At 70.7% G+C, this 57,671-nt stretch carries 50 protein-coding genes and 2 pseudogenes (1 of these 52 running past the window's edge); 27 read left to right on the top strand and 25 right to left on the bottom strand.

Annotated features, from left to right (window positions below):
• The 9 genes from pstS to ACWDA7_RS08605 form a co-directional block, all read left to right on the top strand.
• On the top strand, positions 1-1,449 hold the 3' portion of the coding sequence (gene pstS / locus ACWDA7_RS08645) for a phosphate ABC transporter substrate-binding protein PstS (protein ID WP_450603417.1). It extends 234 nt beyond the left edge of the window; only the last 1,449 of its 1,683 coding nucleotides appear in the window; the start codon falls outside the window, past its left edge; the stop codon is at positions 1,447-1,449.
• Positions 1,446-4,001, top strand: a complete 2,556-nt coding sequence (locus ACWDA7_RS08640) for a hypothetical protein (RefSeq protein WP_450603416.1) — start codon at positions 1,446-1,448, stop codon at positions 3,999-4,001. Before pstS ends, ACWDA7_RS08640 begins: the two co-directional genes overlap by 4 nt.
• Before the next feature lie 98 nt (positions 4,002-4,099).
• Entirely contained in the window at positions 4,100-5,110 is a 1,011-nt protein-coding gene (locus tag ACWDA7_RS08635) for a substrate-binding domain-containing protein (RefSeq protein WP_450603415.1), read from the top strand.
• Positions 5,111-5,154: 44 nt separating this feature from the next.
• Entirely contained in the window at positions 5,155-6,729 is a 1,575-nt protein-coding gene (locus tag ACWDA7_RS08630; protein ID WP_450603414.1) for an Ig-like domain-containing protein, read from the top strand.
• A 140-nt stretch (positions 6,730-6,869) separates the two neighbouring features.
• Positions 6,870-8,732 (top strand): WxL protein peptidoglycan domain-containing protein, encoded by a 1,863-nt coding sequence (locus ACWDA7_RS08625; RefSeq protein ID WP_450603413.1) that lies wholly within the window; start codon positions 6,870-6,872, stop codon positions 8,730-8,732.
• Positions 8,733-8,777: 45 nt separating this feature from the next.
• Complete coding sequence (locus tag ACWDA7_RS08620) at positions 8,778-9,659, top strand: hypothetical protein (RefSeq protein WP_450603412.1); 882 nt, start codon at positions 8,778-8,780, stop codon at positions 9,657-9,659.
• Between the two features lie 39 nt (positions 9,660-9,698).
• Positions 9,699-10,997, top strand: a complete 1,299-nt coding sequence (locus ACWDA7_RS08615; RefSeq protein WP_450603411.1) for an Ig-like domain repeat protein — start codon at positions 9,699-9,701, stop codon at positions 10,995-10,997.
• Entirely contained in the window at positions 10,994-11,944 is a 951-nt protein-coding gene (locus tag ACWDA7_RS08610; protein ID WP_450603410.1) for a sortase, read from the top strand. Before ACWDA7_RS08615 ends, ACWDA7_RS08610 begins: the two co-directional genes overlap by 4 nt.
• 114 nt (positions 11,945-12,058) lie before the next feature.
• Positions 12,059-12,838 carry a phosphate ABC transporter ATP-binding protein gene (locus ACWDA7_RS08605; protein WP_450603464.1) on the top strand — a complete coding sequence of 260 codons (780 nt, stop codon included), beginning with the start codon at positions 12,059-12,061 and terminating at the stop codon, positions 12,836-12,838.
• A 374-nt stretch (positions 12,839-13,212) separates the two neighbouring features.
• Here ACWDA7_RS08605 and ACWDA7_RS08600 read toward each other — a convergent pair whose 3' ends face one another.
• Positions 13,213-13,890 carry a class I SAM-dependent DNA methyltransferase gene (locus tag ACWDA7_RS08600; protein WP_450603409.1) on the bottom strand — a complete coding sequence of 226 codons (678 nt, stop codon included), beginning with the start codon at positions 13,888-13,890 and terminating at the stop codon, positions 13,213-13,215.
• Between the two features lie 461 nt (positions 13,891-14,351).
• On the opposite strand from ACWDA7_RS08600, the gene ACWDA7_RS08595 reads away from it, so the two are divergent.
• The 9 genes from ACWDA7_RS08595 (at position 14,352) to ACWDA7_RS08555 (ending at position 25,216) form a co-directional block, all read left to right on the top strand.
• Positions 14,352-15,572 (top strand): M20 family metallopeptidase, encoded by a 1,221-nt coding sequence (locus ACWDA7_RS08595; protein WP_450603408.1) that lies wholly within the window; start codon positions 14,352-14,354, stop codon positions 15,570-15,572.
• 399 nt (positions 15,573-15,971) lie between these two features.
• On the top strand, positions 15,972-17,009 hold the full coding sequence (locus ACWDA7_RS08590; protein WP_450603407.1) for a BMP family lipoprotein: 1,038 nt from the start codon (positions 15,972-15,974) through the stop codon (positions 17,007-17,009).
• Between the two features lie 404 nt (positions 17,010-17,413).
• Positions 17,414-18,466 (top strand): BMP family lipoprotein, encoded by a 1,053-nt coding sequence (locus ACWDA7_RS08585; protein WP_450603406.1) that lies wholly within the window; start codon positions 17,414-17,416, stop codon positions 18,464-18,466.
• Positions 18,467-18,747: 281 nt separating this feature from the next.
• Positions 18,748-20,430: an ABC transporter ATP-binding protein gene (locus tag ACWDA7_RS08580; RefSeq protein WP_450603463.1), complete on the top strand. Its 1,683-nt coding sequence runs from the start codon at positions 18,748-18,750 to the stop codon at positions 20,428-20,430.
• On the top strand, positions 20,427-21,551 hold the full coding sequence (locus ACWDA7_RS08575) for an ABC transporter permease subunit (RefSeq protein WP_432931768.1): 1,125 nt from the start codon (positions 20,427-20,429) through the stop codon (positions 21,549-21,551). Before ACWDA7_RS08580 ends, ACWDA7_RS08575 begins: the two co-directional genes overlap by 4 nt.
• Positions 21,551-22,813 (top strand): ABC transporter permease, encoded by a 1,263-nt coding sequence (locus tag ACWDA7_RS08570; RefSeq protein WP_450603404.1) that lies wholly within the window; start codon positions 21,551-21,553, stop codon positions 22,811-22,813. Before ACWDA7_RS08575 ends, ACWDA7_RS08570 begins: the two co-directional genes overlap by 1 nt.
• Complete coding sequence (locus ACWDA7_RS08565) at positions 22,810-23,211, top strand: cytidine deaminase (protein WP_359393751.1); 402 nt, start codon at positions 22,810-22,812, stop codon at positions 23,209-23,211. The genes ACWDA7_RS08570 and ACWDA7_RS08565 overlap by 4 nt, the downstream gene beginning before the upstream one ends.
• 80 nt (positions 23,212-23,291) lie before the next feature.
• Positions 23,292-24,569 carry a thymidine phosphorylase gene (locus tag ACWDA7_RS08560; RefSeq protein ID WP_450603403.1) on the top strand — a complete coding sequence of 426 codons (1,278 nt, stop codon included), beginning with the start codon at positions 23,292-23,294 and terminating at the stop codon, positions 24,567-24,569.
• A 260-nt stretch (positions 24,570-24,829) separates the two neighbouring features.
• A complete protein-coding gene (locus ACWDA7_RS08555; protein ID WP_432931775.1) occupies positions 24,830-25,216 on the top strand; it encodes an STAS domain-containing protein in 387 nt (128 codons plus the stop codon).
• Here the strand turns inward: ACWDA7_RS08555 and ACWDA7_RS08550 are convergent.
• The 6 genes and pseudogenes from ACWDA7_RS08550 to ACWDA7_RS08525 form a co-directional block, all read right to left on the bottom strand.
• Positions 25,109-26,116: a sigma-70 family RNA polymerase sigma factor gene (locus ACWDA7_RS08550; protein ID WP_450603402.1), complete on the bottom strand. Its 1,008-nt coding sequence runs from the start codon at positions 26,114-26,116 to the stop codon at positions 25,109-25,111. The genes ACWDA7_RS08555 and ACWDA7_RS08550 overlap by 108 nt on opposite strands.
• 108 nt (positions 26,117-26,224) lie before the next feature.
• Positions 26,225-27,151, bottom strand: a pseudogene (locus tag ACWDA7_RS08545) (DNA polymerase III subunit beta); the annotation flags it as partial.
• A 9-nt stretch (positions 27,152-27,160) separates the two neighbouring features.
• Positions 27,161-29,134: a zinc ribbon domain-containing protein gene (locus tag ACWDA7_RS08540; protein WP_450603401.1), complete on the bottom strand. Its 1,974-nt coding sequence runs from the start codon at positions 29,132-29,134 to the stop codon at positions 27,161-27,163.
• Positions 29,131-29,748, bottom strand: coding sequence for an IS607 family transposase (locus tag ACWDA7_RS08535; protein ID WP_450603400.1), 618 nt, complete (start codon positions 29,746-29,748; stop codon positions 29,131-29,133). Before ACWDA7_RS08535 ends, ACWDA7_RS08540 begins: the two co-directional genes overlap by 4 nt.
• A gap of 21 nt (positions 29,749-29,769) precedes the next feature.
• A pseudogene (locus tag ACWDA7_RS08530) lies at positions 29,770-30,012 on the bottom strand (DNA polymerase III subunit beta); the annotation flags it as partial.
• A 102-nt stretch (positions 30,013-30,114) separates the two neighbouring features.
• The gene (locus ACWDA7_RS08525; RefSeq protein ID WP_450603399.1) at positions 30,115-31,383 is read right to left on the bottom strand and encodes an MFS transporter; all 1,269 of its coding nucleotides are present in this window, start codon (positions 31,381-31,383) and stop codon (positions 30,115-30,117) included.
• A 63-nt stretch (positions 31,384-31,446) separates the two neighbouring features.
• Here ACWDA7_RS08525 and ACWDA7_RS08520 point away from each other — a divergent pair, with 63 nt between their 5' ends.
• Positions 31,447-32,409 (top strand): LysR substrate-binding domain-containing protein, encoded by a 963-nt coding sequence (locus tag ACWDA7_RS08520; RefSeq protein ID WP_450603398.1) that lies wholly within the window; start codon positions 31,447-31,449, stop codon positions 32,407-32,409.
• 265 nt (positions 32,410-32,674) lie between these two features.
• Here the strand turns inward: ACWDA7_RS08520 and ACWDA7_RS08515 are convergent, their stop codons facing one another.
• Entirely contained in the window at positions 32,675-33,451 is a 777-nt protein-coding gene (locus ACWDA7_RS08515) for an alpha/beta hydrolase (RefSeq protein WP_450603397.1), read from the bottom strand.
• 113 nt (positions 33,452-33,564) lie between these two features.
• On the opposite strand from ACWDA7_RS08515, the gene ACWDA7_RS08510 reads away from it, so the two are divergent.
• Positions 33,565-34,719, top strand: a complete 1,155-nt coding sequence (locus ACWDA7_RS08510; RefSeq protein ID WP_359393735.1) for an adenosine deaminase — start codon at positions 33,565-33,567, stop codon at positions 34,717-34,719.
• A gap of 129 nt (positions 34,720-34,848) precedes the next feature.
• Positions 34,849-35,208, top strand: a complete 360-nt coding sequence (locus ACWDA7_RS08505) for an ATP-binding protein (protein ID WP_450603396.1) — start codon at positions 34,849-34,851, stop codon at positions 35,206-35,208.
• 78 nt (positions 35,209-35,286) lie between these two features.
• Here the strand turns inward: ACWDA7_RS08505 and ACWDA7_RS08500 are convergent, their stop codons facing one another.
• The 5 genes from ACWDA7_RS08500 to afsQ1 all read right to left on the bottom strand — a co-directional run bounded on the left by ACWDA7_RS08500 (position 35,287) and on the right by afsQ1 (position 39,318).
• Positions 35,287-35,493: a PspC domain-containing protein gene (locus ACWDA7_RS08500; RefSeq protein WP_359393920.1), complete on the bottom strand. Its 207-nt coding sequence runs from the start codon at positions 35,491-35,493 to the stop codon at positions 35,287-35,289.
• 163 nt (positions 35,494-35,656) lie between these two features.
• Positions 35,657-36,208 carry a VanZ family protein gene (locus tag ACWDA7_RS08495; protein ID WP_450603395.1) on the bottom strand — a complete coding sequence of 184 codons (552 nt, stop codon included), beginning with the start codon at positions 36,206-36,208 and terminating at the stop codon, positions 35,657-35,659.
• A 259-nt stretch (positions 36,209-36,467) separates the two neighbouring features.
• A complete protein-coding gene (locus ACWDA7_RS08490) occupies positions 36,468-37,082 on the bottom strand; it encodes a hypothetical protein (protein WP_450603394.1) in 615 nt (204 codons plus the stop codon).
• Complete coding sequence (locus ACWDA7_RS08485; RefSeq protein WP_450603393.1) at positions 37,079-38,644, bottom strand: ATP-binding protein; 1,566 nt, start codon at positions 38,642-38,644, stop codon at positions 37,079-37,081. Before ACWDA7_RS08485 ends, ACWDA7_RS08490 begins: the two co-directional genes overlap by 4 nt.
• Entirely contained in the window at positions 38,641-39,318 is a 678-nt protein-coding gene (gene afsQ1 / locus ACWDA7_RS08480) for a two-component system response regulator AfsQ1 (RefSeq protein WP_329505869.1), read from the bottom strand. The genes ACWDA7_RS08485 and afsQ1 overlap by 4 nt, the downstream gene beginning before the upstream one ends.
• 287 nt (positions 39,319-39,605) lie before the next feature.
• Here afsQ1 and ACWDA7_RS08475 point away from each other — a divergent pair, with 287 nt between their 5' ends.
• A complete protein-coding gene (locus tag ACWDA7_RS08475; RefSeq protein WP_450603392.1) occupies positions 39,606-40,406 on the top strand; it encodes a SigE family RNA polymerase sigma factor in 801 nt (266 codons plus the stop codon).
• 230 nt (positions 40,407-40,636) lie between these two features.
• Here ACWDA7_RS08475 and ACWDA7_RS08470 read toward each other — a convergent pair whose 3' ends face one another.
• A complete protein-coding gene (locus tag ACWDA7_RS08470) occupies positions 40,637-41,281 on the bottom strand; it encodes a uridine kinase family protein (protein WP_450603391.1) in 645 nt (214 codons plus the stop codon).
• Positions 41,282-41,409: 128 nt separating this feature from the next.
• On the opposite strand from ACWDA7_RS08470, the gene ACWDA7_RS08465 reads away from it, so the two are divergent.
• On the top strand, positions 41,410-41,811 hold the full coding sequence (locus ACWDA7_RS08465) for a hypothetical protein (RefSeq protein ID WP_450603462.1): 402 nt from the start codon (positions 41,410-41,412) through the stop codon (positions 41,809-41,811).
• A gap of 85 nt (positions 41,812-41,896) precedes the next feature.
• On the opposite strand, the gene ACWDA7_RS08460 is transcribed toward ACWDA7_RS08465, so the two are convergent.
• Genes ACWDA7_RS08460 through deoC form a run of 3 tightly spaced genes read right to left on the bottom strand, consistent with a single transcriptional unit; the run spans position 41,897 to position 45,221 of the window.
• The gene (locus ACWDA7_RS08460) at positions 41,897-42,802 is read right to left on the bottom strand and encodes an aldehyde dehydrogenase family protein (protein WP_432931800.1); all 906 of its coding nucleotides are present in this window, start codon (positions 42,800-42,802) and stop codon (positions 41,897-41,899) included.
• On the bottom strand, positions 42,795-44,225 hold the full coding sequence (locus ACWDA7_RS08455; protein WP_432931802.1) for an aldehyde dehydrogenase family protein: 1,431 nt from the start codon (positions 44,223-44,225) through the stop codon (positions 42,795-42,797). Before ACWDA7_RS08455 ends, ACWDA7_RS08460 begins: the two co-directional genes overlap by 8 nt.
• 6 nt (positions 44,226-44,231) lie before the next feature.
• Entirely contained in the window at positions 44,232-45,221 is a 990-nt protein-coding gene (deoC, locus tag ACWDA7_RS08450; protein ID WP_450603461.1) for a deoxyribose-phosphate aldolase, read from the bottom strand.
• Between the two features lie 147 nt (positions 45,222-45,368).
• Here deoC and ACWDA7_RS08445 point away from each other — a divergent pair, with 147 nt between their 5' ends.
• Positions 45,369-46,043 carry a PH domain-containing protein gene (locus ACWDA7_RS08445; protein WP_450603390.1) on the top strand — a complete coding sequence of 225 codons (675 nt, stop codon included), beginning with the start codon at positions 45,369-45,371 and terminating at the stop codon, positions 46,041-46,043.
• Between the two features lie 1,053 nt (positions 46,044-47,096).
• Here the strand turns inward: ACWDA7_RS08445 and ACWDA7_RS08440 are convergent.
• The 4 genes from ACWDA7_RS08440 to ACWDA7_RS08425 form a co-directional block, all read right to left on the bottom strand.
• Positions 47,097-48,728 carry a phospho-sugar mutase gene (locus tag ACWDA7_RS08440; protein WP_450603389.1) on the bottom strand — a complete coding sequence of 544 codons (1,632 nt, stop codon included), beginning with the start codon at positions 48,726-48,728 and terminating at the stop codon, positions 47,097-47,099.
• A gap of 297 nt (positions 48,729-49,025) precedes the next feature.
• Positions 49,026-49,850 carry a purine-nucleoside phosphorylase gene (locus ACWDA7_RS08435; protein ID WP_450603388.1) on the bottom strand — a complete coding sequence of 275 codons (825 nt, stop codon included), beginning with the start codon at positions 49,848-49,850 and terminating at the stop codon, positions 49,026-49,028.
• 169 nt (positions 49,851-50,019) lie between these two features.
• On the bottom strand, positions 50,020-50,298 hold the full coding sequence (locus ACWDA7_RS08430; protein ID WP_359393703.1) for a type II toxin-antitoxin system RelE family toxin: 279 nt from the start codon (positions 50,296-50,298) through the stop codon (positions 50,020-50,022).
• A gap of 53 nt (positions 50,299-50,351) precedes the next feature.
• Positions 50,352-50,789, bottom strand: a complete 438-nt coding sequence (locus ACWDA7_RS08425) for a gamma-glutamylcyclotransferase (protein WP_450603387.1) — start codon at positions 50,787-50,789, stop codon at positions 50,352-50,354.
• Positions 50,790-50,885: 96 nt separating this feature from the next.
• Here ACWDA7_RS08425 and ACWDA7_RS08420 point away from each other — a divergent pair, with 96 nt between their 5' ends.
• Entirely contained in the window at positions 50,886-52,334 is a 1,449-nt protein-coding gene (locus ACWDA7_RS08420) for an NAD(P)H-quinone dehydrogenase (RefSeq protein WP_450603386.1), read from the top strand.
• Between the two features lie 203 nt (positions 52,335-52,537).
• Positions 52,538-53,506: a DeoR/GlpR family DNA-binding transcription regulator gene (locus ACWDA7_RS08415; RefSeq protein ID WP_359393697.1), complete on the top strand. Its 969-nt coding sequence runs from the start codon at positions 52,538-52,540 to the stop codon at positions 53,504-53,506.
• Between the two features lie 89 nt (positions 53,507-53,595).
• On the opposite strand, the gene ACWDA7_RS08410 is transcribed toward ACWDA7_RS08415, so the two are convergent.
• Both ACWDA7_RS08410 and ACWDA7_RS08405 read right to left on the bottom strand, forming a co-directional pair.
• Positions 53,596-53,793 carry a hypothetical protein gene (locus ACWDA7_RS08410; RefSeq protein ID WP_450603385.1) on the bottom strand — a complete coding sequence of 66 codons (198 nt, stop codon included), beginning with the start codon at positions 53,791-53,793 and terminating at the stop codon, positions 53,596-53,598.
• 138 nt (positions 53,794-53,931) lie between these two features.
• On the bottom strand, positions 53,932-55,704 hold the full coding sequence (locus ACWDA7_RS08405) for an acetyl/propionyl/methylcrotonyl-CoA carboxylase subunit alpha (protein ID WP_450603384.1): 1,773 nt from the start codon (positions 55,702-55,704) through the stop codon (positions 53,932-53,934).
• 364 nt (positions 55,705-56,068) lie between these two features.
• On the opposite strand from ACWDA7_RS08405, the gene ACWDA7_RS08400 reads away from it, so the two are divergent.
• Entirely contained in the window at positions 56,069-56,587 is a 519-nt protein-coding gene (locus ACWDA7_RS08400) for a hypothetical protein (protein WP_450603383.1), read from the top strand.
• A 170-nt stretch (positions 56,588-56,757) separates the two neighbouring features.
• Here the strand turns inward: ACWDA7_RS08400 and ACWDA7_RS08395 are convergent, their stop codons facing one another.
• Together ACWDA7_RS08395 and mmpB are read right to left on the bottom strand one after the other, a co-directional pair.
• A complete protein-coding gene (locus ACWDA7_RS08395) occupies positions 56,758-57,378 on the bottom strand; it encodes a Maf family nucleotide pyrophosphatase (protein ID WP_432931819.1) in 621 nt (206 codons plus the stop codon).
• Between the two features lie 22 nt (positions 57,379-57,400).
• Entirely contained in the window at positions 57,401-57,529 is a 129-nt protein-coding gene (gene mmpB, locus ACWDA7_RS08390) for a morphogenic membrane protein MmpB (RefSeq protein WP_359393688.1), read from the bottom strand.
• Positions 57,530-57,671: the final 142 nt, after the last annotated feature.

The raw sequence follows: 57,671 nt of genomic DNA, 5'->3' as shown, positions 1-57,671 counted from the left end.
TTCCGCAACGGAACGGTGGACTACGCCGTCTCCGAGATCCCCTACGGCGTCAAGGACTCGGGCGTCGTCGACTCGGCGCCGTCCCGCAAGTACGCGTACATGCCGATCGTGGCCGGTGGTACGTCGTTCATGTACAACCTCACCATCGGCGGCAAGCGGGTGACCAACCTGCGGCTGTCCGGGCAGGTCATCGCCAAGATCTTCACCGGCCAGATCAAGCTCTGGAACGACCCCGCCATCAAGGCCGACAACCCCGCGCTCAAGAACGCCCTGCCCGCCCGCCAGGTCGTCCCGGTGGTGCGCTCCGACGGCTCCGGCACCACGGCGCAGCTCACCACCTGGATGAGCAAGCAGTACCCGTCGCTGTGGGACGACTACTGCCGTCGCGCGGGCCGCAGCACCCCCTGCGGTACGACCTCGAACTACCCGGTCATCCCGGGCAGCCGCATGGTGAGCCAGGCGGGTTCGAACGGTGTCTCCGGCTATGTGGCGCAGGCCGGCAACGTGGGCACCATCACGTACGTCGAGTACTCGTACGCGGTCTACACCACCGGTTTCCCGGTGGCCAAGGTGCTCAACAAGGCCGGGTACTACACCGAGCCGACCGCGAAGAACGTGGCGGTGGCGCTGCTGAAGGCGCGGATCAACGAGGACAGCTCCTCGCCCGCCTATCTGACGCAGATCCTCGACGACGTCTACAACGACAGCGACGCGCGCGCCTATCCGCTCTCCAGCTACAGCTACATGATCATCCCGACCAAGCTGGAGTCGAACTTCAACAACCAGAAGGGCAAGACCCTCGGCGCCTTCGCGTACTACTTCCTCTGCCAGGGGCAGCAGCACGTGGACAACCTGGGCTACTCGCCGCTGCCGAGGAACCTCGTGGAGGCCGGCCTCAAGCAGGTCCGCAGGATCCCCGGGGTCGACGTCCAGAGCATCGACATCAAGAGCTGCCACAACCCCACCTTCTCCACCGACGGCACCAACACCCTGGCCAACACGGCCCCGTACCCGCCCGCCTGTGACAAGCAGGGCCAGAGCCAGTGCGCGACCGGCACCGGCGGGGCCAAGACCCCGACCAACGTCGCCGGCGGATCGAACAACTCGGGCTCCTCCGGCGGTACGGGCGGCTCGGGCACCGGCACCACGGGTACGACGGGCGCCGGCTCGGGTGGTCCGTCCACAGGCACGGGCAAGGGCAGCGGCGGCGCCTCAGGAACGCCCACCGCCGGCGCCACCGTGGACCCGGACACCGGCCAGGTCGTCGGGACGGACGGCGCCGCGGCCGGTGGCACGGGAGTCGACGCGTTCGCCCAGCCCGTCAACACCTCCCGGAGCATCAGCAGCGGCTCCCGGACCGCGCTGATGGCCATGGCCGGCGTGCTGCTGCTCGCGGTCACGGTCGGGCCTCCGCTGCTCAACCGGCGACTGAAGCGGGGCAAGTCATGATCGCTGCGCTCCGCCGCTTCGTCGCCACGTCCGCCGCCGTCGCGGTCGCCCTGCTCTCGGTGATCGGCACCGCCGTGCTGGTCTCGGCTCCCTCGCCCGCCGTGGCAGCCGACTCCGCGTCGAAGGTGACCGTCTCCGGCCAGGGCCCGTACGCGAACCTGAAAGTGACGGTCAGTCAGACCCGCAACCTGGTCAACCAGGTCCTCAAGATCACGTGGAAGGACGCCGCCCCGACGGTCTCGGACACCAACTTCGCCGCGAACTACCTGCAGATCATGCAGTGCTGGGGCGACGGCAAGGACGGACCCGACCCCGAGCAGTGCCAGTTCGGCGGCTCCTCGGCAGGGGGCCCCGGCCCGGTCGCCGGACAGTCGGGCGCGGGCGCGTACACCAACACCCGGCAGCTGAACTACGGCGAGAAGCTGAAGGACGACAAGCAGACACTGCCGCCGCCCAGCAGCACCGGCATCTCGTACGTCCCCTTCCAGCCGGTCGCCGGCAAGGCGATCAAGACGGGGAACTGGAACGAGTTCTACGACGTCAACACCACCAACGAGATCCCCTACGCTCGTACCGGCCCCAACGGCGAAGGCGAGGTCTACTTCGAGGCCCAGACGGGACTCGAGGCACCCGGCCTCGGCTGCGGCGAGGTACCCGACGGGAAGTCCGGGGCGACGGCCGGGCGGAAGTGCTGGTTGGTCATCGTGCCCCGTGGCGAGACCGAGGTGAACGGTTCTTCGTACACCTCGCAGCCCAGTGGCATGCTCCAGTCGTCGCCGCTCAGCGCGAGCAACTGGGAGCAGCGTCTCGTCGTTCCGCTGAGCTTCGAACCGATGGGGAGCTTCTGCCCGATCGGCGCCGACGAGCGCAGCACGCTCGGCAACGAGATGGTCGCCGAGGCGATCACCCGCTGGCAGCCGGCCCTGTGCCAGTCCTCGAGCAAGACGATCTACGGCTACGCACAGGTCACCGACGACACCGCCCGCGCCAAGCTGGTCTCCGGCACGCCCGGGATGGTCTTCCTCGGCCGCCCGGCCACCGGCGACCAGGTTCCGTTCGGCCAGAAACCGGTCTACGCGCCCGTCTCGTTGTCGGGTCTGACCATCGGCTTCTTCATCGAGAGCCAGGCGGGAGACACTGCGCCCGACAAGGTGAGGGCACACGACGGAGCACGGCTGGGCTCGCTCAACCTCACCCCCCGCCTGGTCGCCAAGCTGCTCACCGAGTCGTACCCGGACGGGAACTCGCGCTTCGCGAAGAGCACCGAGGGCAATCCCTTCAACCTGGGCCGCGACCCTGAGTTCCTCAAGTACAACCCCGATTACAAGAACCTCGACTTCCCCGGACGCCTCGGTGACGTGCTCGTGCCCGAGGCCCTGTCCGACGCGGCATGGGACCTGTGGACCTGGGTGGGCCAGGACCCGGCGGCCCGGGAGTTCCTGAACGGCACTCCCGACAACGAGGGACGGTACGGCGACCCCGCCTTCTCGGGCATGAAGGTCAACCCGAACTACCGGAAGATGGCGCTGCCCCGGGAGGAGTTCCCGAAGAGCGACCCGTTCTGCCAGCAGTTCAAAGACCACCCCGACAACCCGCTGTGCATCCAGGACAAGCACCCGTACACGACCGACATGCACTCGGCCGCCCGGGCCGCGGCGCGCGGAGACACGCAGGCCCGCACCTCCTGGGACAACACGACCACGCCCCCCGCCTACAAGAAGGACCCGCCCCAGGCCGCGGGCAAGCGGGCCGTCCTCGCCCTCACCGACACCGCGACCGCGGCGCGCTACGGCCTGGTGACGGTGAAGCTTCAGAACGCCGCCGGCCGTTTCGTGGCTCCCGACAGCCGGGGACTGCTGGCCGGGCAGGCAGCGATGAAGCCGAGCGGGGTCAGCGGGGTGCTCAGCCCCGACCCGTCCACGAAGAGCCGTGACGCCTACCCGCTCACGCTGCTCACCTACGCCGCGACCGTGCCGGAGAAGCTCACCAAGACTGAGGGCCAGGACTACGCGGCCCTGCTGCGGTACGCGGTCGGCAACGGCCAGCGGCCCGGTGTGTCGTTCGGAACCCTGCCCGTGGGCTACGCCCCGCTGCCCGCGACGGTCCGCGCCCAGACCCGTGCGGCCGCCGACGCCATCGCCTCCCGGGCCGGCACCTCGCCGTCCACCCCGTCGACCGACGGCGGGACGGGCGGTACCGGCACGGGCACCTCGGGCGGAACGGGCAACGGCGGGGCCGCGGGCTCGGGCAGCGGTGCCGGAACGTCCGGCGGGCCGTCGGGCGCGCCCAGCAGCACCGCGGCTTCCCCGTCAACTTCCTCCATACCGTCCGGCTCGCCATCCACCGCACCTGCTGCCGCCTCCGGCAGCCCGCTGCTCCGGACCCCGGACTGGGCACTCGGCGCCGTGCGCTACGCCCTACTGATCGCCCTGGTCACCGGCATCGCCGCTGCGATCTGCGGCCCCGTCCTTCCGACGGTCGTGCCGCGCCTCGCGGCCGGCATCACGGCTTGGCGCACCAGGGACAAGACGTCCCCGAAGCAAGAGAGGTGATGCCCGAACCCGAAACACCGACAGGTCCGCGCCAACGAACTGTCCGAACACCGCGCCGGGCATCACCCGGCAAAAGCCTAACCCGAGAGGTATCACACGTGAACAAGAGAATGGCAGCCGTCACTGCCGTGGGCATCGCCGGTCTCCTGACCGGTGCCATCAGCGCCCAGCAGGCCTCGGCCGACCCGTCCGGCACGCCCACCTACCGTCAGCTCGCGGGTGTCGGTTCCGACACCACGCAGGACGTGATGAACGGCCTGTCGAACGCCATCACCATCAACGGCACCAAGGTCATCGGCTCGTACAACGCCGTCGGCTCCGCTCAGATCACCACCAAGGACCCCGTCGCCACCCCGGGCTGCACGCTCAACCGCCCGAACGGTTCCGGCGCCGGCCGCGCCGCTCTGCTGACCTCGCTGCAGGCGAACAACGGAGCCGGTGACGGCTGCGTGGACTTCGCGCGTTCCTCCAGCCTCAACCTGGCCGCCGCCAGCCCGGGCCTGACCTACGTGCCGTTCGCCGTCGACGGCGTGAGCTACGCGATCACCCCCAGCAGCAAGGTGCCGCGGAAGCTCGCCCTGGCCGACCTCAAGGCCATCTACCACTGCAACGCGACCTACGTGGGCACCGGCCCGAACTACAAGTTCACGGTGTACCTGCCGCAGGCCGGCTCCGGCACCCGCAGCTTCTGGGAGTCCCAGATGGGCATCACGGACGCCGACGTGGTCGCCGGTATCTACCCCTGCATCAAGGACACCAAGGGCGGCGCCCCCGTCCAGGAGCACGACGGTCGTGTCCTCGACGACACCGCGCTCGTCCCGTTCTCCATCGCGCAGTACAACGCGCAGTCCTCGCAGACCATCGCTGACCTTCGCGGCCGCGCCATCCTCGGCACGATCGACGGTCTCGCGCCGAACGTTCTCAACAACAACTTCGGTGTGAAGCGCGACGTCTACAACGTCATTCCGACCAGCAAGATCGGTTCGGCACCGTACAGCGACGTCTTCGTCGGCTCCAACTCCCTGGTCTGCCAGCAGACGTCGGTGATCAACACCTACGGCTTCGCGACCAACCCGAACTGCGGCGACACCAGCAAGCAGACCCCCTGACCTCGCCAACTCTTCGATAAATCCTCTTAAAGGAGAGCACGACAGTGCTGAAGAAGACTCTCTCGCGGGCAATGGCGGGCGGTCTCGCGGGTCTGGTCACCGCGTTCGCGGGCGGCCTCATCATGGCTCCCGCGGCGCACGCCGCCGAGATCGGTACGGCCGAGGTCACCCCGGCGACCGGCTTCGACGACACGGGTATGCAGCTGACCACCTCGGACGCCTGCCCGAGCAACGCGACCAACGTCATCGTCTCGGTGTTCGGTTCGGGCTTCCCGACCGACGGCCAGATCGTGGTCGGCAACTCGCCGATCGAGACGTACAACACGGCGCCGAGCGGCGGGATGATCATCCCGCTGACGTCGACGATGCGCGACTACGCCAACACGGCCGGCTTCACCACCCTGACCGGCAAGTACTCCTTCGTCGTCACCTGCCGCACGGCGTTCGACGAGACCAGCCTCGGTGACTTCTCGTCCGCGGTCTGGTTCACGTCCAACACGACGTACCAGAACACCGACCCGGCCGTGAAGACGGACACCACCACCTCCCTCGCGGTGTCCCCGAACGCCCCGGTCACCGCGGGTACCCCGGTGACGCTGACCGCGTCCGTCGGCCCCGCGGGTGCCGCCGGCCAGGTCCAGTTCAAGGACAACGGCGCGGCGCTGGGCAACCCGGTGAACGTCTCCGGCGGCCAGGCGCAGCTCACCACGAGCGCCCTTGGCGCCGGCAGCCACTCGCTGACCGCGGTGTTCACCCCGTCCAGCACGGCCTTCAACGGCTCCACGTCCAGCGCTGTCGACTACACCGTCGAGGCCGCCCCGGCGACCCCGACCACCACCGCGCTGGCCGTCTCCCCCGAGGGCACGGCGGACAAGTTCAGCCCCGTCAACATGACGGCCTCGGTGGCGCCCGCCGCGGCGGGCGGCTCCGTCAAGTTCCAGGACACCGTGGGCGGCACCACCACCACGCTGGGCACCGTTCCGGTCGTGGGTGGTCAGGCCTCCTTCTCCACCAGCAGCCTGGCGGAGGGTGACCACTCCTTCACCGCGGTCTTCGTCCCGACGAACCCCGACGCGTACGCCGGCTCCACCTCCGGTGCCGTCCCCTACGTGATCGGTGCCTTCAAGGGCGTCACCGCCTCCGAGGACATCACCACCACCGTGCAGTCCGGCGCCCTGGTCATCAGCGTCGACAACCCGCACGTCACGCTGCCCTCTCCGCAGCTGAACGCCGACGGCGACCTGCTCACCACCGCGGGCGCGATCAACCCGGTCACGCTCACCGACACCCGCGCCGGTAACCCGGGCTGGTCCGTCAGCGGTCAGGTGACCGACTTCTCCGACGGTGGCTCGCACCAGATCAACGGCCAGAACCTCGGCTGGTCCCCGAAGGTGATCGACAAGGGCACGTCCCAGACGGTCACCGCCGGTTCGTCGGTCGACGCGGCCCACGGTGTCGCTCCGTCCGACTCGGGTGCGGCCGGCCTCAAGGCCTCCCGCTCCCTGGCCAACGGCACCGGTCTGGGCACCGCCCACCTCGGCGCCGACCTGGCCTTCAACGTGCCGACCTCGACTGTGGCCGGCACCTACACCGCCACGCTGACCCTGACGGCCATCTGATCCGGGCGGCTGGGTGACGGGGCAGAACCTCAGCCCCTTTGAGGATCCGCCCCGGGCCGGGACGGGCAGTGATGCCCATCCCGGCCACCTCCGCCCCTCCGCACACCAGGTACCGCCCGCGCCCGAACGGACGACCCGACATGATCACCACCTCAGCCCGCCGCATCGCCGCCCTTCTGGCCGCCTGCCTTCTCGCCGTTCTTCCGGCCGCGGCCGCTTCGGCCACCGCACCGGCCACCCAACGGAGCGACGCGGGGCACGGGGGTACGGGACGTACGACGTTCGGCGTTCAGCCCTCGGCCGCGAAGAAGCCCGACGCGCGGCCGAACTTCTCGTACGGCGCCACCCCGGGCGCCATCGTCAAGGACCACCTCGCCGTCTTCAACTACGGCACGAAGCCCCTCATGTTGAAGGTGTACGCACAGGACGCCTTCACCACCGCCGACGGCGGCTTCGACCTCTACGCCGCCAAGCGCAAGCCCACTGACGCCGGTGCCTGGGTCAAGCTGGGCAAGAACCGGGTGAAGATACCCGCCCGCTCCCGAGTCATTGTGCCCTTCACCCTGACCGTCCCGATGAAGGCGACCCCCGGAGATCACACCGGCGGCATCGTCGCCTCGCTCGCGGCCTCGGCCACCGACAAGAAGGGCAACAAGGTCGCCGTCGACCAGCGGGTCGGCGCGCGTATCTACCTCCGCGTCGCCGGCGAGATCACGTCCCGGCTCGCCGTCGAGAACCTGCACACCGCATACCACGGCACCGCCAACCCCTTCGGCAGCGGCTCTGCGACCGTGACGTACACCGTCCGCAACACCGGCAACGTGCGGCTGGCGGCCCATCAGGCGGTCAGCGTCCGCGACGCGTTCGGCGGCACGGCGAAGGTGGCGAAGCTCCGTGACCTCCCCGAACTGCTTCCGGGTGACGCCGTGACGATGACGACGACGGCCACCGGCGTTTTCCCGGCGTTCCGCGACACGACGACGGTCACGGTCGACCCCCAGCCTGTGCGCGGCGACGTCAAGTTCCGCATCCTGCCCCGTGTCACCCGCACCGTGGCCTTCTCCGCCGTACCCTGGGCGCTGCTCGCCGTGCTCCTCGTCCTCGCCGGCGCCGCTACGGTATGGCTGGTACGCCGCCGACGTCGCCGGAACCCCCCGACCGGGGCCGCCACCAAGTCCACGCGCACGATCGGCAAGAAGTCCGGTGCGAAGCAGGCGGTCGGCCTGGCGGCGGTCGCGCTGCTGACCGTCGGTGCGTTCGTGGCGGGCACACCTGCGGACGCGCAGGCCGCGGACGGCGGGAAGCTCGCGATCACCCCGGCGAAGGGCAGCGACACCGAGCCCATCAGCCTCACCGCAGACGCGCCCTGCCCCGCGACGACGACCAACATCATCGCCAGTGTCACCGGGTCGGGCTTCCCCCGCAGCGGCCAGATCGTCGTGGGCAACTCGCCGCTCACCACGTACACGGCGGTGGCGGGCGGCGGCCTCGCGATCCCGCTGACGTTCACCATGCGGGACTACGCCACCACGGCCGGGTTCACCACCCTCCGCGGCACGTACACCTTCACGGTGAGCTGCCTCAAGAGCCCCTTCGATTTCCACAGCCTGCGGGACTTCACCGGATCGCTGCGCTTCACCGGGAAGACCTCGTACAAGGACGGCACCAAGGTCGTGTTCCCCAAGGCGGCGTCGCAGAACCCCGCCACCGGGACAACGGCTCCGGGAGGGACGGCAGCGGCGCCCCAGGCGGCACCGGGGAAGTCCGGACAGCAGTCGGGGCAGCCCGCGGCGTCCGCCCTGCCGGACAGCTCCGGGACGCCGGTCGCCGCACTCCCGAACGGAGCGGGAGCGAGCGCCGCCCAGGAGTCGAACAGCGTGTTCACCGCTTGGTCGGTGGCCGGATTCACCGTCTTCCTGCTGGCACTCCTGGCCGGCTTCGCCCTCTGGCTGCGCGGCCGTCGGTCCCGGACCGAGGGACCGACCACCGACACCGGCGAGTGATCACCACCACCACGTCCTGATCCACTTCCAAGGGAGAGAAACACCGTGTCCTTCACACTGCACAAGCCCCGGAGGTCCCGAGCGGCCGCCGTCCGCCTCGGTTCGCTGATGGCGGCCTGCGGTACGGCAGGGCTGCTCGTCACCGGGGTGACCGCCGCCCAGGCGTCGGCCGCCGACGCCGGCACGTTGAAGGTGGAACCCCACACCGGCTTCGACGACAGCGGGATCAACCTCACCACCTCGACGGCCTGCCCGGACTCCGCGACCTACCTGATCGTCACGGTGAAGGGCTCGGGCTTCCCGGCCGACGGCCAGATCGTGGTGGGCAACTCACCGATCGACACCTACAACAAGACGGTGGACAACGGCATCATCGTGCCCCTGACGTCAACGATGCGCGACTACGCCAACGTGGCCGGCTTCCAGACCTTGCAGGGCCGCTACGACTTCACGGTGACCTGTCGTACTGCCTTCGACGAGACCAGCCTCGAAGACTTCACGGCGCCGATCTGGTTCACCTCCAACACTAAGTACCAGGACACCGACCCGGCCAGTCCGACCACCTCGCCGACCACCACGACCTCCTCCTCCGCGACGCCCTCGAACACCAACTCGCCGACGGACACGGAGTCCCCCACGGACACGGAGTCCCCCACGGACGACCCGACTCCGACCGACACCACCCTGCCCACCGACACGGCGGCCCCGACGGACACCTCTACGGGCGACGGTTCCCAGGACATCTCGACCAACGTCAACGGCGGTGCGTCCGGCGGTTCGGGCAACGGCGGTTCCCTCGCGGCCACCGGCGTCAACGCGGGCGTGCTCGGCACTCTGTCGGCCGCGCTGGTCCTTGCGGGTGTCGTCGTCGTCCGGCGCGCCCGTGCGCGCGAGGACTTCCCCGCCACCGACACCTCGAACACCTGAGCCGGCTAAGTCCGGAAAGATTGGGAGAAACGACACATCATGTATGCCAAGGCTGTACGCCGCTCACTGGCGGCCACGCTCGTGTCCGTGGTCGGCGCCGGGGCGTTCGTACTGGGCACCGGCGGTGCCGAGGCCGATGTCATCGGGTCGATGCAGGTGGCCCCGGCCACCGGCACGGACACCAGCGGGATCGACTTCACCACCTCGGCGGCCTGCCCGGACACCGCGACCAACATCATCGTCACGGTGAAGGGCTCGGGCTTCCCGTCCGACGGCCAGATCGTGGTGAGCAACTCGCCGATCGACATCTACAACGCGGCGGCGAACGGCGGGATGATCGTCCCCCTGACGGAGACGATGCGGGACTACGCCAGCGAGGCCGGCTTCCAGACCCTCCAGGGCCGCTACGACTTCACGCTGACCTGCCGCACGGCCTTCGACGAGACCAGCCTCGGCGACTTCACGGCGCCGATCTGGTTCACCTCGAACACCGCGTACCAGAGCACCGCGCCCGTCACCGCCACGACCACCACGCTCGCGGCGAGCCCGGCGAGCTCGGCCGTGCAGGGGACGGCCGTGAAGCTGACGGCGACCGTCGCCCCGGCTGCCGCGGTCGGCACGGTGCGCTTCCTCGACGGGACGACCCAGCTCGGTACCCCGGTCGCCGTGTCCGGTGGAACGGCCACCCTGACCACCAGCGCCCTGGCCGTCGGCACCCACACGCTGACGGCCGCGTTCACCCCGTCCGACTCGGCGGTGTACGGCGCCTCGGCGTCCGCTCCGCTCTCGTACACGGTCAAGATCAAGCCCCCGGCGGTCGTCACGGCCGCGAAGGTGACCGGCACGGTGCGGGTCGCTTCCACGGTGACCTGCTCGGTGTCGTTCAGCGGCGCGACGTCCACCAAGTACGCCTGGCTCCGTGACGGCAAGACGGTCAGCGGCGCCACCGCTCGTACCCATGGGCTGACCTCGACCGATTACGCGCACAAGATCGCCTGCCGGGCGACCGCCACGAACACCACGGGCAGCACGACCTCGACCAGCCCGTCCGTGACCGTGGCCGTCGGCCCCGCCCTGAAGAACGTGGCCAAGCCCTCGATCGCCGGCACCCACCGGGTCGGCTACCGGCAGACGGCCCGTCCCGGGTCCTGGTCCCCGTCGGCCACGTCGTACAGCTACGTCTGGAAGCGTGACGGCCGGACGATCAGCGGTGCGACGCACTCGACGTACACCGCCACCCGCTCGGACCGCGGTCACAAGCTCACCGTGACGATCACGGCGAAGCGCACCGGGTACAGCAAGGGCACCGCAACCACGGCGTCGGTGAAGATCGGATGACGGCACCGACCGCCTCCCCGTCCGGGACCCTGGCAGCCGACAACACGTCGGCTGCCGGGCCCGGCCGGGTCCGGCCCCCCCGTCCGGCACGCCCGGCCGCCGGGCCCGGACTGCGTATTCTCAGCGCCGCGTTGAGCATCCTCGCCGCGCTGCTGCTCGGCTTTGTCGCCGACGCCGGCCTGGTCAGCGATCTGCGGCACGCCCGCGACCGCCAGGTCGACTACGCCGGCTTCCGCTCCGCCCTGGCCAACGGGGTCGCTCCGGTGGGCCAGTCCACCGGCGGCGGTCGCGCGCCGAACCCCGGTGAGCCCGTCGCGCTCCTGGAGATCCCCGCGCTCCACCTGCGTGAGGTGGTCCGCGAGGGCACCACCGCCGACGACCTGTCCCGTGGCCCCGGTCACCGCCGGGACACGCCACTGCCCGGTCAGTCCGGGGTCAGCGTGATCATGGGCCGTCAGGCGACGTACGGCGGACCCTTCCGCCGGCTGGGCGAGCTGAGCACCGGCGACACCCTCACCCTCACGACGGGGCAGGGCAAGCACACCTACCGGGTCATCGGGCCGCGCCGGTCCGGCGACCCCCAGCCGCCCGCACCGGCCGAGGGCCACGGGCGCCTCACGCTCATCACGGCCGACGGCACCCCCTTCGTGCCCCGGGGCATCCTGCGGGTGGACGCGGACCTGGTCTCCACCGCCCAGCCCACCCCCGCGCCCGCTGTCGCCTCCGGCGCCCTGCCGGACGACGAGAAGCCGATGGCATCCCAGCAGACGGCCTGGCTGCCGCTCGTGCTGTGGGGTCAAGCCCTCGTCCTGGCCGCCGCGGCCCTCGCCTGGGCGCACGCCCGCTGGGGCCGGCCGCACACCTGGGTGGTCGGTGTCCCGCTGCTGGGCGCGCTGGGCCTGATGGTCGCCGACCAGGCGATGCTGCTCCTGCCCAACCTGCTGTGACCCCTTGCCGTGACCGAGTACCCCACCGCTGAAGCTGATGAAGGACAAGCCGTGACCGACCAGACAACTCAGACCGAGACCACGCTGCCCCTGCCCCCGGTCGCGGCGACCGAAGTGACCGGAGCGTCTCTCGAAGCCCGCAAGATCTCGGCCTGGTTCGGCGACCACAAAGTCCTGGACCGCGTGTCGCTGACCATGCCGTCCGGCCTGGTCACGGCACTCATCGGCCCCTCCGGCTGCGGCAAGTCGACGTTCCTGCGCATCCTCAACCGGATGCACGAACTCGTCCCGTCCGCCTCGCTGGCCGGCGAGGTCCTGGTCGACGGCCAGGACGTCTACGCCCACGGGCAGCGGCTGACCGAGGCGCGGCGGAAGGTCGGCATGGTCTTCCAGAAGCCGAACCCGTTCCCCGCGATGTCGATCTACGACAACGTCACCTCCGGTCTGAAGCTGACCGGCACCCGGGTGAGCGGCGACGCCAAGGACGACCTGGTGGAGGAGTGCCTGACCAAGGCAGGCCTGTGGAAGGAGGTCAGGGACCGCCTCCGCCAGCCGGGTGGCGCGCTCTCCGGCGGCCAGCAGCAGCGTCTGTGCATCGCCCGGTCCCTCGCCGTACGCCCGCAGGTCCTGCTGATGGACGAACCCTGCTCGGCCCTGGACCCCACCTCCACGCGCCGTATCGAGGAGACCATCCGCGAGCTGGCCCATGAGGTGACCATCGTGATCGTCACCCACAACATGCAGCAGGCCGCTCGCGTCTCCGACCAGTGCGCCTTCTTCCTGGCCGAACAGAACACCCCCGGCGCCATCGTCGAGCACGGACCGACCCCGGTGATGTTCTCCAACCCGACGGACCCCCGGACCGCCGACTACGTGGAGGGCCGCTTCGGCTGACGGACCGCTCCGGCGGCGCAGGTCCGGACGGCATCCCGGCGGCTCGCGCTCCGTTGCCCGGTCGAGGAACATCGACCGCGGCAGTCGGCGCGTGCCCGCCGCGGGAGAGAGCGACGGTGCGCGAGCGGCGGGTCGGTCCTTGGGCCCGGCCTCGCCCGTCGCCGTCGCTGAGCCGGAGGCGCGGACCGGCCGCCGGTGTCTCCGGGCGCGTCGCCGTTGCCAAGCCGCAGGTGCGGACCGGCCGCCGGCACTGAGCCCGAGGTGCGGACCAGCCGCCGCCGTACGCATCCGCCCGGCCCCTCGGCGCTCCTCGCCGACCCGTCGGGCGGCCCCGTTCCGGGACCCGGTGGGCCCCGTCGGAGTCCTGGGGTCCCTCAGGCCCCGTCGTCCTGAGATTCCCGCTGCTTGCCGGCCAGCAGGAAGGCACGCTGCCGCTTCCCGCCCGCCTCCGGCTCCAGCAGCGTGTACGCCCGGACGGGCAGATCGGCCTTCGCGAGATGGGCCGCGATCGTGTCGGGGGCGTGCCAGTGGTGGTCCAGGTCGATCCGGTGCCCAAGGCCCTCCGTCGCCGCGACGTGTTCGTCGTCACCTGTCTCGAACGCCACAAGGGCGTGCCCGCCGGGAGTCAGGACCCGGTGGAACTCGGCGAAGACCGTGGGCAGGTACTCCTGCGGCACATGGATGATCGAGTGCAGCGCGGCGATGCCGCCGAGGGTCCGGGGCGGCAGGTCCAGGGCCGTCATCGTGCCCACATGGAAGCGGACATCGGGGTGCGTGCGCCGGGCCAGGGCCACCATGCGGGGGGACACGTCGACCCCGAACACGGGCACCCCGAGGGCGTGGAGTCTCGCCGTGACATGACCGGCGCCGCATCCCAGATCGGCCACCGGGGCGGGACCGTGCTCCCGCACCAGGTCCGCGAACCCGGTGACCAGGGCACGGTCCACCGGGCGGGTAGCGAGTCCGTCGGGGAAACGGGCGGCGTAGTGGGGGGCCATGGTGTCGTACGAGACCCGTGTGGCGCGTATGAAGTCCGGTTCCTGGGCGTTCACGCTGGCGCACGCTACTCGGCCGGACGGGGGACCGGGGGCGGGCTTTCGAGGGTTCACCGTCCCGCCATGTGGACGTCGGTCTCGGCCTTGGAAGCCGAACCGGCGTATGGAGCGGTGCTTAAGGGAGAGGAACGGGGGCGTGGCGTGGTATCCGTGGGGTACGCGGGAATGGAGCCGGGTCCTCCGGACGTTCCCCGCGACGGGACGCTCGGACTCGGGAGCGGTCCCGTGCAGGGATCACGGGGCGCCCTCCGCGGCGCCGGACGGCTCCGCGGCCACCCCGACGGACCTGGTCGATATCCGTCGATCCCACTGCCCGGAAAAGCCGGGTGAGTGTACCCATCCCAACCGCCGGATATGCGGCGGGCGGCCGACTTTTCTTCGCCTGAGGGGCTGAAGTTTCGCCATCGAGGGCCGGTCGACCGCTCGATCGCCCTACCCTTCAAAGGGTGAACCATTTGATGTCCAGAGAGTCCGAGGCCGATCACCCCGGGGACGCCCTGCTCCCCGGCGCGCTGCCCGAGGCACTGCGCGCTGAACTTGTCGCCTTCCGCCGCGACCTGCACATGCACCCGGAACTCGGCAATCAGGAGTTCCGCACGACTGCCGCGATCAAGGAACGCCTCGAGAAGGCCGGACTTGCGCCGCGTGTGCTCGACGCCGGTACCGGGCTCTTCTGCGACATCGGCGAGGGGGACGGCGTACGCCCCATGCTCGCCCTGCGCGCCGACATCGACGCGCTCCCCATCCCCGACACCAAGACGGACTGCGCCTACCGCTCCACCGTGCCCGACCGCGCCCACGCCTGCGGGCACGACGTGCACACCACGGTCGTCCTCGGCGCCGGACTCGTCCTCGCCGCACTGCACCGCGAGGGCAGGCTGCCGCAGCCCGTGCGGCTGGTCTTCCAGCCCGCCGAGGAGGTCCTCCCGGGCGGCGCCGCCGACGCCATCGTGTCCGGTGTCCTGGACGGTGTGGGGCGCATCATCGCCGTGCACTGCGACCCCAGGGTCGACGCGGGACGCATCGGGCTGCGGCACGGCCCCATCACTTCCGCCTGCGACCGGCTGGAGATCGCGCTGAACGGCCCCGGCGGCCACACCGCGCGCCCCCACCTCACCACCGACCTCGTCACGGCCGCCGCGCGGGTCGCCACCGAGGTGCCGGCGCTGGTCGCGCGCCGCGTCGACGCCCGGAGCGGACTCGGCGTCACCTGGGGCCGGATCGAGTCGGGCCACGCACCCAACGTCATCCCGCAGCACGCGGAGCTGTCCGGGACCGTGCGCTGTCTGGACCTCGACGCCTGGCGGCAGGCGCCCGACCTCGTGCACGCGGCGATCGACGAGATCGCCAACCTGTACCGGGCCAAGTCCGAGATCAACTACATCCGCGGGGTGCCGCCCGTCGTCAACGACCCCATCGTGACCGACCTGCTGCGCGAGGCCATGGTCGCGCGCCGCGGCGTCCACTCCGTCGAGGACACCGAGCAGAGCCTCGGCGGCGAGGACTTCTCCTGGTACCTGGAGCACGTGCCGGGCGCCATGGCCCGCCTCGGTGTCCGCCGGCCCGGGGACCACCTGATCCGCGATCTCCATCAGGGTGACTTCGACGTGGACGAGCACGCCATCACCGTGGGCGTCGAGCTGATGACGGCGGCGGCACTGCTGGACGCGGAGCGGTAGACCGTACGGGAGCGGGCGGTTCCGGGGGCGCCGACCGAGCGTCCCCGGGTTCCGGAGCGGTGGGCCCGAAGGACATCAGGGCGGTGCCGCGGAGCGCCATCGGGGTGTCCCTCAGGGCCCCCCACCGAGGTGGCCGGAACCGGCTCCCGATCCGCGCCTTTCGCCCCCTTGTGACACTCCTCGGTAACGGCCGTCGCGCAAACGTAACCCGGTGGCGGCACGAATCGATAACGGCCGCGAGAAACCCCGTTCCCCTCCCCTTCTACGCGCGTTACTGTGCGCCGGAATCGCTGCTGTGGCGGCGCATTGGGGAAGCGGGCCGGTCACGGTGCCGTGGGGACGAAGGGGTGGCTTGCTGTGCGTGTGATCTCTCGGAGGACGAGGTTCTCCCAAGCTGCGGTGACCGTGGCGGTCATCGCCCTCGCGGCCGCTGGGTGCGGCAAGTCCAGCACGGAGTCGAACAGCAACTCCGACTCTGGCAAGAGCTCGTCCGGTTACACGGGCAAGGGCATCGGTCTGGCCTACGACATCGGCGGCAAGGGCGACCAGTCCTTCAACGACGCCGCCTTCGCCGGCTTCCAGAAGGCCGAGCAGGAGTTCAAGATCGGCGGCCGGGACGTCGAGCCGAACGACAACGAGTCGGACGCCGACAAGGTGCAGCGGCTCGAACAGCTCGCCAAGGCGGGCTACAACCCGATCATCGGTGTCGGCTTCGTCTACGGGCCGGCCGTCAAGGAGGTCGCGGCCAAGTACCCGAAGATCACCTTCGGCATCATCGACGACAACACGGTCCAGGCGGCGAACGTGGCCGACCTGGTCTTCCATGAGGAGCAGTCCTCGTACCTGGCCGGTGTCGCCGCGGCGAAGACGACCAAGAAGAACCACATCGGCTTCATCGGCGGTGTGGACATCCCGCTCATCCACAAATTCGAGGCGGGCTTCGACCAGGGCGCCAAGTCCGTCAACCCGAAGATCAAGATCGAGTCGCAGTACCTGACCCAGACGCCACAGGAGGGCGGCTTCTCCAGCCCCGACAAGGGTAAGGAGGCGGCCAACGGCCAGATCGCGGCGGGCGCCGACGTGATCTACCACGCGGCCGGTCTGTCCGGTCAGGGCGTGATCCAGTCCGCCGCCGAGCACAAGGTGTGGGCCATCGGCGTGGACTCGGACCAGTACGAGCAGAGCGCGCTGGCCAAGTACAAGGACTACATCCTCGGCTCGGCCCTGAAGAACGTCGGCGGCGCGGTCTACGACCTGGCCAAGTCCGTCGTCGACGGCAAGCCGCTGACCGGTGAGCAGCGCGGCGACCTCAAGTCCGGTGGTGTCGGCTTCGCGGACAGCAACCCGAAGTACCAGGCGATGAAGGACGTCGTCGCGGCGGTCGAGAAGGCCAAGCAGGACATCATCGACGGCAAGATCACCGTCAACACCAACTAGTCGGCTCCACCAAGCGGACTGCGACCAGAGGCGCCCCCGGCCGGGGAACCGGCCGGGGGCGCCTGCGTGGCCGCGTCGCGCGCGGCAGGGCGGTCCCGGGGGGCGGGCGCAGCTTGGAAGCGGGCGGCGGAGGCGGCGTAGGGTGACTGTTTCCCGTCGCATCCGACTCCGCCCCCGGTCCCTCCCACGTTTCCGCGGTGACACCACCCCTCATACCCCTCCGCGCGATGCCCGCGCCCTTGCCTCCTGCAAGCGCCGCACCGCTCTCCGTGACGTGCCGTGTGGCTGTGGCCACATCTCGATAACAGACCGGACAGAAGGGGTTTTCCGTCTGGTCTACGCGCGTTACGCTGCCGCGGAACCAGCGCCTGGTATGGGCGCAACGCACAAAGGAGTCTCGTTCCATGCGCCGGGTGTCCCGAATCGCCGTTGCTGGCGTAGCAACCGCAGCCCTTGCTGTCACCGTTTCCGCCTGCGGCAGCTCGTCCACCTCGTCCGCCGGCGGCAAGGGCGGCAAGTCCCAGGGCATCGGCCTTGCGTACGACATCGGCGGCAAGGGCGACCAGTCCTTCAATGATGCCGCGTACGCCGGCTTCCAGAAGGCCGAGAAGGACTTCGGCGTCAGCGGCCGCGACGTCGAGCCGCAGGACGGCGAGACGGACGCCGACAAGGTGCAGCGTCTGGAGACGCTCGCCAAGGCGGGCTACAACCCGGTCATCGGCGTCGGCTTCGTGTACGCGCCGGCCGTCAAAGAGGTCGCCGCCAAGTTCCCGAAGGTGACCTTCGGCATCATCGACGACAACACCATCCAGGCGAAGAACGTCGCCGACCTGGTCTTCCACGAGGAGGAGTCCTCCTACCTCGCCGGTGTCACCGCGGCCAAGACCACCAAGAAGAACCACATCGGCTTCATCGGTGGCGTGGACATCCCGCTCATCCACAAGTTCGAGGCGGGCTTCGTCCAGGGTGCCGAGTCGGTCAACCCGAAGATCAAGATCGAGAAGCAGTACCTGACCCAGACGCCTCAGGAGGGCGGCTTCTCCAGCCCCGACAAGGGTGAGAGCGCCACGAACGGCCAGATCGACGCCGGTGCCGACGTCATCTACCACGCGGCCGGTCTGTCCGGTCAGGGCGTCATCAAGGCCGCCGCCGCGCACAAGGTGTGGGCCATCGGCGTCGACTCCGACCAGTACGAGCAGAGCGCGCTGGCGTCGTACAAGAACTACATCCTCACCTCGGCCCTGAAGAACGTCTCCGGTGCCGTGTACGACCTCGCCCAGTCGGTCATCAAGGACAAGAAGCCGCTGAGCGGCGAGATCCGCGGCAGCCTGGACAACGGCGGCGTCGGCCTGGCCGACTCCAACCCGGTGTTCAAGAACAACGCCGACCTGCAGGCCGCGCTGAAGAAGGCCGAGCAGGGCATCAAGGACGGCACGATCAAGGTCAAGACCTCCTGACGTCCGCCTGCGTGAAGTGCGTCCCCGGAGTCCCGGCGTCGACATAACGGCGCCGGGACGTCCGGGACAAGAGGCCATAACAGCCATGGCCAAGGCGTTGCCGTAATGGGAGCGTTACGGCCGAGTAGCGGGGTGCGGGAAGGATGGCCTGACCGCACCCCGTTCGCGCGGCACAATGCTCGGAACGATTGGAAACCGCTCGGTTCCGGTCTGGCCCGAGCCCTATTTAAGGCAGGGGCGCTACGCGCGTAGAGGGGCCCCTTTTCCAAGGAGAGTGCGCCATCGACGCGTCCAGCAGCCCTCCGCTCACCGCTCAGCCGACGATCGCGGTCGAGCTGGCGGGGATCACCAAGCGATTCCCTGGTGTCGTAGCCAACCACGACATCCACCTCACGGTCCGCAGGGGCACCGTGCACGCCCTCGTCGGCGAGAACGGCGCCGGCAAGTCGACGCTGATGAAGATCCTCTACGGCATGCAGAAGCCGGACGAGGGCGCCATCACCGTCGACGGCGAGCAGGTGTCCTTCAACAGCCCCGCCGACGCCATCACCCGCGGCATCGGCATGGTGCACCAGCACTTCATGCTCGCCGACAACCTCACGGTCCTGGAGAACGTGGTCCTCGGCAGCGAGAAGCTGTACGGCATCGGCGGCGCCGCCCGTAAAAAGATCAAGGAGATCTCCGACCGCTACGGACTGAACGTACGCCCCGACGTCCTGGTCGAGGACCTCGGGGTCGCCGACCGCCAGCGTGTGGAGATCCTCAAGGTCCTCTACCGCGGCGCGAGGACGCTGATCCTGGACGAGCCGACCGCCGTGCTCGTTCCGCAGGAGGTCGACGCGCTCTTCGACAACCTGCGCGAGCTGAAGTCAGAGGGCCTGGCCGTCATCTTCATCTCCCACAAGCTGGGCGAGGTCCTGTCGGTCGCCGACGACATCACCGTCATCCGGCGCGGTACGACGGTCGGCACCGCCGTCCCGTCCGAGACCACCCCGCGCCAGCTCGCCGAGATGATGGTCGGCAGCGAGCTGCCCACCCCGGAGACCGCCGAGTCCACCGTCACGGACCGGCCGGTCATCGAGGTCAAGGGCCTCACGGCGTTCGCGAGCGGCGGCGCCTCCCTCGGCGAGCTCGCCGAGCCGGCGTCCTCCGGTCTGCTGGCGGAGGGCACCGCCGAGGGCGTCGGCGAGGTACGGCGCGTCCTCGACGACGTCACCTTCACCATCCACGCGGGCGAGGTCATGGGCATCGCCGGTGTCGAGGGCAACGGCCAGACCGAGCTGATCGACGCACTGATCGGCCTCAAGAAGGCCGACTCCGGCTCCATCGCCTTCCTCGGTGAGGACATCACCGCCTGGTCCACCCGCAAGCGCCGCGAGCAGGGCGTCGGCTACATCCCCGAGGACCGGCACCGCCACGGTCTGCTGCTCGAGGCCCCGCTGTGGGAGAACCGCATCCTCGGCCATGTCACCGAGCGCCCCAACGCCAAGGGCTTCTGGCTCGACATCAAGGGCGCCCAGGACGACACGCGGCGGATCGTCGAGGACTACGACGTCCGCACCCCCGGCATCGACGTGACCGCCGCCTCCCTCTCCGGCGGCAACCAGCAGAAGCTCATCGTCGGCCGTGAGATGAGCCACAAGCCCAAGTTCCTCATCGCCGCCCACCCCACGCGCGGTGTGGACGTGGGCGCGCAGGCGCAGATCTGGGACCAGATCCGTGAGGCCCGCCGCGAGGGCCTGGCCGTGCTGCTGATCTCCGCCGACCTCGACGAGCTGATCGGTCTGTCCGACACCCTCCGGGTGATCTACAACGGCCGGCTGGTCGCGGACGCCGACCCGGCCACCATCACTCCTGAGGAGCTGGGCTCCGCCATGACGGGTGCCGCGTCCGGCCACCTGGAGCACGTGGAGGAATCCACCGAAGACGCAAGCGACGCCGCCCCGGAGGACGACGCCCGATGAAGAAGTTCGACAAGGAGCGGGTGCTCCTCGCGGTAGCCGGTCCGGTCATCGCGCTCGTCTCGGCCATCCTGCTCACCTCGGTCGTGCTGGTCGCCTCCGGCAAGAACCCGTTCGAGCCGTACCGGCTGATGATCGAGCAGGCTGGATTCTCCGACGTCCAGGTGCTCATCATCAACCAGGCGTCGCTGTACTACCTGGCGGCACTCGCGGTGGCCATCGGCTTCCGCATGAACCTGTTCAACATCGGCGTCGACGGCCAGTACCGCCTCGCGGCGATGATGACCGCCGTCGTCGGCGCCCACATCGCGCTGCCGGGCTTCCTGCAGATCCCGCTGCTGATGCTGGTCGCCATGTTCACCGGCGCCTTCTGGGCCGGTATCGCGGGCATCCTGAAGACCACCCGGGGTGTGAGCGAGGTCGTCGCGACCATCATGCTCAACGCGATCGCCACCAGCCTCATCGGCTACCTCACCCTCTCCAACGTGTGGGGCGTGCAGGTCGGCAACAACATGACGACCGGCATCATGAAGAAGTCCGGCTGGTTCCCGGGCATCAACCTGGGCGCCGACGTCGGCGAGATCTACGGCCTGGTCTTCCTCGCGGTCCTCGCGGGCATCCTGTACTGGCTCGTGCTCAACCGCACCCGCTTCGGCTTCGACCTGCGCGCCACCGGTGCCTCCGAGACCGCCGCCGCGGCCTCCGGCGTCGACGCCAAGAAGATGGTCCTCACCGCGATGGTGATCTCCGGCGCGGTCGCGGGTCTGTCCGGCCTGCCGCTGCTGCTCGGCGACGCCCACACCTACAGCCTCAGCTTCCCGACGGGGCTCGGCTTCACGGGCATCACCATCGCCCTGCTCGGCCGCAACAACCCGGTCGGCATCGCCTTCGCCGCGCTGCTGATCGCCTTCCTCGACAAGGCGTCTCCCGCCCTCGACTACGCGACCCCGGTGGCGTACGAGAAGGAGATCGCCACGATCATGCAGGGTCTGATCGTCTTCGCGGTCGTCATCTCGTACGAGGCCGTACGCCAGTGGGGCCTGCGCCGCCAGCAGAAGCGGGTGGGCGCCGAACTGGCCGCCGAGGCCAACAACAACTCGCACAAGAAGGAGGTGGCTGCCTGATGTCCACCGCGACCCTCGCGAAGCCGAAGGCGAAGCAGCCCGGCAAGGGCAGCCGCCGACTCTCGCTCCCCGTACTCCTGCTGATCGTCGCGGGTGTACTGCTCCTGACCTCGGTCGTCCGCCTCATCACCGGTGCCGACGGCATCGACTCGACGGGACAGATGTCCACGGCGCTGCGCCTGGCCGTCCCGATCGGCCTCGCGGGCCTCGGCGGCCTGTGGGCCGAGCGCTCGGGCGTCGTCAACATCGGTCTCGAGGGCATGATGATCCTCGGCACCTGGTTCGGCGCCTGGGCCGGCTACCAGTGGGGCCCCTGGACCGGTGTCGTCTTCGGCATCATCGGCGGCGCGCTCGGCGCCGTCCTGCACGCCATCGCCACCGTCACCTTCAACGTGAACCACATCGTCTCCGGTGTGGCGATCAACATCCTCGCCCTCGGCACCACCCGCTACCTGTCGAAGTTCACCTTCGAGAACGCCCCGCAGGGATCCTCGAAGCAGTCCCCGCCGATCGACTCGCTGGGCACCTTCGACATCCCGGGCCTGTCGAGCTGGCTGGACACGCTCAACCAGAAGCACTGGTTCCTGGTCTCGGACCTCGCGGGCCTGATCGGCGGTCTGGTCACCGACCTGTCGCCGCTCACCGTGATCGCGGTGGCCCTCGTCCCGTTCACCTGGTGGGTGCTGTGGCGCACCTCCTTCGGTCTGCGTCTGCGCTCCTGCGGCGAGAACCCGGTGGCGGCGGAGTCCCTGGGCGTCAACGTCTACAAGTACAAGTACATCGCCGTGATCATCTCGGGCGGCTTCGCGGGCCTGGGCGGCGCGTTCCTGTCGATCGTGGCGTCCAACGTGTACCTGGACGGCCAGACCGCCGGCCGCGGCTACATCGGTCTCGCCGCGATGATCTTCGGTAACTGGCGGCCGGGCGGTACCGCTCTCGGCGCGGCCCTGTTCGGCTACACCGACAGCCTCAACCTGCGCGGCGGCACCACCAACGTCCATGCGCTGATCCTGCTGCTCGCGATCCTGCTGGTGGCCGGAGCGCTGTACCTCGTGTGGAAGAAGAAGTACGTCTCCGCGCTGATCACGATCGTGGTCTCGGCGCTGATGTTCGTCTGGTACGTCAGCACCAACGAGGTCCCGAAGCAGCTCGTGACCGCGACCCCGTACCTCGTCACCCTGCTGGTGCTCTCGCTGTCCGCGCAGAGCCTGCGGATGCCGAAGGCCGACGGTCTGCCCTACCGGAAGGGACAGGGCAAGTGACGCCGCCCCCGCAGGTCGACTGGGAGGCACTCCGGGAGGTGGCGCGCGCCGCGATGTCGCGTGCCTACGCCCCCTACTCGGGCTACCCGGTCGGCGCCGCGGCGCTGGTCGACGACGGCCGCACCGTCACCGGCTGCAACGTCGAGAACGCCTCGTACGGCCTCGGTCTGTGCGCCGAGTGCGGTCTCGTCTCGCAGCTGCAGAACACCGGCGGCGGCCGGCTCACGCACTTCACGTGCGTGGACGGCGAGGGGGACGTCCTCGTCCCGTGCGGCCGGTGCCGCCAGTTGCTGTACGAGTTCGGCGGGCCCGACCTGCTGCTGGAGACCCCGGCTGGGATCCTGCCGCTGTCCGAGATGCTCCCGCAGGCCTTCGGGCCGGACCATCTCACCAAGTAACTCCCGTGCGGCCCCTCCGAGTCGCCCCCTGCGGCGCGGAGGGGCCGCACACCTTCGAATTTCGGAAGGAAACCATGGCCATGGACGCCATCTCCGTCATCCGCACCAAGCGGGACCGCGGTGAGCTGAGCGACGAGCAGATCGACTGGGTCATCGACGCCTACACCCGGGGCGAGGTCGCCGACGAGCAGATGTCCGCGCTCGCGATGGCCATCCTGCTCAACGGCATGGACCGCCGTGAGATCGCCCGCTGGACCGCCGCGATGATCGCGTCCGGCGAGCGCATGGACTTCTCCTCGCTGTCCCGCCCGACGGCCGACAAGCACTCGACGGGCGGCGTCGGCGACAAGATCACCCTCCCGCTGGCCCCGCTGGTCGCCGCCTGCGGCGCGGCGGTCCCGCAGCTGTCGGGCCGTGGCCTCGGCCACACCGGCGGCACGCTGGACAAGCTGGAGTCCATCCCCGGCTGGCGCGCGCTGCTCTCGAACGAGGAGATGCTGTCCGTGCTGGACGGTGTCGGCGCGGTCATCTGCGCGGCGGGTGACGGCCTGGCTCCCGCCGACAAGAAGCTCTACGCACTCAGGGACGTCACGGCCACCGTGGAGGCGATCCCCCTGATCGCCTCCTCCATCATGTCCAAGAAGATCGCTGAGGGGACCGGCTCGCTGGTCCTGGACGTGAAGGTCGGCTCGGGCGCCTTCATGAAGACGGTCGAGGACGCGCGCGAACTGGCGCGGACGATGGTGGGCCTGGGCACGGACCACGGTGTGAAGACGGTCGCGCTCCTCACGGACATGTCGACGCCGCTGGGCCTGACGGCGGGCAACGCGCTCGAGGTCCGCGAGTCGGTCGAGGTCCTGGCGGGCGGTGGCCCTTCGGACGTGGTGGACCTGACGATCGCCCTCGCACGCGAGATGCTCGACGCGGCAGGCCTGAAGGACGCGGACCCGGCGAAGGCCCTGGCCGACGGCTCCGCGATGGACGTCTGGCGCCGGATGATCGCGGCCCAGGGCGGCGACCCCGACGCCACGCTGCCCACGTCGAAGGAACAGCACGTGATCAAGGCCCCGTCCTCGGGCGTCCTGACCCGCCTCGACGCCTACGGCATCGGTGTCGCCGCCTGGCGCCTCGGCGCCGGCCGTGCCCGCAAGGAGGACCCGGTGCAGGCGGCCGCGGGCATCGAGATGCACGCCAAGCCGGGCGACACGGTGAAGGAGGGCGAGGCGCTGCTGACCCTGCACACCGACACCCCGCAGCGCTTCGCGTACGCGCTCGAGGCGATCGAGGGCTCGTACGACATCGCGACGCCGGGCACGGACTTCGCCGCCTCGCCGGTCGTGCTGGAACGTATCGCCTGACCAGGCGTTTTCCCTTTCGGATGAACGGGACCGGTGGACCGCCACCGGTCCCGTTCGTCATGCTGAACTCGCTGACGCACCGACAGGAGATCGCCATGAGCGCACTCACCGTCAGCGAGGACCAGCGACGTCTACCGCCTCCTGAGCACCGCCAAGTTCGGCGAGGCCATCAAGCTTCCCGCACCCTTCGACGTCGTCGTCGACACCAGCGAGTTCCCCGTCGACCAGAGGCAAAGCCGTGCCTCGCGGATCCGTCGGCGATGAGTACCGGGCGCCCGCCCGGTCTACCGACCGTGGACGCCGAGACACCCGCCGTACTCGTGGTGGCCGGGCCCGTCACGCGGGACGACGTGGCGCGGCTCGGCCAGGACGTGAGGGCACTGCTGAAGGACACCGGGGCCGCAGTCGTCGTGTGTGACGTCGCGGCGCTCAGGCCCGTCACCCTGGCCTCGGTGGACGTACTGGCCCGGCTTCAGCTCACCGCCCGGCGGGCCGGTGGCCGCATCCGGCTCCGCGACCCGGCACCCGCCCTGCGCGCCCTACTCGATCTCGTCGGCCTCCCCTTCGAGCTGGAGGGGAAGGCCGAACAGCGGGAACCAGCGCTTCGTGTCGAGGAAGCAGTGGAACCCGGAGATCCTGCCGTCTGACATCTCCAGGACCTGGACTGCCCACGCCGTGAAGCCGCCCGTGTCCGGGTCCGGCTTGTACTGGGCGAAGCCCGGAAGGCCGTTGACCGCGACCGGCACCAGCCGGGAGCCGGCGCAGGCGGAGCCGAGCGTCGTCATGAAACCGGTGATGTCCTGCGTGCCGCGCAGCCACAGGTCGAACGGCGGCATCGTCATCACCGCGTCCTCGTGCAGCAGGGCCGTAAGCGCCGCCATGTCGTACCCCTCGAAGGCCGACACATAGCGCTCCAGGAGCTTTTGCTGCTCCTCGTCGAGGGGGTCGGAGACGGCGGCGCCGGCGCCCTCGCCGCTCTTGTCGGCCAGCGTGGCGCGGGCCCGTTGCAGTGCGCTGTTGACGGAGGCGACCGACGTGTCGAGTAGCTCCGCGACCTCGCTCGCCCTCCAGGCCAGCACCTCGCGCAGGATGAGCACCGCGCGCTGCTTGGGCGGAAGTTGCTGCAGGGCGGCCATGAAGGCCAGCCGCACGGACTCCTTGGCCACCGCGGCCTCCGCCGGGTCGGTCACCGCCGGCAGTACGCGGGCGTCCGGCACCGGCTCCAGCCAGGTGTTGTCGGGGCGCGGGGACAGGGCGGCCTGGGCCAGCGGCGTGGAGTCGGTCAGGTCCATCGGGCGGGCCCGTCTGTTGCCCGCGTTCAGCATGTCCAGGCAGACGTTCGTCGCGATCCTGTAGAGCCACGAGCGCAGGGACGAGCGGCCCTCGAACTTCTCGTAGCTCCGCCAGGCGCGGACCATCGTGTCCTGCACGGCGTCCTCGGCCTCGAAGGACGAGCCGAGCATCCGGTAGCAGTACCCCGTCAGTTCGACCCGGTGCTTCTCCAGCTGGACGTCGAGGTCGTCCATCGTCGCCGTGCCGTCACTCATGGTCCACCCACCCATGTGGCCGTTCCTGTCGCGCGCCATCGCGCCCCAGCACTCCGGAAGCTACCGCAGGCCACTGACAACGGCCCCCAAAGTGCACGAAAGCCCAGCTCAGACCAGTTGCTTCACGGACATCAGCAGATGCCGGTGGGCGGCTTCCGGCGCGCCGGCGGCCTCGGCTTCCCCAGTCCCGGCCCCCGAGAGCAGCACCCGCTGCCCCGGCCCGAGCAGCTCCATCCGGACGCACGAAGACTCGAAGGAGGTCAGCGCCTCCAGGAGGTATCCCGGGTTGAAGGCCACGGACACCTCCGCCGCACCGTCCAGCGTCGCCGGCAGCCGCTGCACGGCGTCGTCGTCCCCGTAACCCGCCCGCAGCACCACGGATCCGTCGGCCGCGAAGTCCAACCGCACCGGGCTGTTGGCCTCCACCACCACCGCGACCCGGCGCACCGCTTCCGCCAGCACCCCGCACTCCACTTCGGCGGTCGCGGCCCCCGCCAGGTCGAACAGTGCCCCGTACTTCGGCAGCCGTCCCTCCAGCATCCGCACCGCCGCCCGAATGCCGCCGCCTTCGAAGCCGATCAGCCCGCCGTCCGCCGGTGCCAGACCGATGCCGACCGGGCCGGAACGGGCCAGCGACCGCGAGACGTCGTGCAGGCGGCGCGCGGGCAGCAGGGCCTCCACCGCGCCGTCGGCGGCCACGGCCTCCGGCATCCAGTCCAGCCGCCGTACCGCGTACCGATAGCGGTCCGACGCGGCCAGCGTCATCGTCCCGCCGTCCAGGCGCAGTTGTACTCCGGTGAGCGCGGGAAGGGTGTCGTCGCGGCCGGCGGCCACGGCGACCTGGCCGACGGCGGTCGCGAAGGCGGCGGCGTCCACGCTCCCGTACGGCTCCGGAGGCACCGGCAGCGCCGGGTACTCCTCCCGCGGCAGCGTCGACAGCCCGAACCGCGTGCCGCCGACCTCCACGGTGAACCGCGTCCCCTCCAGTGCACAGCTCACCGGACCGTCCGGCAGCACCCGGCAGATGTCCAGCAGCGTCTCTGATCAGCTATGCGATCCTGAGTTGGATTGAGTTTCCGGGATCGTTTCCCACCGTGGTGGGGAGGCGTGGGCGTGGAGATGGAATCCCGCGCCGAGTGCTGCCCCTCGTGGCCGGTGGCCGGTGGTGGGTGTGCTGATCGTGTTCACGCCCTGGTGTCGGTGGGCTGCGCGGGGCAGCCGGGTCCGGTCCGTGTGAGCGTGTCCCTCCGGACGCTGGCCAGCAGGACCATGAGGCCGTGCTGGGGAGGGTGCCCTGCGTCGCCTGGGCGCGGGGCGTGTGGAACGACGCCGGGTGGGGCCGGTCTTGGTCCGGTCCTTCCGACTGGTCTTGGCAGTCGGTGTGACGACCGCCTTCGCTTCCAGGTTGTCGACGACCGAGCGGATCACCATGAGGCCGCTGGTGCGGTCGGAAACGGTCTTGGCCTGGTGGGCCAGGCCGCGGGCTGCGATACGGCGCCAGGCACCGTGGTCGCGGTCGCCCTGCCAACGGCAGTCCTGGTTGGGGCAGATGGCCCATTTCCATCCCGCGGTGGTGGGCCGGTCGGGGGCTTTGCGGTGCCGCAGCGGGGTCAGGCAGTGCGGGCACAGTTTGGAGGTGTTCCGGGCCGGAACCGTGACCACGGCGATGCCCTGCTCGGTGGCGAGGTGCCGCATGCGGCCGGCGATTTGTCCGCGGACCTGCTGGGACAGGCGGGTGTTCAGGGTGCGGCCCATGCCCCCGGCTTCCATCGACCGCAGATTTTCGACATAGATCACCGTGGCCCCGGCCGCGATGGCCTGGTCGACGGCCCACCTGGCGGCAGCCCACGCAAGCGCGTCGTTGAGGGTCGACCTGCGGTGGGACACGTGCCGGATCTCATCTCGCAGCACGTCCAGTCGCGGAGCGAGTGCATGGTGTTCGCTGCGGCGGATGAGCCGAAGGTACTGGTCGGCCTTGGTGTGCAGTCGCTCCGAGAGGCGGCGCAGGCGGTGCTGCTTGGCGAGCACACCGGCGGCCCGGAACTGGGCGCCGGCACCGAGCGCAGTGACGCGCCCGTCGCCGTTCAGCTGCACGGCGCCCGTGCTGAGGAGCGTGTTCAGGCCCCAGTCCACGCCGAGCGCCACCGTATGACCGGTTCGGCTGGCCTTGGGGACGGCGTGGGTGTATGCCAGGTCAGCGCGCACGGTGTCACCCGCGAGGCGGAGGGTGGGAAGGTGGAGCACCGCCGATGCCGGGACCGTCGGCGGCAGAACGATGGGGCAGGCCACCCACGTCCAGTCACGGTATGTCTGCGGGTCGGGGCGGGTGGGCAGCTGAAGCCGTAGCAGCGCCTGCCCGGTGTCGGTTTCGGAGCGTTCGATCGTGGCCTGCTGCCCATCGCACGCGGCGAGCAGCAGCAGGCGTGCCGCTTTCGGGGTGCCTTCGAGTTCGAACACGTCCACGGGCAGACGGCCGTTGGTCTTGAGATACGTGGCGGTCTGCCGGGTGCGGGCCTTGATGATGCTGGACGGCAGATACTTTCCACCAGGGACCGCTGCGCGTACGGTGTCCCACTCGCGGGCAGTGCGCTTGCTCGGATCGATGGGCCATGCCGCCAGCACCCCGGCAGTCAGGTCAGCGCGCCACTTCGCTGAGCGAAGCGCCCGCCCGGCCTGCTCCTGGGCCATGCGCACGATCCGGTCGTTGACCTTCACGCCCTCGGGCGGGGCGGCACTCCAGCCCAGACGCCGCAGCGCCATCCACGCGTTCGACGGCAGTTTCCGGCCGCCCGCGTCGACGCCGGAGGCCAGCACATCAACATCGTCGGTATTCCAGTGTCCGGCCAGCAGGGCGGCGGCCATGTGGGACACGAGGTCCGCGCACCAGCCGACGCGTAACGTCACAGCGGACAGCGACAGGCGTTCGCCTGTCTTCTCGTCCACTGCCCTGCGGAGCAGGGCGCGGGCGCACGCGGTACGGGAGGTCGCGCCCTTACCGATCGGCAGCTTTCGACTCACGCGGCGCGCCCTGCGTCGCACTGGCCCGACTCGGCCAGCAGGCGACGCCGGTTCTCAGCCGACCGCATCCCGTACAGGCGGCCGGCGAACGTGGTGACCAGCGAAACGAAGTCCTCAAGCAGTTCATCCCGGCCACCGAGCTTCTTCGGGTGCAGCACCTCAAGACTCGCGCCCTGCACGGACAGCAAGTGCTTGAGCCAGCCGACACCGAACCGAGCGAGCCGGTCCTCGTGCGTGACCCGCACGACGGTCACCGAGCCGTCAGCAACGGCCCGCAGCAGCCGGCTCAGACCGGGCCGGTCCTCCCGCAGGCCAGAGGCTCGGTCACGGAAGACCTTGACGATCTCCCCGGTGGAGGCGGCCCGCAGCTCCTTCTCCTGCGCCTGAAGCGAGGATTCCAGCCCGGAGGAGCCGGACACGCGCACGTACAGGCCCTCCAGGCGGACACGCTCGCCACCGGTGGAGACCTTCATCGCCTCCACATCGATCGAGGAGAACCGGCGCTCACGCCCGACCCAAGTCACCGGAATCTTCCCCGAGTCAGCCCAAAGCCGAAGCGTCACGGGGTGAACACCCAAACGTTTGGCGGCCTTTGAGAGTCGAAGAAGTTCCACACGATCACCGTACGATCACTGAAGAACTCTAAGCAAATTGATGAGCCTGCGCCCCAGCACGAGCACCTGGCCGTCGGCCGCCGTCTCCGCCGCTGTCTCGATCCGCGCGGCTGTCTCGAAGTCGAACCCCGACACGGTCAGCCGCCCGCTTCCTGCCTCCAGCAGCAGTCCGCCCAGTACCGGCACCGGCGTCCTCGCGGGCAGCACACGGGCCGCCCATCCCACGGCCTCGGCGAGGACTCGGCGGTCGACCCGGAACTCCATGAACACACTCCCTGCTCGGCCCAGTTGTCGCGCGGACGCTATACGCGACCACCGACAACCGGCGCCGGCCAGGGGAGACGCGCCGCAGGTCCGAGCCCGGGATCAGGCCGTTGCGAGCCGGCGCTCGGCGCGGGCCGCACGGGATCCGAACAGCGTGATCGTCACCACGCCCAGCACCGCCAGCCCGCCCATGCCCACCGTCCCGGCCCAGCCGACCGCGTGGAAGGCCACCGCACCGAGCGTGCTGCCCGTGCTGGAGCCGATGTAGTACGCCGACTGGTAGAGCGCCGAGGCTTGGGCGCGCCCGTGCTTGGCCGTGTGGCTCACTGCCGACGACGCCACCGCGTGGCCCGCGAAGAAGCCCGCGGTGATCAGCACCAGGCCCAGCAGGACCAGCGGCAGGGAGGGCGCCAGCGACAGCAGCAGACCCGACGTGGTGGTGCCTGCCGCGAGGTAGAGCGCGCCACGGCGGCCGAGCCGGGCCGCCAGCCGGCCCGCCGTCGACGCCGACGCCGTACCCACCAGGTAGACCAGGAAGATCGAGCCGATGATGCCCTGCGGCAGGCCGAACTGCTCCGTCAGGCGGTAGCCGATCACCGTGTAGACGCCGCCGAAGACCGTCATGAACAGTGCGCCGATCGCGTACAGCCGGCGCAGCAGCGGGTTGGCGAGGTGGTCGCGGACCGCGCCGGCCAGCACGCGGGGGCGCAGCGAGCCCGGCCTGAAGTTCTTGGGCGCCGGGAGCAGAATCCGGAAGGCCACCGCACAGCCGACCGCGATCACGCCGATGGTGCCGACGGACACCCGCCAGCCCCATTCCTGCGCGACCCAGCCGGTGATCACCCGCCCGCTCATCCCGCCGACGCTGTTGCCGGCCACGAACAGGCCGATCGCCGTGATCAGCGCCTTGGGGCCGACTTCCTCGGCCAGGTATGCCGTCGCCGACGCCGGCAGCCCCGCGAGCGCCGCGCCCTGGACCGCCCGCAGGGCGATCAGTGCGCCGAGCGAGGGAGCGAAGGGGACCAGCAGACCGACCGTCACCGCGACCGCCAGGGACGCCGTCATCACCGTACGGCGTCCGAACCGTTCGGAGAGCGCGCTCATGGGGATCACGAAGAGCGCCAGTCCGCCCGTCGCGCCCGACACCGTCCAGCTCGCCGCGCTCGCCGTCACCCCGAAGTCGCGGGAGACGAGCGGCAGCAGGGCCTGCGTGGAGTAGAGGAGGGCGAAGGTCGCCACCCCGGCGAGGAAGAGGGCGAGGCTCATCCGGCGGTAGCCGGGGCCGCCGGGGGTCATCCGTGAGTCGGCGGACGTCTGGGTGGTGGCATCGGCGCCCACGATGGTGGACGCCCCGGTATCGGCAGCAGGCATGCGTCGAACGTACGGACCGCGTCGCTCATCCGTCCAATGCACAGAAACCCCATAATCGTTCCCATGGTGCATCAGCAGAGGTCAGACGAGGGCCTGTCACCGTACGGTGACACAAGTGATGGAGTAGACATCGTCGCGCTGCTCGCGCCGCGCCTTGTGTACTTCGCGGGCGTGGCCCGTACCGAGCACGTCACGCGTGCCGCGCAGGAGATGCAGGTTCCGCAGTCCACCCTGTCCCGGGCGCTGGTCCGGCTGGAACAGGACCTGGGCGTCCAGCTGTTCGCCCGACGCGGCCGCACCGTCTCGCTGACCCCGGCGGGCCGCACGTTCGTCGGCTCCGTCGAGCGTGCCCTGGCGGAGATCGAGCGGGCCGCCGAGGAGGTCCGCGCGGACGCCGACCCGGCCGCCGGCAAGGTCGCCTTCGGCTTTCTGCACACGATGGGCGCCGAGACCGTGCCCGGACTGCTCCACGCCTTCCGCGCCGATCATCCGCGCGTCCGCTTCAGCCTCGTCCAGAACTACGGCGAGGCGATGCTCGAGAAGCTGCGGGCGGGGGAGTTGGACCTGTGCCTGACCTCGCCGGTGCCCGACGAGCCGGGTCTGGTCGCCCGCCGTATCGACGAGCAGAAGCTGCGGCTCGTGGTGCCCGCCGACCACCGGCTCGCCGGCCGCAGGCGCATCCGCCTCGCCGAGGCCGCCGACGAGACCTTCGTGACCCTCGAACCCGGATACGGGCTGCGCCGGATGACCGACGACCTGTGCCGGCAGGCGGGGTTCTCGCCGCGGGTGGCCTTCGAGGGCGAGGAGGCGGAGACCCTGCGCGGCCTGGTCGCGGCGGGGTTGGGCGTGGCACTGCTGCCGCCGCCCGCGGTGCCGCGCCCCGGGGTGGCCGAGCTGACGGTCACCGCGCCCAGGGCGGTCCGCGAGATCGGTGTCGCATGGCTGGAGGGGCATGTCGACACGCCCCCGGTCGCGGCGTTCAAGAAGTTCCTGCTGTCCAGGAGGGGGCGGCTGCTGCCGGACTGACGGTACGGAGCCGTCGTGGCGGCTCGCACGCCGCCCTCGCGTGTCGTCCCGCGCGGTGGAGCGACTGCCTCCGGTGCAGCCGCCCTAGCGTGTCGTTCCGTGTGGTGGAGCCGCGCGCCTCGGGGCCCGCGCTGGTGCGGACGGTCGCTCCTGGCGGACTCCGGGGGTCTGCGCGGCGACCGCCTCCGGTGCCGCCGCCCTTGCGCGTAGCCCGGCGCGGTGGAGCCGCGCGCCTCGGGACCCGCGCCGGTGCGGACGGTAGCCCTTAGCGGGGCTCCGAGGGCCGGCGCAGCGACCGTCCGAACCCCGCCGCGAGCGGCATCCGCAACCCCAGCGGCGGCGGAGCGGCCAGCGCGTCCTGCACCGGCCGGGAGAAGGCCCGTCCGAACAGCGTGCCCATCACGAAGTCCTCGGCCAGGGCGTGCACTTCGGACCGGTACTGGTGCAACGCGTGGCCGTCGGAGTGCACTTCGAAACGGCAGATGTCGCGGTTCGCCTTCTTCGCCCGCTCCGCCAGCCGGAAGGACAGCTCCGGGTCCGTGCGTTCGTCGTTCGTGCCGTGCACGATCAGCACCTGCCGGCCGGCCAACTGCTTCACCGGTTCGGGTGAGGCCGCCATGTCGTCCTCGGGCAGCCAAGGGGCCAGTGCCAGCACGGAGTTGACGGCAGGGTGCCCGGCCGCGTGCAGCGCCGCCCGGCCGCCCATGCCGATGCCGACCAGGCAGACCGGCACGTCGCCGTAGCGGCGTACGACCTCGTCGGCGGCCCAGACGGCGTCCCGTGCCAGATGTGCCTCGCTGCCGTTCCAGCCCCGGTAGCGGTAGTGCACCGCATGGCTGACCAGGCCTTCACCGTGGCCGGCCCGTGCCAGTCGGCGGCCGAGCGCGCGCACGGGGGCGGCGGCCATCAGGAGGGACGGTCTGCGGGCGGAGACCTCGTCGCCGCCCGGGAGCAGCAGTACCGCGCCGCTCACCGCTGTCGGCTCCGGGCCGAGCGCCCTCCCCAGCCGGGCCCTGCGAACCGGCGTCGCTTGATGTGCCATGACAGAACAGTGTCAGAAGCGACGGTGTACGAAACCCGTATCGCCGGTCACCTTTGGGTATCGACGCCCTGCCGTCCGTCCGGTTCTACGCGCGTAGGGGCTATGGTGCGGAAATGACGAGCCAGCACCAGAACACCCCGACCGGGGACCAGATCCGCCGGGCTCCCAAGGTCCTGCTGCACGACCATCTCGACGGGGGCCTGCGCCCCGGCACGATCGTCGATCTGGCCCTCGACACCGGCTACGCCCACCTCCCCGAGACGGACCCGGCCAAACTCGGCATCTGGTTCCGCGAGGCCGCCGACTCCGGGTCCCTGGAGCGGTACCTGGAGACCTTCTCGCACACCGTCGCGGTGATGCAGACCCGCGAGGCGCTCGTGCGCGTGGCCGCCGAGTGCGCCGAGGACCTCGCCGCGGACGGGGTCGTCTACGCCGAGGTGCGGTACGCCCCCGAGCAGCACCTGGAGGGCGGGCTCAGTCTCGAAGAGGTCGTCGAGGCCGTCAACGAGGGCTTCCGGGAGGGCGAGCGACGGGCCAGGGCGAACGGCCACCGCATCCGGGTCGGCGCGCTCCTCACCGCCATGCGGCACGCGGCCCGCGCGCTGGAGATCGCCGAACTGGCCAACCGCTACCGCGACCTCGGGGTGGTCGGCTTCGACATCGCCGGTGCCGAGGCGGGTTACCCACCCACCCGGCACCTCGACGCCTTCGAATACCTCAAGCGCGAGAACAACCACTTCACCATCCACGCCGGCGAGGCTTTCGGGCTGCCGTCCATCTGGCAGGCGCTGCAGTGGTGCGGTGCCGACCGGCTCGGGCACGGGGTGCGCATCATCGACGACATCCAGGTGCTCGAGGACGGCTCGGTGAAGCTCGGCCGCCTCGCCTCCTACGTACGCGACAAGCGCATCCCGCTGGAGCTCTGCCCCAGCTCGAACCTGCAGACCGGCGCCGCCGACTCCTACGCCGACCACCCCATCGGGCTGCTGCGGCGGCTGCACTTCCGGGCCACGGTGAACACGGACAACCGGCTGATGTCGGGGACGAGCATGAGCCGGGAATTCGACCACCTGGTCGAGGCATTCGGCTATACGCTCGATGATCTTCAATGGTTCTCGGTCAATGCTATGAAGTCAGCATTCATTCCTTTCGATGAACGACTGGCGATGATCAATGACGTCATCAAGCCGGGCTACGCCGAATTGAAGTCCGAATGGCTGTTCCAGCAGACCGCCTCCACCAGTGGTTCTGCGCCGTCGGAGAGCTGACGTATTCGTTTGCGGAGCGGCCGGGAGCCGAGGTCCCGGCCGCTTTTGCATGTTTGCGGACCCGTGATGCGCGTGTTTACGGTTTTGGACCGCTCAGATCCCCGTCATCGGACGAAGGACGCATTCATCATGAAGCAGTCTGCTGCCAAGACCCTCGGTGTCGCCGCGCTCGGTGCCGCCTTCGCCGCCTCGGGCGCGGGTGTCGCGAGCGCAGCCCCCGCCGCCCCCGCCGTGCCGAACGTCGCCGGACTGGACACCGTCACCCAGGCGCTGCCGGTAGGCGACCTCAGCGGAATCGTGCCGGGCACGGGTGAGGCCCTCGGCCAGGGTCAGAATGCGCTCGGCGGCGCGGTGGCCGCCGCCCAGCCGGTCGCCCACAAGGTCGTCGCCGACGGTCCGGCCGCGCCGGTCGCCGGGCTGCTCGGCGGTCTTCCGGTCAGGGGACTGCCGACGCACGGCCTGCCGGTGAACGGGATCCCGCTCGGCTGAGGCCGTCCGCCCGCAGTACGCCGATGGGGCGCCCCGGTTCCGGGGCGCCCCATCGGCGCGTCGCTGCCTGGACCGGTGTCACCAGGCCGGGTGCGTGCCCGACTTCTCCTCCGAGGGGAACAGGATCCACAGCGCTATGTAGAGCAGGAACTGGGGGCCGGGGAGCAGGCACGAGAGCAGGAAGACCACGCGCATCGTGGTCGCGGAGGTGCCGAAGCGCCGCGCCAGAGCTGCGCACACTCCGCCGATCATCCGTCCGTCCGTGGGGCGTGCAAGGGTGGTCATGGTGGCTCCTTCGCGAACCGTGGCCGTGAGTCCGGTCCCGGCGGTTGCCGGGACGCCCGGTCGGCGTCGGGCTCCGGCCGTGTCGCTGTTCTCGGCGGTCGCGAAGTCCTCGGCGCTTTCGACGTGTTCCACGCTACGGGGATGAAAGGGGCGAAGCGTCGCTCTACGGGGCTATTCCGACCCTGGGAATCGTCGGGGTCCGCCCCTGAGCCGGCTCCTCCCGGGGGAGGGCCGCCCGGCGCCGGTGCTCGACCCGGCGGCGGAGCCGGTACCGGGCCGCGGGCACGACCAGCAGATGGGCCAGGGCCACGCCGACCGTGCTGAGCAGGATCGCGTCGATGTCGGGGACCTGCCCCGGCACCCCGGTCTGCAGCAGTTCGATGCCGAGTGAGATCAGGGTGCCCGCGGCGACCGTACGGGCCAGCGAAGCGAGCGGCGACACATGGAGCCTGCCGCCCGCCATGGGCAGCAGCACCCCGAGCGGAGCGAGCAGCGCGAGCCCCTTGCCGATGCTGCGGGCTGCCTCCGGCCCGCCCAGTGCGAGATCGGCCCTGATGCTGGCGAACGGATGCAGGTTGGCGGGCCTCACCCAGGGCACGTCCAGGGGGCGCAGCGTGATCCAGGCGACGAACGCGAGGTGTGCGACGAGGAGGAGACCCCCTGCCACACGGATGCTGATCGCGGCGCTGCCGCCGGTTGAGCCTTGACGCTGCACGCCCCCCTAGACGCGGGGTGCGGCACTTCCGGTTCCGGCATTCACCGCGACGTGTGAACGGTTCCCTCCTGTGCCGGGCAGGGAGCGCCCGGATGCGGTCGCCGGTCCGGTGCCGGGCCAGGACGGGGTGAGGCGGCTCTGGATGGTCCGGTGCCGGGCCAGGACGGGGTGAGGCGGCTCTGGATGGTCCGGTACCGGGCCAGCACGGGGTGAGGCGGCTCTGGCCGGTCCGACGCCGGGCCGGTGCGGCATGAGGCGGTCAGGACGGGGTGACGTCGCTGGACGGCGGTTCCTCGCTCCCCGGACGGGAACGTACCTCGGGCGTGCACGAGTAGCGGCGCAGCGGCAGGACGTCCGGGCCGCCGAGCACGACCGTCCCGTCGTCGGCGGCGGTCGCCTCCGAGTCGGCGAACGTGCAGACGATCTGCGCGAGGGCGTACGGGGTGAGGTCCTGCACCCGAACGCTCAGCCGGAACGTGTTCTCCGGGTCCCTGTCGCGCGCCCCGGTGACCTTGATGCCCGCGGCCACGTCCGTGGAGTAGCCCGCCTGCTTCTCCGCGGCGGACGGCCTGGCGGCGAGCTGGCCGAGCAGCCCCTGGGCGACCAGCACCCGGCGTTCGGCCTCCGCCGTGCCGTCGGGTATCCGCACGGAACGGTCCACCGTCACCAGTTGCGAGGCACACAGCAGGAAGACCTGCACGGGAATGCCGCGGCCCGCCTGCGCGGACAGGTCCGCACCGGAGAGGGCACAGGGCACGCGGGACGGAGCCGGGCCGAAGTCCGTCGGCACCTGCGTGGAGCGGATGCCGCAGCCGGCCAGCAGCGCGGCCAGCAGCGGAACGGCGAGCCAGGGGCGTGCGCCATGTCTTCTCATCGGGCGTTCCCCTTCCTGCCCTTTCCGTTCCCGTTCTCCTCCTCGATCAGCGGCGATGTGTCCCGCGGCAGGCGCAGCGTGAACACCGCCCCGCCGTCGGGGGAGTTGGCAGCAGTGATCTCGCCGTCGTGGATGTGCGCGTTCTCCAGCGCGATGGACAGACCCAGGCCGCTGCCCTCGGAGCGCGGACGTGAGGCGCTCGCCTTGTAGAAGCGGTCGAAGACATGCGGCAGGACGTCCTCGGGGATGCCGGGACCGTGGTCCCGCACATCGATGACGAGCTCCTCGTCCTCCTCGCGAACCGAGACCCGCACCGGCGATCCGCCGTGCTTGAGCGCGTTGCCGATCAGGTTCGCCAGGATCACATCCAGGCGACGCGGATCGAGGCGGGCCATGATGCCCCGCTCCGCGTCCAGCTCGACGGCGTCCAGCCAGGCGCGCGCGTCGATGCACGCGGTGATCTGATCGGCGATGTCCACGTTGTCCACCACCAGCCGGGCCGTGCCCGCGTCGAAGCGGGTGACCTCCATCAAGTTCTCGACGAGGTCGTTCAGCCGCCGGGTCTCGCTGACCACGAGCCGTACCGCGGGCTCGATCATCGGGTCGATGCCGCCCGTCTCGGCGTCCAGCTCCTCCTCCAGGACCTCGGTGACGGCCGTGATCGCGGTGAGGGGAGTGCGCAGTTCGTGGGACATGTCGGCGACGAAGCGGCGGGAGGCCTCGTCGCGGGAGCTCATGTCCGCGACCGTCTTCTCCAGGGACTCGGCGGCGCGGTTGAACGTCCGGGACAGTTCGGCCAGTTCGTCGGTGCCGGAGACGCGCAGCCGGGTGTCCAGCTTGCCTTCGCCGAGGCGCCGGGCGGCGATGCCGAGGCGGTGCACCGGCTTCAGCACGGTCGTCGCGGCGGCCTGCGCGAGCAGCGCCGAGCCGATCAGCGCGAGGCCGGTGGCGATGCCGAGGGACCAGGCCAGCGAGTTGAGGTCCTTGGCCTCCGGCTCCAGGGACTTGAGCATGTAGCCGGTCGGGCCGCCGCCGATCACCTTCGCGCCGCCCACCAGGTAGGGCTTGCCGCCGTCGACGATCCGCTGCCAGTACAGGTGGTAGGCGTACTTGTTGGTGGACGACACCGCCTGCTGCTTGTTCACCGCCTTCTGCAGCGACGCGGGCACGTCCTCCAGGGTGAAGGTGTCCAGGTCGGAGTTGCCGACGACGGTCCTGCCCCGTTCGTCTGTGGCGACCAGGAGCACGCTGAAGCGCTGGCTGCTGTTCGCCATCTGCCCGGCGGTGTACTGGAGTTCGTCCTGTGTCGGGTGCACCGGGAGCGATCCGGCGCGGTTCTGCATCTCCTGCTGGAAGTCGCGCAGCACCGCGTCCTGGGTGCGGGTGAGGACGGCCTCGCGGTTGAGCCAGTACGCGATGCCGGACGCCGACACGGCGGCGGTGAGCGCGACCAGCCCGAAGACGACGACGAGGCGCAGTCTGAGGCTGGTGAAGCGAAGTCGTGACACTGCGGTCCTGCGTTCCGCGGCCCAGCCGCGGAGTCCCCCGTGTGGATCGGTCACTGAGGAGCGTCCAGCCGGTACCCGACGCCGCGGACCGTACGGATCAGCGTGGGGGAGGACGGAACGTCCTCGACCTTGGCGCGCAGCCGCTGCACGCACGCGTCGACGAGGCGTGAGTCGCCCAGGTAGTCGTGCTCCCACACCAGCCGCAGCAACTGCTGCCGGGACAGCGCCTGCCCGGGCCGCCGGCTCAGCTCCAGGAGCAGCCGCAGCTCGGTCGGGGTGAGCTGGAGGTCCTCGCCGTTCTTGGTCACCGTCATCGCCGACCGGTCGATGACGAGGTTGCCGAACGTCGCCGAGTCGCTGGCCTCCCGCTCGCCGCGCCGCAGCACGGCCCGGATCCGAGCGTCCAGGACCCGCCCCTGCACGGGCTTGACCACGTAGTCGTCGGCGCCGGACTCCAGGCCGACCACGACGTCGATGTCGTCGCTGCGTGCGGTGAGCAGGATGATCGGCAGCTGGTCGGTGCGCCGGATGCGCCGGCACACCTCGAACCCGTCGATGCCGGGCAGCATCACGTCCAGGACGATCAGATCCGGCCGCTGCTCGCGCAGCAGCTTCAGACCGTCCTCGCCGGTGGCAGCGGTGGCCACACGGTGTCCCTGGCGCGTCAAAGAGAGCTCCAGGGCCGTCCGGATGGCGTCGTCGTCCTCGATCAGCAACAGGGAAGGCACGGGTGTCATTCTGGCCCATGCCCCGGCCGTCTTTCGACCTCCTGCCAACTTCGGCGGCGGCAGGCCCCGCCACCTGCGTTCCAGCGCCGTTCGAGGCGTCGCCCGGCGGTGCGGCCGTGTGGTCATACCACTCTCGTCCGTGCCGGCGCCGTGACGCGGCCGCGGGCAGCCTCTGTGACAGGTCTGTGACAGTCGACGGACACGGCCATGAAGTGGCCCGGGCAAGCTTTTCGGCACAGGCAAGGAAGCAAGACAGAACACCGGAAGTCCACGACGGGGGGCACGAGATGAACACGCTGCACGGCACTGTTCCCAGCGCAGTGGTCACGCGCCTGCACGATGTGACCCGGGGTTCCGAGAAGTCCGGGGCGGGAGGGGGCGCCTCCCTGCTCGAGCGGAGTCGAGAGCTCGGGGGAGGGCGGGGGTGCGCTCGCGGCACCGGGCGTGCGTACACCGTGCCCGCACAGCCGGGGCACCAGCCCTACATGGCGGTGGTCGACGCACACACGGGGGAGGCTCACGGGGGAGCCGCGTACGGGGAGGCCGCGGGGGAGCGTCGTTCGGCGGCGGAGGCGGAGTTCACCGCCTACGTCGAGGAGCGCCGCGCCTCCCTGTACGCAACCGCGTACCACCTGACCGGCGACCGCTTCGAGGCCGAGGACCTGCTGCAGAGCGCGCTGTTCTCGACCTACAAGGCCTGGGACCGGATCAGCGACAAGGCCGCCGTGGGCGGCTACCTGCGGCGGACGATGACGAACCTGCACATCAGCGCGTGGCGCCGGCGCAAGCTGAACGAGTACCCGACCGAGGAGCTGCCGGAGACCGCCGGCGACACGGACGCGATGCGCGGCACCGAACTGCGCGCCGTCCTGTGGCAGGCGCTGGCCCGGCTGCCCGAGCTCCAGCGCACCATGCTGGTGCTGCGCTACTACGAGGGCCGCACGGACCCGGAGATCGCGGAGATCCTCGACATCAGCGTCGGCACGGTGAAGTCCAGCATCTGGCGGTCGCTCCGCCGGCTGCGCGAGGACGAGGTCCTCAGCTTCGGCCGTGACGAGGAGGAGTCCTTCGGCGAGCTCGTCGCCTGAGGGATCGGGGGAAACACGGGGGAGCGGTTCCGGCATCTCGGGGGAGCCGACGGGACCGCTGGGGGATCACGGGGAAGCACCACCACGGGGGAACACGGGGGAGCAGGAGAAGCGGGACTGGGGGGTCGGGGGTCCTTCCAGTCCCGCTTCTCCCTTTTTGTGCCTGAACCGTTTTTCGGCACCTGAACCGTCGCCGTCCTCGCGGACGCGGTTGGCCGCCGCGTGATTCCTCAGCCGATGGCCGCGGTGTTCAGCGCCGCCGCACGCCGGCCCGCCGCCGCTGCCGCCAGCCGGCTCAACGCCTCGTCCCGGTCGCAGGCGTGTGCGCCGAGCGCGGTCTGGCGGGCCACGATCGACCGTTCGGCGCGCATCAGCCGCCAGCCGCGGCGCAGCAGGAACGGGACCGACTTGCGGCCCTCCTTGAGGTCGCGCACGAAGCGGCGGCGGAACGTGGCGAAGGGACCGCGGGTCAGGCACAGCGCGTCGGCCAGGAGGCCGAGTTCGTGGCAGCGCTGTACGACCTCGGCGGCGAAGATGCCCTCCGCGACGAAGACCGGCGTACGGCCGATGCTCAGCGTCTCCTCGCCGGTACGTGCGCTGAGCGAGATGTCGTACACCGGCACCGTCGTACGGCCGGTGGCGCACAGTTCGGCGATGGCCGCGACCGCGACGTCCGCGTCCCATGAGTCCGGGTGGTCCCAGTCGATGTCCGAACTCCCCTCCACCAGCGGGAGGCTGGGGTCGTCGCCCTCCTTGTAGAAGTCGTCGAGCCGCAGCATGGGCAGACCGGAGAGCGCGGCGACAAGGGACTTGCCGGAGCCGGAGGGGCCGCAGAGCAGCACGACGCGGGCGGGGACCGGTGGGTGGACACTCATGGGACACCAGTCTGACGCATCGCGGACACCGCGCCGACCCCGCGGGTCGGCGTTGGAGCGCACATCACACCTCAACTACCCTGTGTGCCGACATGATTACCTTGAGCACGGAGAAGGTGGCAGCAGCCATGGCACGACACGCCTCGCCCAAGAACCCCACCGCTCGGCGGGTCCTGGTCGCCCTCGCGACCACGGGTGCCGCACTTGGGGCGGGCGCGGCCACGGCATCGGCGGACACCGGACCGGTCCTGGATGTGATGCGCACCCGGCCCGCGTCGCTCGGTCACGCCGACCCACAGGCGGCGCTGCCGGCCCTGACGGGGGCGGCGGGATACGCCACCGGTCCCCTCGCGGGCCTCAAGCCCAACCCCCTGGCCGGTACGGGCGTCGACCCGCTCGACAACGGAGTCGGCACCCAGGTCGCCGACTTCAAGCCGCTGTCCTCGCAGGCCCTGACCCGGCCGGTGGCCCAGGCGCAGTCGCTCGGCAGCATCCCGGTGGTCGGACAGGTGCTCGGGGCGGTGCACTGACACCTGTCCGACCGGCGCCGGAGCGTCACAGAGCCGCGCTTCCCCTGGACGGCGGGGAAGCGCGGCTCTGCCGCTTCCGGGTGTGTCAGTAGGACGAGCCGGACGCGCCCAGCGCACCGGTCGGGTGCCAGACGGTCTTGGTCTCCAGGAAGGCCGTCATGCGGTCGGTCCCCGGAGTCGCCGCGTAATCCACAGGCTGTGGACGAAGAACCCGCTTGAGGTTGTCCGCCGCCGCGATCTCCAGTTCCTTCGCCAGGACGTCGTCGGCGCCGGCCAGGTCGATCGCGTTGACGTCCTGGTGCGCGGCCAGCGGGGCCGCGATCTCCGCCGTGCGGCCGGAGAGGACGTTGACGACCCCGCCCGGCAGATCGGACGTGGCCAGGACCTCGCCGAGGGAGAGCGCCGGGAGCGGGGACTTCTCGCTCGCTACGACGACCGCCGTGTTGCCGGTCGCGATCACCGGGGCGACCACCGAGACGAGGCCCAGGAAGGACGACTCCTGGGGGGCGAGGACCGCGACCACACCGGTCGGCTCCGGGGATGAGAGGTTGAAGAACGGGCCCGCCACCGGGTTCCCGCCGCCGACCACCTGCGCGATCTTGTCGGTCCAGCCCGCGTACCAGACCCAGCGGTCGATCGCCGCGTCGACGACGGCGGCCGCCTTGGACTTCGACAGGCCCTCCGCGTCGGCCACCTCGCGCACGAACTGCTCGCGGCGGCCCTCCAGCATCTCGGCGATCCGGTAGAGGATCTGGCCGCGGTTGTACGCGGTCGCACCCGACCAGGCGCCGAACGCCTTGCGCGCGGCCACGACCGCGTCACGGGCGTCCTTGCGGGAGGAAAGCGGGGCGTTGGCCAGCCAGCTGCTCTTGGAGTCGGTCACCTCGTACACCCGGCCGCTCTCGGAACGCGGGAACTTCCCGCCGATGTACAGCTTGTAGGTCTTGAAGACGCCGAGCCGCTGCTCGGTCTTCTCGGACTTCTCAGACATCGAGGTACGCCTCCAGGCCGTGGCGGCCGCCCTCGCGGCCGAAGCCCGACTCCTTGTAGCCGCCGAACGGCGAGGTCGGGTCGAACTTGTTGAACGTGTTGGACCAGACGACACCGGCGCGCAGCTTGTTCGCGACGGCCAGGATCCGGGAACCCTTCTCCGTCCAGATGCCGGCGGACAGCCCGTACGGGGTGTTGTTCGCCTTGGCGACCGCCTCGTCGGGCGTACGGAAGGTCAGGACGGACAGCACAGGGCCGAAGATCTCGTCGCGGGCGACGGTGTGCGCCTGGGTGACGTTGGTGAACAGCGTCGGGGCGAACCAGTAGCCGGACGCGGGGAGTTCGCAGGCGGGGGACCAGCGCTCGGCGCCCTCCGCCTCGCCCTGCTCGGCGAGCGCGGTGATCCGGGCCAGCTGCTCGGCGGAGTTGATCGCGCCGATGTCGGTGTTCTTGTCGAGCGGGTCGCCGAGACGGAGGGTCGAGAGCCTTCGCTTCAGGGACTCCAGCAGCTCGTCCTGGATCGACTCCTGCACCAGGAGGCGGGAGCCCGCGCAGCAGACCTGGCCCTGGTTGAAGAAGATGCCGTTCACGATGCCCTCGACGGCCTGGTCCAGGGGCGCGTCGTCGAAGACGATGTTGGCGCCCTTGCCGCCGAGTTCGAGGGTGAGCTTCTTCTTCGTGCCCGCGACCGTGCGCGCGATCTCCTTGCCGACCGCCGTGGAGCCGGTGAAGGCGACCTTGTTCACGTCCGGGTGCGCGACCAGCGCGGCGCCCGCGTCGCCGTATCCCGGCAGGATGTTGACGACGCCCTTGGGCAGCCCCGCCTGGCGGCAGACGTCCGCGAAGAACAGCGCCGACAGAGGAGTGGTCTCCGCGGGCTTCAGGACGACCGTGTTGCCGGTCGCGAGCGCCGGGGCGATCTTCCACGCCAGCATCAGCAGCGGGAAGTTCCACGGGATGACCTGACCCGCGACGCCCAGCGGCTTCGGGTCGGAGCCGAAGCCCGCGTGGCCGAGCTTGTCGGCCCAGCCGGCGTAGTAGAAGAAGTGCGCGGCGACCAGGGGGAGGTCGGCGTCGCGCGTCTCCTTGATCGGCTTGCCGTTGTCCAGCGTCTCCAGGACCGCCAGCTCACGGCTGCGCTCCTGGATGATGCGGGCGATGCGGAACAGGTACTTGGCGCGCTCGGCGCCGGGCAGCGCCGACCACTTCTCGAACGCCCTGCGGGCGGCCTTCACGGCGCGGTCCACGTCCGCCTCGCCGGCCTGGGCGACCTCGGAGAGGACCTCCTCGGTGGACGGGCTGACCGTCTTGAAGACCTTGCCGTCGGCCGCTTCCGCGAACTCGCCGTCGATGAACAGGCCGTACGAGGGCGCGATGTCGACGATCGCGCGGGACTCGGGTGCGGGTGCGTATTCGAAAGCCATGGGGGATCAGTCCACCGTCACGTAGTCGGGACCGGAGTAGCGGCCGGTGGCCAGCTTCTGGCGCTGCATCAGCAGATCATTCAGGAGCGAGGAGGCGCCGAAGCGGAACCAGTGGTTGTCCAGCCAGTCCTCGCCGGCGGTCTCGTTGACCAGGACCAGGAACTTGACGGCGTCCTTCGAGGTGCGGATGCCGCCGGCCGGCTTCACACCGACCTGGACGCCGGTCTGCGCACGGAAGTCGCGCACGGCCTCCAGCATGAGGAGGGTGTTCGCGGGGGTGGCGTTCACCGCCACCTTGCCCGTCGACGTCTTGATGAAGTCGGCCCCGGCCAGCATGCCGAGCCAGCTCGCCCGCCGGATGTTGTCGTACGTCGACAGCTCGCCGGTCTCGAAGATGACCTTCAGCCGGGCGGACGTCCCGCAGGCCTCCTTCACGGCGACGATCTCGTCGTACACCTTCATGTACCGGCCGGCGAGGAACGCGCCGCGGTCGATGACCATGTCGATCTCGTCCGCGCCCGCGGCCACGGCCTCGCGCACGTCGGCGAGCTTCACCTCGAGCGCGACGCGGCCCGCGGGGAAGGCGGTGGCGACGGAGGCGACCTTCACGCCGGAGCCGGCGACGGCCTCCTTGGCGACGGCCACCATGTCGGGGTAGACGCAGACTGCCGCCGTCGTGGGGGTCGTCCGGTCCGTCGGGTCGGGGTGGACCGCCTTGGCGCCGAGCGCCCGGACCTTACCCGGGGTGTCCGCGCCTTCCAGCGTCGTCAGGTCGACCATCGAGATGGCGAGGTCGATGGCGTACGCCTTCGCGGTGGTCTTGATGGAGCGGGTGCCGAGCGAGGCGGCGCGCGCCTCCAGGCCGACCGCGTCGACGCCGGGCAGTCCGTGGAGGAAGCGGCGCAGCGTACTGTCGGACGCGGTGACGTCCGCGAGAGCGGTGGGGGTACCAGCCTGCTCGCGCGGAGTCGAGAGCTTGGGTGCAGAGGTGGGCATGGTCACCAGCCGAGCATATCTACGCGCGTAGCGGCTGTACAGCCCCCGAACACTCCCGATGTGGTCCGAGGGCCGTGGCGTACCACACGGACCACGGCGGAGGACCGGCTACGGAGCCGGAGGCGCCCGTCGTGCAGAATCGGTCTCATGACGACCCCGGATCACCAGCCCCCCACGCCGGACCCCTCGGCACCCGAGTCCCCGGACCGGGTCCACCGGTCGCCCGCCGGTATCGCGGCCGGCGTGCTGCTGCTCGCCATCGTGCTGTGGCTCGGCATCGACGCGCTGGTCTCCGGGCACGGCCGTACGCCCTGGCTGGCGCTCGCCGCACTGCTCCTCGTCATCCCGATGGTCACCGCCTTCACTCTGCGCCCGGCCGTGTTCGCGAACAACGAGCGGCTGCGCATCCGCAACCCGTTCCGGGTGATCGTGCTGCCCTGGGGCTCGGTCGGCTCGCTGCGCTCCGGCTACTCGAACGAGGTCGTCGCCACGTCTGGCGACAAGTACCAGCTGTGGGCGCTTCCCGTCTCGCTGCGTGCGCGCAAGAAGGCGGCGCGGCAGACGGCGCGGCAGTCCGCCGGGGACCGCCAGGGCACTGCGCCGGCCGGTCCGGCGAGGGGTGCGCGCGGTGGCTCCGCCGCCCCCACCGAGGTGTTCCGCGCCCAGGCCGACCGGACCATGGACGACCTGCGTGAACTGGCCGACACCCATGGGGCGTCCGAGCGGGCCCAGGGTGAGCCGAGTGTCCGCTGGGCGTACGAGGTGCTGGGCCCGGCGGTGGCAGGCGCGATCCTGCTGGCGATCCTGCTGGCGATGGGCTGATCCTGCCGGAGGCGCTGCGCGGCGGGGCTGTCGGCCTTGTCCGAGTGCCGGGCGGAGGTCCGGCCTCTGCCCGGCCGCTTTGTGATCGCGCGCGCCCGTGGCTTCCGCCGCCCCGCATCGCCCATGCGCCGACAGAGCCCGGCGCCCGGTCCCCGGGCTGACCGCTGTGGGGCCGCGTGCCCCGTGGGAGCGCTTCCGTCCCATATGGCAACGTTGTCCGACCCGCGCAGTTCCTGCCCTCCACCTGGAAGCACTGGGGCGCCGACGGCAACGGCGACGGCGTCGCGAACCCGAACAACATTTACGATGCCGCCCTGGCCGCAGGCCACTACCTGTGCGCCGGCGAGCGCGACCTCGGCACCGCGGCCGGCCTGGAGCGGGCGATCCTCAGCTACAACTACTCGCGCGACTACCTCAACCTCGTCCTCGGCTGGATGGAGTACTACCTCCGCGGAGTGCACACCGTCCCGGACGGCAAGGGGGTCGTCCCGCGCAGCCCCGGGGCGGGCAGCGACACCCCGGCCACGCGGCCCGTGGGCGAGATCCGGCGCCCGGGTGCGGCACCGGATCGCGGCGGCGATGCCCCCCACCCCGGTGGTGCCACGCCGCCGCCGGTCAGGCCCACCCGGTCGGCGTCCCCCTCTGCGTCCCCCTCGGCGACCGTGAGCGCGAGCCCCACCCCGACCCCGGAGCCGACCCACGAGCCGACTCCCACCGAGACCCCCACCGAAACCCCGGCCGTCACCCCCACGGATGGCGGTACCGAACCCCCCGCGTCCCAGACTCCTCCGGCCCCCGAGCCGTCGACCGACGCCCCGTCGTGCCCCGGTGCCACGACGCCCCCGCCTCCACCGACAGCCCTGAACCCACCCCGTCAGACACCGAATGCCCGGCCGCCGGGGACACCGCCGCGACCCCCGTCACGCCGGCCGGCTGAGCGGCGCAGGACAAGCCGGAACGGCCGGACCCGGGACCGCCCCGCAGGGCGACCCGGGTCCGGCCGTTCCGTGGTCTTGATGTGGTCGGTGCCGGGACCGAAGCCCCGACCGGCGTTCAGATACCTGCGGCAGCCGCAAGATCCCGTTTCACGGCGGCGAGCAGTTCCGCGGCCTCGGCCCGCGCGGCGTCGAGCCCCTCCCGGGAGCCGACCGGCACGACGACCTCCAGGTAGCACTTGAGCTTGGGCTCGGTGCCGCTCGGCCGGACGACGACCCGCGCACCCTCGAGGGTGTATCGCAGCCCGTCGGTCGGCGGGAGCGTCCGCGTCCCCTGCGTCAGGTCCTCGGCCGTCGTCACCGTCAGCCCGCCGAGCCGCGCGGGGGGCTGCTCACGCAGGCGCCGCATGGCGTCCGCGATGACCGACAGGTCCTCGACGCGGACCGAGAGCTGGTCCGTGGCGTGCAGGCCGTGCTCGACGGCGAGGTCGTCGAGCAGGTCGAGGAGGGTGCGGCCCTGCTCCTTCAGCGTGGACGCCAGTTCGGTGATCAGGAGTGCGGCCGTGATGCCGTCCTTGTCGCGCACTCCGTCGGGGTCGACGCAGTAACCGAGCGCCTCCTCGTAGCCGTAGCGCAGCCCCTCGACGCGGGCGATCCACTTGAAGCCGGTGAGGGTCTCCTCGTACGGCAGGCCCGCCTTCTCGGCGATACGGCCGAGGAGGGAGGAGGAGACGATGGACTCGGCGAAGGTGCCGGTGACCCCGCGGCGGACCAGATGTGCGGCGAGCAGGGCGCCCACCTCGTCGCCGCGCAGCATCCGCCAGTTCCCGCCGTCCTTGACGGCCACGGCGCAGCGGTCGGCGTCGGGGTCGTTGGCGATGACGAGGTCGGGATCCGTCTCGCGGGCCTTGGCGAAGGAGAGGTCCATGGCGCCGGGCTCTTCCGGGTTGGGGAAGGCCACGGTCGGGAAGTCCGGGTCGGGTTCGGCCTGTTCGGCGACGAGGGCCGGCGCCGGGAAGCCGGCCCGGGCGAAGGCGGCGAGGAGCACGTCCTTGCCGACGCCGTGCATCGCCGTGTAGACGGTGCGGGCGGTCCGGGGGGAGTCCGGGCCGAGGACGTCGTCCGTCCGGGCGAGGTAGGCCTCCAGGACGCCGTCGTCGAGCGTGTCCCAGCCGCGCTCCGCGCGGGGGACCGAGCCGATGGTGGCGATCGCCTCGATCTCCGCCGCGATCCCGGCGTCGGCGGGCGGCACGATCTGGGAGCCGTCGCCGAGGTAGACCTTGTAGCCGTTGTCCCGGGGCGGGTTGTGGCTGGCGGTGACCTCCACACCGGCGACCGCGCCGAGGTGCCGGATGGCGAACGCGAGCACCGGCGTGGGCAGCGGGCGGGGGAGCAGGGCCGCGCGCAGGCCCGCACCCGTCATGACGGCCGCGGTGTCCCGGGCGAAGTCGGCGGACTTGTGGCGGGCGTCGTAGCCGATGACGACCAGGCCGCCGGACTGCCCCGTGGACTTGAGGTAGGCGGCGAGGCCGGCAGCGGCGCGGATGACCACGACACGGTTCATGCGCATCGGGCCCGCGCCGAGTTCTCCGCGCAGACCCGCGGTGCCGAACTGGAGGGTGCCGCCGAAGCGTGCCGCGAGCTCGATGTGGTCCTCGGCGTCGATGAGCTTGGCGAGTTCCTCACGGGTTTCCGCGTCGGGGTCCTCGGCCAGCCACGCCTTGGCCCGTGCGATGAGTTCGTCGTGCACGTCGGGTCAACCTCTCGTTGTGTGGTCGTGCGGGAGCCGGGCCTCGGCCGTGCCGGGGGCGGACCGGGAAGCATCCGTCCTCGGTCGGGTGAAGCCGTCCCATGCGGAGGATGATGCTCTGCGGCCGTATGCGGACACAGTGGGCGACACCGGTTCTCCCCGTCCAGTCCAGCACCGGTCGGCGCGGACGGCACCGGTTCGGCGGCCGGCCCGGTGCTCTCGGCCCGGGGCCGGGCGCACCCCGTTCTTCCGGAGACCGGGGACGCCCGGCCGGCATCCGCCCGGGCAGGCAGCGTCCTACAGCCGATTCAGGACCTGGGCCAGCAGCGTCCCCATGCGAGCGGCGCTGTCCCGGCCCGCCTGGAGGACCTCCTCGTGGTTCAGCGGCTCGCCCGTCATGCCGGCGGCCAGATTCGTCACCAGGGAGATACCGAGGACCTCGGCACCGGCCTCACGCGCGGCGATCGCCTCGAGAACCGTGGACATGCCCACCAGGTCCGCGCCGATGACGCGGGCCATGCGGATCTCCGCCGGGGTCTCGTAGTGCGGACCGGTGAACTGCGCGTAGACGCCCTCCTCGAGCGAGGGGTCGACCTCCTTGCACAGCGTGCGCAGGCGCGGGGAGTACAGGTCGGTCAGATCGACGAAGTTGGCGCCGACGATCGGGGAGGTCGCCGTCAGGTTGATGTGGTCGCTGATGAGGACCGGCTGCCCGGGACGCATGGTGTCGCGCAGGCCGCCGCACCCGTTGGTGAGCACGATGGTCTTGGCGCCTGCGGCGACGGCCGTGCGGACGCCGTGCGCGACGGCGGCGACCCCGCGGCCCTCGTAGTAGTGCGTCCGGCCCAGGAACACCAGGGCCCGCTTTTCGCCGATCCGGTACGAGCGGATCTTGCCGCCGTGACCCTCGACGGCCGGCGGCGGGAAGCCGGGCAGCTCGGTGACGTGGAACTCTGCGTCTGCCTGGCCGAGGGCGTCGACGGCCGGAGCCCAGCCGGAGCCCATCACAAGGGCGACGTCATGGGTCTCGGCACCCGTCAGCTCACGCAGCCGTGCGGCGGCGGCGTCGGCGGCGGCGTAGGGGTCGCCCGGGATGTCGTCCGGAAGAAGAGATGCGTTCACGCGCATGAGGGTAGCCGGTCCAGGCCTACGCGCGTAGATGACGGGGTCACGGGAATGCGATCGTTGTCTTGTCGTTTCCGACGAAGCAAGGCGAAGAGAGCCGAAGGTGTGGTGCGTCAGAGGCCCGGCGAGGCGTCGGCGGGGATCCGTGGAATCGGCTGGATCCGCACTATTCCGCGATGAGGACGTCCTTGTCGTTGAACACCTCGACGATGAAGATCAGCAGCCGGCCCCGGCTCACCGTGTACTCCACCAGGATGTTCTGGGTGAGCCGGATCGTGCGGTCGTCCCCGGTGGAGCTTATGGGGCGGGACACCGGGAGGAAGGGGTCCCGGGCCAGCAGGGAGATGCCCTTGTCGAACGCGGCGCGCTGCGGGTCGTCGAGCCGGTCGCGAGCCGCGGCGGCCTGCTCGGTGTAATAGACGTCGTAGGTGGCGATGGGGCCCATGACGCGCTCTCCCGTTCGTGCGTCGTTCAGCCCAATGGTAGGCGCCGTACGGGTCAGCAGGGCCTCTTGCGCAGCTCCATCACATAATCGTGCGGCGCCCCGGCCGACTCCGCGGCGTCCGCGATCTCGCCCAGGTAGCGGGCCGAGGGCAGTCCGCCCTCGTAGCCGTTCAGGACATAGGTCCAGGCCGACTCCTCGCCGTCCAGGGTGTGGACGCGGACGCGCAGCCGGCGGTAGACCTCGAGCCCCACGCTCTCCCAGCGGTCCATGGACTCCTCGTCCATCGGGGCGATGTCGTACAGCGCGACGAAGACCTGCGACAACGGGTCCTCGACGATCGTCGCGAGGGCGCCCTCCCAGCCCATGTGCTCGCCCCCGAAGGTCAGCCGCCAGCCGTTGAGCCAGCCCGTCGCGCGCAGCGGCGAGTGCGGTGCGCGGCGGGTCATCAGCCGCGCGTCGAGGTTGCCGGCGTACGCGGCATAGAGCGACATGCTGTCGAGGGTACGACAGCTCTCTCTCCGCCTCTTCTGCAACAGATGTCCCGCCGCCCGGCCCCCGGGGCGGAGCCGGACGCGGCGTGCGGGACAATGGAGTACGTGACTCGGATCGTGATCATCGGTGGCGGACCCGGCGGATACGAAGCGGCGCTGGCGGCCGCGCAGCTCGGCGCGGAGGTGACCGTCGTCGACTGCGACGGTCTGGGCGGGGCGTCGGTGCTCACCGACTGCGTGCCGTCGAAGACGCTCATCGCGACGGCCGAGGTGATGACCACCTTCGATTCGTCGTACGAAGAGCTCGGCATCATCGTCGCCGACGACACCCCTCCCCTCCAGCAGGCCGCCCGGGTGGTCGGGGTCGATCTGGGGAAGGTGAACCGCCGGGTGAAGCGGCTCGCGCTCGCCCAGTCCCACGACATCACCGCGTCCGTGACGCGGGCCGGTGCCCGGGTCATGCGCGGACGGGGCCGGCTCGAGGGCATGCAGGGCCTGGACGGGTCCCGCAAGGTCGTCGTGCGCACCGCCGACGGCAGCGAGGAGACCCTCACCGCCGACGCCGTGCTCATCGCCACCGGCGGCCACCCGCGCGAGCTGCCCGACGCCCAGCCCGACGGCGAGCGGATCCTCAACTGGACCCAGGTCTACGACCTCGACGAGCTGCCCGAGGAGCTCATCGTGGTCGGCTCGGGTGTCACCGGCGCCGAGTTCGCCGGCGCCTATCAGGCGCTCGGCTCCAAGGTCACTCTCGTCTCCTCGCGCGACCGGGTGCTGCCGGGCGAGGACCCGGACGCCGCGGCCGTCCTCGAGGACGTCTTCCGCCGGCGCGGAATGAACGTCATGGCCCGCTCGCGCGCGCAGTCCGCCAAGCGTGTCGGGGACCGGGTCGAGGTCACTCTGGCCGACGGGCGCGTGATCACCGGGTCGCACTGCCTCATGGCCGTCGGCGCCATCCCCAACACCAGCGGGATCGGTCTGGAGGAGGCCGGGGTCAAGCTCCGCGAGTCCGGGCACATCTGGACCGACAAGGTCTCCCGCACGACCGCTCCGGGCGTCTACGCGGCCGGTGACGTGACGGGTGTCTTCGCGCTGGCCTCCGTCGCCGCCATGCAGGGGCGCATCGCCATGTACCACTTCCTCGGCGACGCGGTGACCCCGCTCAACCTCAAGACGGTCTCCTCGAACGTGTTCACGGACCCGGAGATCGCCACCGTCGGCTACACCCAGGCCGACGTCGACGCGGGCAAGATCGACGCCCGGGTCGTCAAGCTGCCCCTGCTGCGCAACCCGCGGGCCAAGATGCAGGGCATCCGCGACGGCTTCGTCAAGATCTTCTGCCGTCCCGGCACCGAGATCGTGGTCGGCGGTGTGGTGGTCGCTCCGCGCGCTTCCGAGCTGATCCATCCCGTCTCGATCGCGGTCGACAACAATCTGACGGTGGAACAGATCGCGAAGGCCTTCACCGTGTACCCGTCGCTTTCGGGCTCGATCGCAGAGGTGGCACGCCAGTTGCACACCCGGAAGGCGGGCATCGAGCTCTGACGCCCCCCGACGGGCGGTCACCGGTCTCACGTATGTGCATGTGACCGGTCACGGGGCCAATCACGGGGAGTGGCCGACGGTGCGTGCGGCATAGTCGGCGGGCGTAGGCGCGTATACCACCTCCGGCACCACTGTGCGAACAACTTCTGTTATTCGGCGCAAACTGCTGAAAGCAGACGGTCGTTGGGGTTACTGTCAGTTTCGTGTTCGCTGCAGAACGTCGTCAATTGATCCTCGAAATGGTGCGAGCGAACGGGGCCGTGTCGCTCCGTGAGCTCGCCCGCGTCGTCCAGACCTCCGAAGTGACCGTACGGCGGGACGTGCGCGCGCTTGAGGCCGAAGGACTCCTCGACCGCCGGCACGGCGGTGCGGTATTGCCGGGCGGGTTCACGCGGGAGTCCGGCTTTCCGCAGAAATCACATCTCGCGACCGCAGAGAAGACCGCCATCGCCGATCTCGCCGCGGGCCTCGTCGAAGAGGGCGAAGCCATCGTGGTCGGGGCGGGGACCACGACGCAGGAGCTGGCGCGTCGGCTCGCACGGGTGCCGGGTCTGACCGTCGTCACCAACTCGCTGCTGGTGGCCCAGGCGTTGGCCCACGCCAATCGTGTCGAGGTCGTGATGACCGGTGGCACTCTGCGCGGCTCCAACTACGCCCTCGTCGGCAGCGGCGCCGAACAGTCCCTCCAGGGACTCAGGGTCTCCCGTGCCTTCCTGTCCGGGAGCGGGCTCACCGCCGAGCGCGGACTGTCCACGTCGAACATGCTGTCGGCGTCCGTCGACCGGGCGCTGGTGCAGGCGGCCGCGGAGGTCGTCGTCCTCGCCGACCACACCAAGCTCGGCACGGACACGATGTTCCAGACCGTGCCGACGGACCTGATCACCCGGCTGGTGACGGACGAGCCCCCTCCGCACGACGACCGTGCGGCCACCGAGTTGCAGGCCCTGGCCGACCAGGGTGTGCAGATCGCGGTCGCCGGGGCGTCGAGCGGCGGTTCGGCCGGCGGCGATCCGGTCCCGGCAGGGCGTCAGCCGCGCCGGGAGGTGCCGCTGCCCGGCCCGCGCCGCAGCCAGGTGACCGCCGGCGCACCGCAGTTGCGCAGCGCGACGACGGTCCTCGGGGAACCGCCCAACGGAGACCGCGCACGCGTCGCGGACCTGCGCCGCCGGTGACGACGCGGCGGCCCCCGGGTCGCCGCGCACGCTGATGCACGCCGGTCACACGTCCGGGCTGCGCCGCACGCGAAGCGAACGTGACACGGTCATGGGCCGATCGCGGCGCCGGTGCCCACGGGGCCGAGCGCCGGGCCCGTCGCGGTCCTGTCGAGGCCGCTGCGGCCGCGCTCGGTGTACTCCGGGGACGCGAGCCCGTTGCTCACCGTGCTGTCGACGTTCGGCGCGCAGGCGCGCCGCCTGTTCACGTCGGCGTGTGCGGGGTGCTCGGTGTCGTGCCGAACCACCCCGGGTCCGAGTCGGTCGTCACCGTGCCCGTCGCGCCGAACGTGGCGCCCGGGACCGGCAGGACCGGCCGGCTCCGGAAAGACCGAAGCGCCCCGGGCCGGTCGTCCGGTCCTGGGGCGCTCGGGCGTGCAGGCGTGTCAGTCCTTGATCTCGCAGATCGCGGCGCCGGAGGTGATGGACGCGCCGACCTCCGCGCTCAGGCCCTTGATGGTGCCGGCCTTGTGCGCGTTCAGCGGCTGCTCCATCTTCATGGCCTCCAGGACGACGACCAGGTCGCCCTCCTTGACCTCCTGGCCCTCCTCGACGGCGACCTTCACGATGGTGCCCTGCATCGGGGAGGCGAGGGTGTCGCCCGAGGCCACCGGCCCGGACTTCTTGGCCGCGCGCCGCTTCGGCTTGGCTCCGGCCGCAAGTCCCGTACGGGCCAGCGACATGCCCAGCGACGCGGGCAGGGAGACCTCCAGGCGCTTGCCGCCGACCTCGACCACGACCGTCTCGCGGCCCGTCTCCTCGTCGGCCTCCGCATCGGCGGGCGCCGCGAACGGCTTGATCTCGTTGACGAACTCGGTCTCGATCCACCGGGTGTGCACCGTGAACGGGTCGGTGGAGCCGGTCAGTTCGGGCGCGAACGCCGGGTCCTTGACCACCGCGCGGTGGAACGGGATCGCCGTGGCCATCCCCTCGACCTGGAACTCCTCCAGGGCGCGAGAAGCCCGCTCCAGGGCCTCCTTGCGGGTGCGGCCCGTCACGATCAGCTTGGCCAGCAGCGAGTCCCAGGCCGGGCCGATGACCGAACCGGACTCCACGCCCGCGTCCAGACGCACGCCCGGGCCGGACGGCGGCGCGAACGTCGTCACGGTGCCGGGGGCCGGGAGGAAGTTGCGGCCCGGGTCCTCGCCGTTGATACGGAACTCGAAGGAGTGGCCGCGCAGTTCGGGGTCGTCGTAGCCCAGTTCCTCGCCGTCGGCGATCCGGAACATCTCGCGGACCAGGTCGATGCCGGCGACCTCCTCGGTGACCGGGTGCTCGACCTGAAGACGGGTGTTGACCTCGAGGAAGGAGATCGTGCCGTCGTTGCCGACCAGGAACTCCACCGTGCCCGCGCCCACGTAGCCGGCCTCCTTGAGGATGGCCTTCGAGGAGGAGTACAGCTGCGCGACCTGGTCCTCGTTCAGGAACGGGGCCGGGGCCTCCTCGACCAGCTTCTGGTGGCGGCGCTGGAGGGAGCAGTCACGGGTGGAGACGACGACCACGTTGCCGTGCTGGTCGGCCAGGCACTGGGTCTCCACGTGCCGGGGCTTGTCCAGGTAGCGCTCGACGAAGCACTCGCCGCGGCCGAACGCGGCGACGGCCTCGCGCACCGCGGACTCGTACAGCTCGGGGACCTCTTCCAGGGTGCGGGCGACCTTCAGGCCGCGTCCGCCACCGCCGAAGGCGGCCTTGATGGCGATCGGCAGGCCGTGCTCCTCGGCAAAGGCGACGACCTCGTCGGCACCCGAGACCGGGTCGGGCGTACCGGCAACGAGCGGGGCACCGGCGCGCTGCGCGATGTGCCGGGCGGCGACCTTGTCACCGAGGTCGCGGATGGCGTGCGGCGGCGGGCCGATCCAGATCAGCCCGGCGTCCAGGACGGCCTGGGCGAAGTGGGCGTTCTCGGAGAGGAAGCCGTAACCGGGGTGGACGGCGTCCGCGCCCGAGTCCTTGGCGGCCTGGAGGACCTTGTCGATGTCCAGGTAGCTGGTGGCGGGGGTGTCACCGCCCAGGGCGAACGCCTCGTCGGCCGCACGGACGTGCAGGGCATCCCGGTCCGGGTCCGCGTACACGGCCACGCTCGCGATCCCGGCGTCACGGCAGGCCCGGGCGACACGGACAGCGATTTCGCCACGGTTGGCGATCAACACCTTGCGCACGATGGCTCCCTCTCCTTGAAACAAGCCGAGTTTAGGGACTGCCGACACGACGTTTCGACCCGTTCCCAGTGGTGAGCTTGCCCACACGGAGCGTGAAACCAGGCTCACTCGATCCGCGAAACCCCTTGTCGCACCGCCGCACAGGGGAATCCACCGGAAAACCCTAGCCTTCCGATGTGGTCAAGGTCTCTATGAAGTAGTCCTGCTACGGGTCGTGTTTCTTTGTGGAGTCCCTACTAATGGCCCAATGAATCTTTGCCCCTGCCAAACCTCTTGTCCCGTCGTTTACCCGTTAGTAGCGTTCACGATGGCTCGAACGTACTGGCAGTAACAGGCAAGCGCGTACGAAGGTGGGTGGGGGCGGGTGGTCCGCAGACCGGTGGCTTGGCTCGTGGTGGTCCTCCTTTTTGTGGAGGCGATCGGCATCACGTTGCTGAACTGGATCCTCGGCACGGTCGTGGACCGGCAGCAGATGTCCCTGGCCGGGCTCGACCCGGACATGATGTCGAGGTCGTCGAAGGCGGGCGGAGTCGTCTTCGGGCTCTACTTCGCGCTGTGCGCGTTCGCCGCCCTGCTGGTCGCGCTGCGCGGCCGGCCCCCGTCCGGCATCTGGCGCATCCTCCTGATCAGCGCGGCCGTGGTGCACGCTCTGCTCGGCGCCTTCACCGTCGGCCTGGTGGGCTGGGGAGCGTTCGCGTTCATGATGGTGGTGCTCGGACTGATACTGCTCACCCTGATGACGTACGACCTCCCGCAGGGCCCGGCCGACGCGCCGCCCGCGGACGGCGGACCGGGGGAGGACCAGGGAACGGTGCAGAGGGCCGTGGAACAGACCGGGCCCGAGACCCCCGAGAACGGCGGCCCGGCACCGGTCACTCCCTGAACGTCTCCACTGCCACCCAGGAATCCCGGTTCCCGCTGCTCACAGGGCCCTCATGGGGCACTCAGGACCCTCTGGGCACCCCTCGCTCAGGCCCTCACCGAGCGGTCGAGGAGCGCGCCGCGCGCCCGTCACTTCCGGCGTCCCGCTCGCGCCGGCCGCCCGGCCGGCGTTCACTTCGCCTGCGGGGCCCACAAGTCGGTGATGCCGACGCCCAGTTCGGCCAGCAGTCGGCGCACCAGAGGCAGCGAGATGCCGATCACGTTGCCGTGGTCGCCGTCGATGCCGTCGATGAAGGGTGCCGAGCGGCCGTCGAGGGTGAACGCCCCGGCGACGTACAGGGGTTCGCCTGAGGCCACGTATGCGGCGATCTCCTCGTCCGTGGGCTCACCGAAGCGGACCACCGTGGACGCGGTGGCGGACGCGTACCGGCCGCTGAGAGTGTCGTAGACGCAGTGTCCCGTCTGGAGCGTGCCCGCCCGGCCGCGCATCGACTTCCAGCGTGCCGTCGCCTCCTCCTCGTCCGCGGGCTTGCCGAGGGCCTCGCCGTCCAGGTCGAGTACCGAGTCGCAGCCGATCACCAGCGCGCCCTTGAGCTCGGGCTTGGCCGCCACCACGGAGGCCTTGGCCTCGGCGAGCGCGAGCGCCAGTTCGGCGGGCGTGGGAGCGGTGACGGCGTCCTCGTCGACCCCGCTCACGACGACCTCGGGATCGAGTCCGGCCTGCCGGAGCAATCCGAGCCGGGCGGGGGACTGGGATGCGAGCACGAGACGGCGACGCGGCTGATCGGTCATGGGCTCAGCGTATCGGCGCGCCTCACCTGATGCCGATGACGATCATCGCGATCACCATCGCCAGCGCCATGAGGACCCCCAGCCGCCGCAACATCTCCTGCGTCTCGCGCAGTTCTTCCGGCGGCTCGTTGTCGGGGTCGGACCAGAGCATGCCTTCGATCGTGCGTCGACGGCGTGCTCCGGCGCCTGAGTACGGGTACTCAACTCGGCCGCGGGGTCACCCGGCTCCGGCCGGGCTCCCGTGCCGGGGGGGGGGGGGGGGCCGGGCACTGTCAGGCGGGCTCGGGCGGGGC

This window comes from Streptomyces sp. NPDC001156 (genome assembly GCF_053598275.1).
This window is presented reverse-complemented; position numbering and strand designations above follow the sequence as displayed.

Excerpts from the sequence above, each read along its gene's own strand:
- ACWDA7_RS08640 (WP_450603416.1), top strand. The coding sequence starts at position 1,446 with ATGATCGCTGCGCTCCGCCGCTTCGTCGCCACGTCCGCCGCCGTCGCG.
- ACWDA7_RS08625 (WP_450603413.1), top strand. The coding sequence starts at position 6,870 with ATGATCACCACCTCAGCCCGCCGCATCGCCGCCCTTCTGGCCGCCTGC.
- ACWDA7_RS08615 (WP_450603411.1), top strand. The coding sequence starts at position 9,699 with ATGTATGCCAAGGCTGTACGCCGCTCACTGGCGGCCACGCTCGTGTCC.
- ACWDA7_RS08610 (WP_450603410.1), top strand. The coding sequence starts at position 10,994 with ATGACGGCACCGACCGCCTCCCCGTCCGGGACCCTGGCAGCCGACAAC.
- ACWDA7_RS08595 (WP_450603408.1), top strand. The coding sequence starts at position 14,352 with ATGTCCAGAGAGTCCGAGGCCGATCACCCCGGGGACGCCCTGCTCCCC.
- ACWDA7_RS08585 (WP_450603406.1), top strand. The coding sequence starts at position 17,414 with ATGCGCCGGGTGTCCCGAATCGCCGTTGCTGGCGTAGCAACCGCAGCC.
- ACWDA7_RS08575 (WP_432931768.1), top strand. The coding sequence starts at position 20,427 with ATGAAGAAGTTCGACAAGGAGCGGGTGCTCCTCGCGGTAGCCGGTCCG.
- ACWDA7_RS08570 (WP_450603404.1), top strand. The coding sequence starts at position 21,551 with ATGTCCACCGCGACCCTCGCGAAGCCGAAGGCGAAGCAGCCCGGCAAG.
- ACWDA7_RS08560 (WP_450603403.1), top strand. The coding sequence starts at position 23,292 with ATGGACGCCATCTCCGTCATCCGCACCAAGCGGGACCGCGGTGAGCTG.
- ACWDA7_RS08555 (WP_432931775.1), top strand. The coding sequence starts at position 24,830 with ATGAGTACCGGGCGCCCGCCCGGTCTACCGACCGTGGACGCCGAGACA.
- ACWDA7_RS08550 (WP_450603402.1), bottom strand. The coding sequence starts at position 26,116 with ATGAGTGACGGCACGGCGACGATGGACGACCTCGACGTCCAGCTGGAG.
- ACWDA7_RS08525 (WP_450603399.1), bottom strand. The coding sequence starts at position 31,383 with ATGCCTGCTGCCGATACCGGGGCGTCCACCATCGTGGGCGCCGATGCC.
- ACWDA7_RS08520 (WP_450603398.1), top strand. The coding sequence starts at position 31,447 with ATGGTGCATCAGCAGAGGTCAGACGAGGGCCTGTCACCGTACGGTGAC.
- ACWDA7_RS08515 (WP_450603397.1), bottom strand. The coding sequence starts at position 33,451 with ATGGCACATCAAGCGACGCCGGTTCGCAGGGCCCGGCTGGGGAGGGCG.
- ACWDA7_RS08510 (WP_359393735.1), top strand. The coding sequence starts at position 33,565 with ATGACGAGCCAGCACCAGAACACCCCGACCGGGGACCAGATCCGCCGG.
- ACWDA7_RS08505 (WP_450603396.1), top strand. The coding sequence starts at position 34,849 with ATGAAGCAGTCTGCTGCCAAGACCCTCGGTGTCGCCGCGCTCGGTGCC.
- ACWDA7_RS08500 (WP_359393920.1), bottom strand. The coding sequence starts at position 35,493 with ATGACCACCCTTGCACGCCCCACGGACGGACGGATGATCGGCGGAGTG.
- ACWDA7_RS08490 (WP_450603394.1), bottom strand. The coding sequence starts at position 37,082 with ATGAGAAGACATGGCGCACGCCCCTGGCTCGCCGTTCCGCTGCTGGCC.
- ACWDA7_RS08475 (WP_450603392.1), top strand. The coding sequence starts at position 39,606 with ATGAACACGCTGCACGGCACTGTTCCCAGCGCAGTGGTCACGCGCCTG.
- ACWDA7_RS08470 (WP_450603391.1), bottom strand. The coding sequence starts at position 41,281 with ATGAGTGTCCACCCACCGGTCCCCGCCCGCGTCGTGCTGCTCTGCGGC.
- ACWDA7_RS08465 (WP_450603462.1), top strand. The coding sequence starts at position 41,410 with ATGGCACGACACGCCTCGCCCAAGAACCCCACCGCTCGGCGGGTCCTG.
- ACWDA7_RS08460 (WP_432931800.1), bottom strand. The coding sequence starts at position 42,802 with ATGTCTGAGAAGTCCGAGAAGACCGAGCAGCGGCTCGGCGTCTTCAAG.
- ACWDA7_RS08455 (WP_432931802.1), bottom strand. The coding sequence starts at position 44,225 with ATGGCTTTCGAATACGCACCCGCACCCGAGTCCCGCGCGATCGTCGAC.
- deoC (WP_450603461.1), bottom strand. The coding sequence starts at position 45,221 with ATGCCCACCTCTGCACCCAAGCTCTCGACTCCGCGCGAGCAGGCTGGT.
- ACWDA7_RS08445 (WP_450603390.1), top strand. The coding sequence starts at position 45,369 with ATGACGACCCCGGATCACCAGCCCCCCACGCCGGACCCCTCGGCACCC.
- ACWDA7_RS08430 (WP_359393703.1), bottom strand. The coding sequence starts at position 50,298 with ATGGGCCCCATCGCCACCTACGACGTCTATTACACCGAGCAGGCCGCC.
- ACWDA7_RS08425 (WP_450603387.1), bottom strand. The coding sequence starts at position 50,789 with ATGTCGCTCTATGCCGCGTACGCCGGCAACCTCGACGCGCGGCTGATG.
- ACWDA7_RS08420 (WP_450603386.1), top strand. The coding sequence starts at position 50,886 with ATGGAGTACGTGACTCGGATCGTGATCATCGGTGGCGGACCCGGCGGA.
- ACWDA7_RS08395 (WP_432931819.1), bottom strand. The coding sequence starts at position 57,378 with ATGACCGATCAGCCGCGTCGCCGTCTCGTGCTCGCATCCCAGTCCCCC.
- mmpB (WP_359393688.1), bottom strand. The coding sequence starts at position 57,529 with ATGCTCTGGTCCGACCCCGACAACGAGCCGCCGGAAGAACTGCGCGAG.